The organism is Nocardioides sp. (assembly GCF_031397825.1).
Lineage (GTDB): Bacteria > Actinomycetota > Actinomycetes > Propionibacteriales > Nocardioidaceae > Nocardioides.
On the sequence record NZ_JANNML010000041.1, the window covers coordinates 1 to 41,714 of the forward strand.

Here is a 41,714-nt window from a genome sequence, read left to right on the forward strand (position 1 = left end):
ACGCTCCACCGCCTCGGCATCCAGGCCTTCGAGCCCCAGCTGATCGAGGGCAAGGCCATCCAGATCCACCCGCTCGTCTGCACGGCGTTCAACGCCGACTTCGACGGTGACCAGATGGCGGTGCACCTGCCGCTGTCGGCCGAGGCCCAGGCCGAGGCGCGGATCCTGATGCTCTCGACCAACAACATCCTCAAGCCGTCGGACGGCCGTCCGGTGACCATGCCTACCCAGGACATGATCATCGGCCTGTTCTTCCTGACGACCGACCGTGAGGACGAGCCAGGAGCCGGCCGCGCCTTCTCGTCGCCGGCCGAGGCGATCATGGCCTACGACAAGGGCGAGATCTCGGTCCAGAGCAAGGTCAAGATCCGCTTCAACGACATCGTGCCGCCGCTCGAGCTCGAGCTCGGTCCCGACTGGGAGGAGGGTCAGTCCCTGACCCTCGAGACCACGCTGGGCCGCGCCCTGTTCAACGACACCCTGCCGGCCGACTACCCCTTCGTGAACTACGAGGTGGGCAAGAAGGCCCTGGGTGCGATCGTCAACGACCTGGCCGAGCGCTACACCAAGGTCGAGGTGGCTGCCTCGCTCGACGCGCTCAAGGACACCGGCTTCGCCTGGGCGACCCGCTCGGGTGTGACGGTCTCGATCGACGACGTCACGACGCCGGCCAACAAGATCCAGATCCTCTCGCGCTTCGAGGAGCAGGCCGCCAAGGTCCAGAAGCAGTTCGAGCGCGGCCTGGTGACCGACGACGAGCGTCGCCAGGAGCTCATCGAGATCTGGACGGAGGCCTCCAAGGAGGTCGGGGACGCGATGGAGGCGACCTTCGAGCGCTCCAACCCGATCTACATGATGGTCGACTCCGGAGCATCCGGAAACATGAACCAGATCCGTCAGGTCGGCGCCATGCGAGGCCTGGTGGCCAACCCGAAGGGCGAGATCATCCCTCGCCCGATCAAGGCCAACTTCCGTGAGGGCCTGTCGGTGCTCGAGTACTTCATCTCGACCCACGGTGCCCGCAAGGGTCTGGCCGACACCGCGCTGCGCACCGCTGACTCGGGCTACCTGACCCGTCGTCTGGTGGACGTGTCGCAGGACGTCATCATCCGTGAGGACGACTGCGGCACCGAGCGTGGCCTGCCCAAGGTCATCGGCGTCAAGGGCGAGGACGGTGTCGTGCGCAAGGACGACAACGCCGAGACCGCCGCCTACGCCCGCTCGGCGTCCAGCGAGGTCACCCACCCCGAGACCGGCGACGTGCTGGTCGAGGCGGGCGGCGACCTCGGTGACGTCAAGATCGGTGAGCTCGTGGCTGCCGGTGTCGAGGTCGTCAAGGTCCGGTCCGTGCTGACCTGTGACGCCAAGACCGGCACCTGCGCCAAGTGCTACGGCCGTTCGCTGGCCACCGGCAAGCTCGTCGACATCGGTGAGGCGGTCGGCATCATCGCCGCCCAGTCCATCGGTGAGCCCGGCACGCAGCTGACCATGCGCACCTTCCACACCGGTGGTGTGGCCTCGGCCGACGACATCACGCAGGGTCTGCCCCGCGTGGTCGAGCTCTTCGAGGCCCGCTCGCCCAAGGGCCGGACCCCGATCTCGGAGTCCGCCGGTCGCGTGGAGATCGAGGACACCGACAAGTCCCGCAAGGTGCTGGTCACCCCGGACGACGGCTCCGAGGTCCAGGAGATCCCGGTGTCGAAGCGTTCGCGCCTCAACGTCGAGGACGGCCAGCACATCGAGGTCGGGCACCACCTGACGTCCGGTACGCCGGACCCGCAGGACGTGCTGCGCATCCTCGGCGTGCGCAAGGCGCAGGAGCACCTCGTGGACGAGGTCCAGGCTGTCTACCGCAGCCAGGGCGTGTCGATCCACGACAAGCACATCGAGATCATCGTGCGCCAGATGCTGCGTCGCGTCACGGTCATCGAGTCGGGCGAGACGAACCTGCTCCCCTCCGACCTGGTCGACCGCACGCGCTTCGAGGAGGAGAACCGTCGGGTCGTCTCCGAGGGCGGCAAGCCGGCCTCGGGTCGTCCGGTGCTCATGGGCATCACGAAGGCCTCGCTCGCGACCGAGTCGTGGCTCTCCGCGGCCTCCTTCCAGGAGACCACCCGCGTCCTCACCGACGCGGCGATCCACGGACGCTCCGACTCGTTGCGTGGCCTGAAGGAGAACGTGATCATCGGCAAGCTGATCCCGGCCGGCACCGGTCTGGAGCGGTACCGCAACATCCGGGTGGAGCCCACCGAGGAAGCCCGCGCTGCGGCCTACTCCGTCACGGGCTACGACTCCTACGACTACGAGTTCGGCAACGCCGGCTCCGGTCAGGCTGTTGCGCTTGACGACTTCGACTTCGGTTCCTACCAGAACTGAGTGCTAGTCCGACAAGGCCCGCCCACGCTCGCGTGGGCGGGCCTTGGTGCGTCCAGATCCAGTCGCGGACGTGGGGGAGCCTCCCGGTGGCCTGCAACATCGCGCCGGCTCGGCGTACGGCCTGCAACATCGCGCCGGCTCGGCGTACGGCCTGCAACATCGCGCCGGCTCGGCGTACGGCCTGCAACATCGCGCCGGCTCGGCGTCCCGCTTGAGGTCCTTCACCGCCTGGGTGGGAGAATCGGGGGGTGAGCAGCGCACCTTCCCAGACCGACGTCCTCGTCGTCGGCGCCGGCCCCGCCGGATCAGCCGCAGCCGCCTGGGCGGCTCGTGGTGGGGCCGACGTCGTGCTGACCGATGCGGCGGTCTTCCCCCGGGACAAGACGTGCGGTGACGGGCTCACGCCTCGTGCCACGGGCGAGCTGATGAAGCTCGGGCTGGAGGACTGGCTGCGGGCCCACACGGTCAACCAGGGCCTGCGCGCCCACGGGTTCGGCCAGACCCTGCTGCTGCCCTGGCCGGGTGGCACCCTGCCCTCCTGGGGCAGTGCGGTGCCCCGCATGGAGCTCGACGACCACCTGCGCACGACGGCCATCAAGGCGGGCGCGACGGCGCTCGACGGGGTGCGTGCCGTCGACGTACGACGTGAGGGTGACCGGGTGGCCGCCGTCGTCTTCGAGCGGGGCGGGCGCGACGGTGAGCGCTTCGAGATCGCCTGTCGTCGGCTCGTGGTCGCTGACGGCGTCCGCTCGCCGCTGGGCAAGGTGCTGGGTCGCGAATGGCACCGCGACACCGTCTACGGCGTCGCAGGTCGCGCCTACATGGACTCCACCCGGGCCGACGACCCGTGGATCAGCTCCCACCTCGAGCTGCGCGGCGAGGACGGCGAGATCCTCTCCGGCTACGGCTGGCTCTTCCCGCTCGGCGACGGACAGGTCAACGTCGGCGTCGGCACGCTGGCCACCGCCAAGCGGCCTGCCAACATCGCGATCAAGCCCCTGATGTCCTTCTACGCCGACGAGCGCCGCGAGGAGTTCGGGCTGACCGGCGAGCTGCGGATGCCGACGTCGGCGCTGCTGCCGATGGGTGGGGCCGTCTCCGGGGTCGCCGGCCGCAACTGGGCCCTCATCGGCGACGCCGCCGGATGCGTCAACCCGCTCAACGGCGAAGGCATCGACTACGGCCTCGAGACGGGCCGCTTCGTCGCGCAGATGATGACCGAGACCGACGACCTCTCCGAGGCGTGGCCGGCGATGCTGCGCGAGCACTACGGCGAGTCCTTCTCGGTCGCCCGCCGCCTGGCCGGCTTCGTCACCGTTCCCCGGCTGCTGCCGACGCTCGGACCGGCCGGGATGCGCTCGGACTGGCTGATGACCCTGGCGCTGCGCTGGATGGGCAACCTGGTGACCGACGAGGACCGCGACCGCTCGGCCCGGGTCTGGCGCTGGGCCGGGCGCCGCTCCCTGGCGCTCGACCACCGCCCTCCGTTCACGTGAGCGGCGGGCGCGAGCCGTGGTACGGCGCCACGATCGTGCTCGGCAAGGTCGTCCTGCGCTCGCTGCAGGTCACCACGCGCTGGGAAGGTGAGGAGCACGTCCCGGCCACGGGTCCGGTGGTGCTCGCGGCCACGCACGTGTCCTTCCCGGACTTCGTGTTCATCGGTCGCTCCCTGCTCGACAGCGGCCGCCGGGTGCGCTTCATGTGCCGCCACGAGATCTGGGACGCCCCGGTCGCCGGCCGGGCGATGGAGCGAATGGGGCACATCCCCGTCGACCGGCAGGCCCCGGCGGCGGCGTACCTCCAGGCGCGGCGGCTGCTGGGCCAGGGGGAGGCGGTGTGCGTCTTCCCCGAGGGTGGGATCTCGGCGGCCTACACGACGCGCGCCCTGATGCCCGGGGCGGTCGCGCTGGCGCGGGAGAGCGGCGCGCCGCTCGTGCCGGTCTGGCTGTGGGGCAGCCACCGGCTGTGGCCTCAGAAGCGGTCCCTCGAGGACCCGCTGCCGCGGCCCGACCTGACCCGCGGCCGCCTGGTCGACGTGCGGTTCGGCGCACCCGTGCACGTGGCTCCGGACGCGGACCTCGTGGAGTCGACCCGTGACCTCGGCCGCCGGCTGCACGAGGGGCTCGAGACGCTCCAGCGCCTGCCCGAGCACCGGCCGCGACCGGGGGAGCGGGCACCGTGGTACCCCGCGCACCTGGGCGGTCACGCCGTGGAGCGGCAGGTGTCGTTCCTGCTGGACGGGATGCCCCGATCGGCCGTGCAGCCGACCTGGGGGCCGGGCCTCGAGGACCGGGAGCCGTAGATTGGCGCCCATGCGGGAGCAGGTGCAGCGGGTCGCCGCCTATGCGGTCATCCTGCGGGACGGGGAGATCCTGCTCAGCCGGTTGGCGCCGCGCCTGGCCCGCGAGGAGCTGTGGACGCTGCCCGGTGGCGGGCTGGACCACGGGGAGGACCCGCGCGACGCGGTCGTGCGCGAGGTGCGCGAGGAGACCGGCCTCGCGGTGACCATCGGGCCGACGGCGCAGACCTTCTCCTTCCACCAGCCCGACGCCTGGCGCAAGGGACGTCGCGCGGACGCCCACAGCCTGCGCATCGTCTACGACGGGTGGGTGCCGGTCGACGCGCCCGAGCCGCGCGTCGTCGAGGTCGACGGCTCGACCGTCGACGCGGCCTGGCACCCGGTCGCCGACGTCCTGGCCGGCACGATCCCGGTGGTGGGGCTGGTCAAGGAGGCGCTGGCGGCCCATGGGCCGGCCCGGCTCCAGCGCACGGCGGCCTACGCCCTGCTGGTGCGTGACGACGCAGTGCTGCTGACCCGGGTGTCCCCGCGCGGCTTCCACACCGGGCTGTGGGCGCTGCCCGGAGGCGGGATCGACCAGGGTGAGGCGCCCCGTGACGCGGTGCTGCGCGAGGTGCGTGAGGAGACAGGTCTGACCTGTGTGGTCACCGACGTGCTCGCCGTCGACGACGAGCGGGTCCGTGGTACCGCTCCCTCCGGGCGTGACGAGGACTTCCACGCGATCGGGATCGTCTTCCGTGCCGCCCTGTCCGACGGCGCGGACCCGCTCGACCTCAGCGTCGAGGACGGCGGCACCACCGATGCCGCGGCGTGGGTGCCGCTCGCCGACGTCGGGTCGGGCGCCGTGCCGGTCGTGCCGCTGGTGCGCGCCGCCCTTGCGGCGTGGGAGGGCGGTCAGCGCGCGTAGTGCGCCGCCGCCACCTCGCACAGGTTGAGCCGTGGGTCGGGGTTGTTGACGACGTCATAGCTCGACACGAGCAGCCACCGCTCGGCCTGACCCACCCGCAGGCGCAGGCGCAGCGTCCCGTTGCGTGGCATCGGCACGGGGCCGAGCGTCGCGGGGACGGTCTCGCCGTAGGTGTAGGTGCGCGTGGTGACGTGGTCCTCCACCCATCCCTCGCCGGTCACCCGCTCGACGTAGAGGTCGGCGTCGGCGGCGCCCGGGCTGATGCTCAGCGTCTGCGCGGCTCCGGTGGGGTCCACCTCGTCGCGGCACTCCAGGCTCAGGTCGCCGAAGCCGGGGATCGGTGTGGTCTGACGGTCGTGACCCACGGCGTCCGCGGAGCCGCGCCAGGTGATGCCCGCACGGGTGTCGAGCTGGGTCGTGACGACGGCGTCGATCCGGCACGAGCGGTAGTCGGCCGGGTGGCGGAAGCCGTTCCAGAACCAGGAGAGCTCGAAGGTGGTCACCGGCTTGGGTGCGAACGCGGTGCCCGGCTGGTTGCGTCCCGGACGCTGGCTGATGATCCCGTTGATGGTGCCCGACGAGTAGTTCTCGATCGGGGTGCGCTGGTTGAGGCCCTCGGCCGCGTAGTAGCCCGTGCCACCCGTGCCGTCGTCGAGGGCGTGCGCCCAGCGGTAGATCCGGGGGGTCTTCACCGCCACCACGTTGTGCTCGTTCTTCACCTCGAACTTCTGCAGCCACATCTGCGTCTCGAGACCGCGGTCCTCGGTGTGCAGCCGGATCAACGTCGCGTTGCCCTTGCAGATGAGCGCGAGCTCGCCGATGCCCGGGACCACGGCGTTCCTGGAGTAGACCTTGCGCCGGGTCGAGGGGTCCCACGACACCGTCACGTGCTGCACCAGGCTGCGGGCGGTCGAGGAGCCGCGGACCTGCGAGACGGCCGGGGCCTGGCGCTCGGCTGCCGCCCCGGCAGCGACCGACGCCGGCAGGAGCAACCCGGTGGACCCCAGCAGGACCAGGGCGAGCAGGGCCGGCAGCGACCGGCATCGGGATCCGCGCACGACGCTAGAACGGCGCGACGGCGAGCTCGCACAGGTTGAGCCGCGCGTTGCCGTTGTTGGTCACGTAGTAGGAGGACACGATGAAGCGCCGCTCGATCCCGCCGACGCGGAAGAAGAGGCGCACGATGCCGTTGCGAGGCATCGGGATCGGCCCGACCTTGCCGGTCTCGGGGTCGAATCCCTTCGAGAAGGGGTCGATGTGGTCATCCACGTCACCCTCGCCGGTCACGGTCTCGGCGTAGACGTCCGCGTTGTCGACGTCCGGCACCAGGCTGATCGACTGGATGCCGCCGGCGCCGTCGTCGTTGGTGCCGCAGCGCACGTTGAGCTGGCCGATCGAGGGCAGCCGTGAGCTCTGGAGCACGGTGTCGACCGCGTCGGCCTCCCCGTGCCAGTTGACGCCCAGGCGGGTCGGGAAGGTCGTCTTGAAGACCGCGTCGAACTGGCAGAAACGGTACTCCGGCGGGTGGTGGAAGCCGTTCCAGTACCAGTTCAGGCTGAACGACGTGACGGGCGGCATCGGTGCACCTGCGGCGGCCTGGTGGCGACCCGGGCGCTGGCTGATGATGCCGTCGACGTAGCCCGACGAGTAGTTCTCGATGGGGGAGACCTGGTTGAGGCCCTCGTGGGCGAAGGCGCCGGTGCCGCCGGTGCCGTCGTCGAAGGCGTGCGCGTAGCGGTAGATGCGCACGGTCTTGGTCGCCACCACGTTGCGCCGGTTCTTGACCTCGTGCTTGGCCAACCACATCTGGGTCTCGGCTGAGCGGTCGTTGGCGAAGATCCGGATCATGGTGGTGTTGGGCCTGCAGACCAGCGTGACCTCACCGATGCCCGGGATGGTCGCCGACTTCGTCTGGACCGGGTCCTTCCACCCACCGTCCCACTTCAGCGTGACCTTCTGCACCCGTCGTACGGCGGTGCTGGTCGCGCGCGCCTGCAGACGCGGGGCCGGGCCGCCCGCGACGGTCCCGAGGCGTGACGTCTGCTCGACCCGGGCCGCCCCACGGTCGGCATCGGCCCGCACCGCCGTGGTCCCGACCGTCACCAGGGCGGCCGTCAGGACGGCCACCACCAGGGTGGCGGAGCGGGACGCGATGCTCATCGAGCCGGCTTCTCCTCAGGCTGCTGCTGCGGCGCCTGGGTCGTGACCTCTTCGTCGGGGCTGACCAGGATCACCGGGGTCTCGCCCCGCAACCAGCTGTTCTGGAGGGTGATGATGTTGGCCGGCAGGCCGACCAGCCGGGCGTCGGCCGCGAGCTTCTCGGACTGGTTGACGTAGAACGTGAGGAACTCGTTGACCTCGCGGCGCTGGAGCGACCGGGTGGTGGTCGTGATCAGCAGCTGACGGGCGAGCGGGTACTCACCGCTGACGATCGTGCGCTGGCTGGGGAAGATGCAGTTGCGCTCCCCGTCGGGCAACGTGATCTCGAAGGGCCTCAGCTGGTCCTCGTAGAGCTCGTAGTAGCTGAACCGGAAGAACGCCACGTTGCCGCGGGTGCCGTCGATGACGCGCTTGGCGTCACGGGCCAGGCCGAAGAGCTCGAGCGCGGCGGCCCGTCGCTCGGCGACCCGGTTCTTGGCGGCGCGGGCGGCGTCGCGTGCGACGAAGGCGTCGGAGAGGCGCTGCTGGTCGCGCGCCCTGTCCTCGGGCGACCGCTTGTCGCGGATCCCCTTCTCCACCTCGGCCTTGGCGGCCCTGACCTCGGAGGCCGCGTCGCGCAGCACCTGCCAGGAGACCTCGAGCTGGCTGTTGAGCTCGGTGCGCTTGCGCGCGCGCTCGGGGTAGCGGTCGGCGAGCGCGTGCTCGCGGGTGTCGCCGACGACCCAGATGCGGGCGCCGTTGTCGGAGTCGAAGGCCTGGTAGTCCGACCGGAGGTTGGTCAGGCTGGGCTCCGGGGCGTCCAGCACGTAGCGCCCGAAGAAGCCGAAGGCGTTGTTGTCGGGCGTCGGGCCGCCGGTCTCGAGGCGTACGTCGTCCAGCGCGAGCTGGGACCAGCTGGTCACCGGCGAGCCGGCCCGGAACATGTCCTGGACCTGGGCGGTGGTCAGGCAGTCGCCACCCACGTCCGTCTCGGACTTGATCGCGAGCACGACCGCGTCCGCCGCGACCTGGAACTGCACGACGTCGAGGCCGACGGCACGGCACGCGTCCCACTCCGCGCGGCTGATCGGGCGCGAGGAGTCGACCAGGTCGATCTCACCGGCGCACAACCGCTGGAAGGCACGGTCCTCGCCGGTCTCGGCGTAGGTGACGTCGGTGGTGCTGCCGTTGAACTCGTAGCGTCGGGCCGCCTCGGCGGTCAGTGAGCCGCTGGACCCCTCGATGTCCACGACACCGCCGGGACGGCTCGGCAGCTCGGCGTTGCGCTTGTTGATGAGCTCCTGCTCGTCGGTGTTCTGCCGGTAGCGCGCCGCTTCCTGCTGGGCGACGGTGTCCGACGCCTCGGGGGTCTGGTCCGAGCAGGCGCTCAGGACCAGCACGGCCGTCACGAGGAGGGCGACGAGGGCGTGCGGTCGACGGCTGCTGCGCATCACTGGACTCCCTGGCTGGTGGTGCTGCCGGTCGGGCTGGTGACGAGACCGTTCTCGTCGACGACGTCCTCCGGGGGGTACTCGTAGCGCTTGCCGAGCTGGACGACCTCGAAGTCGTCGAGGTGCAGGCCCTGGAGCTCGTTGCCGTTGAGGTAGGTCGCGGTGACGTCCCGCTGGGCGTAGAGGGTCGGGACGGCGGCGCGGTCGACGACGATGGCTCCGTAGGTGCGCAGGGCCGCGACGATGGCGTCGGCGTAGCGACGCTGCTGGGCGGTCATCTTGATCGGCTTCTTGGTCAACGGGTCCACGGGGCGGGGCGGGATGACGTCAGCCTTGAGACGGATCCGGGCACCCTCGGGGATCGAGCGCTCGTTGCCGTTGCCGTCGGTCGAGGAAGCGGGCTGGACGAACCAGTTGGCGGCGGGGCCGGGCAGGCTGATCGCCAGTGCGTGGTCGATCAGTCCGGCCTCGAGCTCGTCGGGGCTGATCAGCCCGGCGAACAGGGGCAGGCCGGAGCCGCGGGCGCTGACGACCTGCGGGGCGCCGTAGCCGGTCCCGTTGAGGTCCCACTCGCGCATGAAGTGGTAGGAGATGCTGCCGTCGGACTCGCGGCGCGCACGCCACAGGTCGTAGGCCACCGAGCTGGTGGTGTCGAAGATCGTGAACCAGCCGTCGTAGCGCGGGTCGGGGTCCACGTCGGCAGGGATGTTGAGCACCACGGTGTCATCACCGTCGCCGCACTTGACCTGGCGGCACACCACGTCGGTGGGCTCGCCGCCGGCCACCACGGCCGTGGTCCACGCCTCGGTGTTGATGTAGACGCCCTCGGTGATCTCCCGGTCGCAGAGCCGCAGGTCGTTGCCCGCGTCGGCCTCCTCGCAGACGCCGACGCGGATCTTGGCGAGCCGGATCATCTCGTCGGAGGCGGCATCGAGCTCGCGGTCGTCGATGCGGTTGTTCCACGGGGACTTCTCGCTGAAGAACCGTTGCTCGGTGACGATCGTGCCACCGTCGCCGGTCACCGGGTCGATCGTGACCTGGGGGCCTGCGGCGTCGATCTCGGCCGTCGAGCGGCCGGAGGGCTCGTCGTCGCCGCCGCACCCGGCGAGGGCGAGCGTGCCCACCACGGCCAGCGCGACGAGGGCGTGGTGTCGCCGACGGCGACCGCGGACCTGGCTGTTCATGACGGCGAGGGGAGGTCGTGGGCCTCGGATGCTTCGGAGACCTCGGCGACGGATGTCTCGATCGACTCGGCGAACCGGGAGAGGGAGGTGTTGATCTCGCTGAGGAGCCGGCCCTCCGCGGCCGATCCGGCAGCACCACCGGTGCGCATGCGGGCCGCCGTGAGGATCGCGTGCGCCTCGCGCCGGGCGTGCAGGCGGATCAGCTCGGCGTCGAGCTCGGCCTGGGCCGTCACCAGCTCGCAGCGGCGGGCCGTCTCGAGCTCGACGGCCTCGAGGTGACGCACGTGCGCCTCACCGGCGCGCTGCATGCGGTCGATGACGGTCGCGGCGATCTCCTCGACCGAGATGGCCAGGTGCGGCAGCTCCTCGGCGAGCGAGTCGGCCGCCGGCGGCGCCGGCAGGGGTACGTCGACGGGGACGGCGAGCAGCTCCGGCTCCGGCTCCGGCAGGGGCTCGACCTCCGCGATGGGCTCGGGCAGGGGCTCGGCCTCGGCAACGGGTTCGGGCTCCACGACGGGCTCGGGCTCGGGCTCCACGACGGGCTCGGGCTCGGGCTCCACGACGAGCAGGGGCTCCACCTCGACGACGGTCTCGGCGATCGGCTCGGGCGCCACGGGTGCCAGTGGCGCCGTGGCTGCACCGCCCTCCTCGACGAGGTCGGTGACGAAGGGAGCGGTGAAGTCGACGCGGCCGATGCGTTCGTCCTTGGTGCTGGTGGCCAGGATGTCGTTCAGGGACGGCGCCGGGGTGACGGTCTGGCCCGGATGGGTGGTGGTCATCGGTCTGCCCCCTCCACGGGAGTGGTGGTGATGCCCTGTCCAGGGATGGACAGGGCGGCGGGGTCCTCGTCGCCGAGCGAGTCGGCACCGCGTCGGAAGCCGGAGGGCACGCTGACCAGGACGTAGCGGTCGGTGCGGTAGGCCTCGGTGAGGAAGGCGTTGCTGCCGTCGACGGCATCCTCGTAGAGGTTGCTGAGCAGGTCCTCCGAGGAGCCGGTGGAGAGCAGCATGTAGTCCACGTGTGCCGCAGGGTCCTTGGCCGCGCTCAGCCACGGGCCGTCGGACTTGTCCACGCGGTCGAAGAACAGCGCCGGGTCGCCGGTGAGCAGGATGACCGCCGACGTCTGCGCGTTGTCGGTCAGGATGGAGCTGTTGAGGCTGACGTTGTCCTTGATCCAGGTCGCCATGGCCTGCTCGGACACGTAGCCGACGGTGGAGCCGTCCGGTGTGGTGGCGCCCTCCTGCGACTGGCGGGTCGAGACGGCGGCGGCGAAGGTGGACTCCAGGCCCTGGTACTTGTAGGTCTTCATCGCCTGGAAGGTCCACGGGATGCTGATGATCAGCCCCGCCACCAGCAGGGCGCTGACCAGCGTGGCGCCGTCGCCCGCGGAGCGGGCCAGCCAGATCGCGCCGATCATCGAGAACAGCAGGATCGGCAGCGCGTTGCGCATGACCATGGGCGAGTCGGTGAGCTTGAGTGCCACCGAGACGGCCGGGACGATGATCGAGAGGAACAAGATCACGGCCAGCCACAGCGCGAGGCTGTTGCGGCGCGCGATGCCCGCGAACACGAGCGCGGGCAGCACGACGATGGCGATCGGTGCGCCGTAGAGGACCAGTCGTCCGGTGTACTCCAGCAGCTCGACGGCCGAGAAGCTCTCCAGTCCGCCCGAGGAGGCCGAGTCGCTGCTGGCGGTGATCCAGTTGAAGGGCTTGAGGACCAGGATCAGGTTGAAGACCGACCACAGGGCGATGACGTAGACCGTCGGGGCGGCGAACCCCACGGTGGTGCCCTCGATCTCGGTGCCGTCGGCGCCGAGCCGGGCCAGGATGGCCCCGACCATGACGGCGCTCACGACGAACCACAGCAGGCTGCTGTAGCCCGAGAGCGCGGCGACCGCGAAGGCCAGGCCCGCGATCATGACGAAGCGGATGTCGGCGGTGACGTACCACGCGAAGAGCGCACCGAGCGCGGCCACCACGAAGGCCAGCCACATGAAGTGGCGTGCCCCGCTGGCGGCGTACAGGGCGATGAGCGGGTTGAGCCCGAAGGCGACCAGGACGATGACCCGCAGCGGGGCGAGGACCTGCGCCCGGCGCATCATCGTGTTGAAGATGACCATCGTGAAGGCGGCGAAGACGGAGGAGGCCAGGGGCACCGCGATCAGCGAGCTGGCCAGGGCGGGGACGATCGTCAGCGGCGAGATCAGCAGGATCGTCAGCGGCGGGTAGTCGAAGCCGACGGAGGAGAGCTTGGGCGGGTCGTTGTGCCAGATCATCAGGGCTCGGTTGAAGCGGTCGAGGGTCTCGAAGCCCACGACGTGCATGTCCACCACGAGCCAGTAGCCGAACCAGGTGTAGGCGACCAGGAACAGGCCGAACACCAGTGCGCTCTCCCACCAGCGGCGCTCGATGTCGTCGGGGCGCCGTCCGACGGACTGCACGACCCCGGCCAGCCGCTCGCGCGTCGTGACCACGTGCACCGTGGCGACGTCGGGCTCCGGCTGGTCCAGCTGGGCGGTCATGACGACCCCTCGTCCAGGCCGTGCTCGGTCTTCTCCCAGTAGAAGGGGTTGGTGAAGAGCTGGATGAAGCCCTTCCAGGCAGCCCAGCTCATCAGGCCCCAGTAGAGCGGGGAGAGCAGCGCGGTGCGCGTGATGCCGAACTCCCCGCGTTGGAGGCTGCCGGCGACGTTGAGGTAGACGAAGATGAAGTTGCCGATGAAGAGCATCGCACTGGCGACGTAGAAGACGATGCCCGGGAAGAGCTGCTCGATGAAGCCCCACTGGGTGAGGACGTAGAGCGTGGTCAGGCCCCAGAAGATGGGGTTCATCAGCAGGACGAAGGCGGAGCCCATGGTGAGGTTGAAGCTCATGAAGCCGCGCAGACCGGTCTGCGAGAGCAGGGTGAACGGGTTGCGCATGTGGACCAACCAGGTCTGGTAGTAGCCCTTGTTCCAGCGCGAGCGCTGCCGGATCCAGTTGCCGACGTTGGAGTTGGCCTCCTCCAGCGTGGTGGAGTCGATCATCGCCGTGCGGTAGCCCTCGCGGTGCAGCCGGATGCCGAGGTCGGCGTCCTCGGTGACGTTGAAGGGGTCCCAGGCGCCGAGCTCGCGCAGCGTGGAGGTGATGAAGTGGTTGGACGTGCCTCCCAGCGGGATCGGCGACTCCGAGGCGCCCATGGCGGGCAGCACCAGCTCGAAGTGCATCGAGTACTCGTTGGCGAACCATGCGGTCAGCAGGTTCTGGTCCTGGTTGAAGTGGTTGAGCTTGGCCTGGATGCACACGACGTTGGCCGGCACGTGGTCGAAGGCGAGCAGAGCCTTCTTGAGCTGGTCCGGGTCAGGGCGGTCCTCGGCGTCGAAGATCACGCAGTGCGTCCCTGTGGAGAGCTGCAATCCGTAGTTGCAGGCCTTGGGCTTGGTCTTGGGCAGGCTGTCGGGCACGACGACGAGGTGGAAGTGCGGTGGCAGCTCCAGGGAGATGATCTTGTCGATCGTCTCGTCGTCGTCCTCCTCGCAGAGCAGCTTGACGTCGAGACGCGTGCGCGGGTAGTCCAGCGCGTTGATGTCACGCACCAGGCGCGACACGATCCCGGCCTCCTTGTAGAGAGGGACGAGGATCGTGTAGACGGGCAGGTGCCGCTCGTCGAGGGAGGCGATCTCGGCGTCCGTGACGTCGGTCTCCAGGTGCGTGCCGAGGGCGCGCAGGGTGAGGCGGAACTTGTAGACCGACACGATCAGGTAGATGAAGCTGCAGAAGCCGACGATGCCGATCAGTGTGTTGACCGGCCAGATGACCCCGCACAGCACGAGCGCGACGATCGTCATGACGAGCACGGCCTTCTGGGTGCCCGTGACGACGACGTGGGCCGACGACTCGGGACGGCTCTCCATCAGCCCACGCGTCGAGATCTCGGCGTAGTGGGCGCTGTGGACCCGCTGGATCAGCTGGTCGAGCTCGGTGCGGTTGGCCAGCAGCTGGCGGAACGACGACCCCAGGGCGCGTTCGACCTCGGTGGCGTCGTCGTCGAGCAGGGGGCGCGCCACCGCGAGCAGGACGATGTCGTCGGTCTCCGCGACAGGGATCGCCTGGAGTCGCAGCGCGAGAGGCTCGGGCAGGCGGCGGGCCACCTCGAGGTCCGGCTCGAAGTCGCCCAGGCCGACGCGCTGCATCTGGTGCAGCTCCGACAGGGCGGCGACGAGGACGTCCTCGCTGATCGACTCGTGGGACACGAGGATGTCGCCGAGCGGGTCGCCCGTGCGTGCGTACTCCAGCATGGCGCGCTGCAGCTGCTCGGAGCTGACCAGGCCGCTGCGGGTGAGCATCTGGGCCATCTGCATCCGCGCGCGACGGGCGTCGGGTGTCTCGACCTCCGACTCGACGGGAGGGTAGGCCACGTCGATCGCTGCCACGATCTCGTTGACGGTGTGGCGGACCAGCTGCACCGGTCGGTCCAGGCGCTCCGCGACCACCTGCTCGGTGATGGCGTCGTCGGCGTCGGCGGCAGCGACCAGCACGGTGCCGTCCTCCACGCCGTAGGGCAGGACCCGGAAGGTGCGACAGATCCCCTCGGGGATCAGGTGGCGCACGTCGGCGTCGACGCCGTCCCCGATGCGGGTCGCGGTGCGGACCGTCGTGCGGGTGGTGGTGCGGGTCTCAGACTGGGTCGTCTGAGGGGTCGTCACTGGGTGCCCGCCCCGAAGCCGGAGGCGGCCTGACCGGAGCCGGCGGGGCTGCCCGGCCCGGACGAGGTGGTGCGGTTCTCGCGGGGGCGCATCACCGTGTAGGCGACGAAGGCCAGCAGCAGCGCCAGCAACGGTGCGATGAGGAAGGCCAGGAACACGGCGGCGAAGACGACCAGCGTCAGGAGGACGCCGACGGTGGCGGCTCCGACCGATTTCCCGGCTGGTCGTGACGCGGACGTCTGGACTGTCATACGTCCATCGTCTCGGACCGGCTCCTACGCCGGATCCACGTCGGGGTAACAGTTGGGTGTTACCGAGACGGCTCTGACCAGGGCTTTCGTGTAGAACCCGTGAAGAAGGACCGCACCAGCTCGCCGTAGGGCGAAGGGGTGCTCCCACTTCCACGGATGAGTGACACAGGGTCGTTGTCGTGGGCAGCCCAGACCCAGAAGATCGTGCCGATCTGGTGCCTCCGGGCCCAGGCCAGGTAGGGCGCCAGGTCGCCGCCCTCGGGGTCGCTGGGGCGGAGATCGGTGGTCACCACCGGCACCACGTCGGCCAGCGGCGCGACCACGGAGTCCCAGCAGCGGGCGTCGACGCAGGCGCCGACGCCGTCCAGGTGGAACGCCGCGACGAGCTGGTCGTCCTCGGGCGCGAGCTCGCGCCAGTGGGTGAGGTCGGTGCCGTCGGCGAGCCCCGGGAGCAGGATGGGCTGGCGGGCACCGGCGTCGCGGATGGTCCGCACGATGCGGTCCATGCCCTGGGCGGGGAAGGTCAGCCCCCCGTGGGGCGTGGTGTCCCCGTCCTCGACCGGTGCCTCGCACCCGCCGTCGCGCCAGCAGAGCCAGCTGGGGTCGAAGACGCGACGACCGGCCGCGTCCGTGCGGGACCCGGGGGAGTCGAAGGCCTCGAAGAGGACCGAGGGGTGGTCGCGGAAGGCCGTGGCCACGGACGACCAGAAGACCAGCGACTCGGAGTCGGGCATCGCCAGGCTGCCGTACTCGTCGGCGCCCAGGCGCTTGCGGCTGTGCAGGTCGAGGACGACCACGAGGCCGGCGCGGTTGAGGGTGTCGACGAACCCGCCGACGGCGGCGCGGTAGTCCTGCGCCGTGCGCTCGTCCTGGGCATCGCTGACCGGTGCGCCCCGGGTCCCGAGCCAGCAGTCCTGGTTGAGGGGCAGGCGCACGGTCGTGGCGCCCCAGGCCGCGATGGCACCCGCCTCGTCGGCGGCCGGGTCGGCGCCAGGCAGCAGGTCGAGCGTCGAGAGGCCCCAACCCTGGGCGCAGGCGTACTCGAAGCTGCTCCAGGTGACCCCCCGGGGCACGAACTCCCGGCCGGTGCGGCTGTCGACGAGTCGCTGGTGGTCCACGACAGGGCGGGGGGCGGGGAGGCCCCCACCATCCTGGCCGGACCCGGCGTCGGCGAGGGTCAGGGCCGCAGCGCCGCTGCCGAATCCGACCAGCAGCGCCACGGCCAGCGCCCAGCGCGTCACCAACGACATGGAAGGCCCCCCTCTCCGGCGCTCATCGTAGGGCCGCGGACACCGGTGGGTGGGGTCTCTTGGATATCTTGAGGTCGTGACCGAGACCGTCTTCACCTACGCCTCACCCGCCCTCAAGTTCGGATCGGGGGCGTCGGCGGAGATCGGCCACGACCTGGCCGGCTGGGGTGCGCGGAAGGTGCTGCTGGTCACCGACCCGGGCGTCGCCGCCACGGGGCACCCGGCGCGCATCGCCGACCAGATGGCCGCCTTCGACCTGGCGGTCACGACGTACGACGGAGCGCGGGTCGAGCCGACCGACGAGTCCCTCGAGGCGGCCATCGCGTTCGCCCGCGACGCCGGGCCCTTCGACGCCATCGTCGCGGTGGGTGGTGGGTCGGCCATCGACACGGCGAAGGCCGTCAACCTGCTCACGACCAACCCGGGTGTGCTGATGGACTACATCAACGCCCCCGTGGGCAAGGCCCGGGCGCCGATCAACCCCCTCCTGCCGCTGGTGGCGGTGCCCACCACGACCGGCACGGGCAGCGAGAGCACCACCATCTGCGTGCTCGACGTGCTCGCGCTGAAGGTCAAGACGGGCATCAGCCACGCCCTGCTGCGACCGCGTCTGGCGGTGGTCGACCCGTCCCTCACGCTCACCCAGCCGACGATGGTGACCGCGGCCTCGGGCATGGACATCCTCTGCCACGCCCTCGAGAGCTACACCGCCCGTTGGTACGGCGACTTCGACGCCAAGCGCCCCGAGCAGCGGGTGCCCTACTGCGGGGCCAACCCGGTCGCCGACGTCTGGTCGGAGAGGGCCTTGTCGATGCTGGCCGGCTCCTTCCGCGCCGCGGTCCGCGACGGCTCCGACACCACCGCCCGCGAGCAGATGGCGCTCGCCGCCACGTTCGCGGGTCTCGGCTTCGGCAACGCCGGTGTCCACATCCCGCACGCCAACGCCTACCCGATCGCCGGGCGGGTGCGCACCTTCCGTCCCGAGGGCTACCCCGACGACGAGGCGATCGTCCCGCACGGCATGGCCGTCTCGCTCACCGCACCCGAGGCGTTCCGCTTCACCTTCGACGCCTCTCCCGAGCGGCACCTGCACGCCGCGCGGCTCCTCGAGCCGGACCTGCCGACGGGTGCCGGTGACGGGCCGGACGTGCTGCCGGGGGTGCTTGCCCGGCTGATGCGCGACATCGGCATCCCCAACGGTCTCGGCGAGGTCGGCTTCGGCGAGGGAGACGTCGGGGACCTGGTCACCGGAGCGCTCCAGCAGCAGCGCCTGCTCGCCACGGCACCCAAGCCCGTGACCGACGACGACCTCGCGACCGTCTTCCAGGGCTCGATGGAGCACTGGTGAGCGCTCCCGACCTCGTCGCCGAGCTCCGGCGCCGTGGCGTCACCGACGTCGACGACTCCGTGCTGGCCCGTGCCCTCTACTCCTCCGACGCCTCGCTCTACCGGGTCGTGCCGCAGGTCGTCGCGCGGCCGCGGCACCAGGACGAGCTGGCGGCCATCCTCGATGTCTCGCGCACCGCCTCGGTGCCGCTGACCATGCGCGGCGCCGGCACGTCCATCGCCGGCAACGCGGTCGGTGAGGGCATCGTCGTCGACGTCGCCCGCCACCTCCACCGGATCGTCGGCATCGACCCCGAGGCGCGCACGGCGCGCGTCGAGCCCGGGGTCGTGCACGCCAACCTCCAGTCCGCGGCCGCGCCGCACGGGCTGCGCTTCGGGCCCGACCCGTCGACCCACACCCGCTGCACGATCGGCGGGATGATCGGCAACAACGCCTGTGGCTCCCGCGCCCTGGGCTATGGCCGCACCTCCGACAACGTGGTCGACCTGGACGTCCTCTTCGGCACCGGCGAGACCGACGTGTCGTCCCGCCTGGCCGAGCTGACCGACGCGCACCTCGCCCACGTGCGCACGAGCTTCGGGCAGTTCTCCCGTCAGGTCAGTGGCTATGGCATGGAGCAGCTGCTGCCCGAGCACGGCCGCCGGGTCGACCGCCTGATGGCCGGCTCCGAGGGCACGCTCGGCCTGGTCCGCGAGGCCACGGTGTCGCTGGTCGCCGACGAGGCGCGGCACCTGCTGGTGCTGGGCTATCCGTCGATGATCGAGGCGGCCGACGCTGTCCCCGCGCTGCTCGCGGCCGAGGACCGTGGTGGACCCACGGACTCCGGGGCCCGCCTGGTGGCGTGCGAGGGCATCGACGCCCGGATCGTCGACCTGGTCCGCGCCCGTCGCCCCGTGGCCGAGCTCCCGGCCGGCGCCGGCTGGCTCTTCGTCGAGGTCTCCGGCCCCGAGTCGGAGGCACTGCTCGGGCGGCTCGCCGAGGTCTCCGGCGCGCTCGGCACCCGCCGGGTGCGCGAGGCGGCCGAGGCCGCCGACCTGTGGCGCATCCGCGAGGACGGGGCGGGCCTCGCCGCCCGCAGCCTCAGGACCCCGGCCTACTCCGGCTGGGAGGACGCGGCGGTCCCGCCGGCCCGGCTCGGTGCCTGGCTCCGCGACTTCGACGAGCTGCTGCGCGAGCACGGCCTCGACGGCGTGCCCTACGGGCACTTCGGCGACGGCTGCGTCCACGTGCGCATCGACTTCCCCTTCCACGACGGTGACGAGGGGCGCGCGGTCTTCCGTGACTTCCTGGTCGCCAGCGCACTCAAGCTCCGCGAGCACGGCGGGTCGCTGTCCGGGGAGCACGGTGACGGGCGCGCCCGCTCCGAGCTGTTGCCCCTCATGTACGACGCCGGGTCGATCGCGCTCTTCGGCGCGGTCAAGGCGATCTGCGACCCCGACGACCTGCTCAACCCCGGGGTGCTGGTCGCCCCGGCGCCTTTCGACGCCGACCTGCGTCCCGGCCGGCCGCGGCTGCCGGTGGTGCCGCTGCTGCGGATGACCCACGACGGCGGCTCCCTCGGCGACGCCGTGCACCGGTGCACCGGGGTCGGCAAGTGCGTGGCCGCCTCGACGGCCGGCGTGATGTGCCCGTCCTTCCAGGCCACCCGCGACGAGAAGGACTCCACCCGCGGCCGTGCCCGGGTGCTCCAGGAGGCGCTCGACGGCACCCTCGTCGACGGGCTCGCCGACCCGGCGGTCCACGAGGCGCTCGACCTGTGCCTGTCCTGCAAGGGCTGCGCGTCGGACTGCCCGACCGGCGTCGACATGGCCACCTACAAGGCCGAGGTGCTGCACCAGACCTACCGCGGCAGGCGCCGGCCCCGCAGCCACTACACGCTCGGGCGGCTGCCGATGTGGGCCGACGTGGCCGCGCCGCTCGCCGGCGTCGCCAACCGGATGATGAAGCTGGGTCCGATCGCCCGGCTCGCCAAGGCCACGGCCGGCATCGACCAGCGCCGCTCGATCCCGTCCTTCGCCCCCCGGACGCTGCGCCGGACGGTGCGCTCGCAGGATGCAGCCGGCGCGCCCGACGTGTGGATCTGGGCCGACTCGTTCACCGATCACTTCCACCCCGCGTCCGGCACGGCGGTGATCGAGGTGCTGGCGGCGGCCGGGCTGAGCGCGCGGGTCATCCCCGACGACGCGTGCTGCGGGCTCACCTGGGTCACCACCGGCCAGCTGGACCGTGCCCGGACGATCATGGGCCGCACGGTCGCCGCGCTGGCGCCGTACGTCGCCTCCGGCGTGCCGGTCCTGGGCCTGGAGCCGTCGTGCCTGGCCACGCTGCGCAGCGACGCCGTCGAGCTCAGCGACGACCCGCGCGCCGCGGAGGTGGCGGGCGGAGTGCTGACGCTCGCCGAGCTCTGGGAGCGGCTGGCCTGGCCGCTGCCGGACCTCGCCGGCGTCGAGGTCGTGGCCCAGCCGCACTGCCACCACGCCTCGGTTCTCGGCTGGGAGGCCGACGCACGCCTGCTGAAGTCGGCCGGCGCGACGGTGACCAAGGTCGCCGGCTGCTGCGGCCTGGCCGGCAACTTCGGCATGGAGCAGGGGCACTACGAGGTCTCGGTCGCGATCGCGGAGACCAACCTGCTGCCGGCGGTGCGCTCCGCGCCCGACGCCGTGGTGCTGGCCGACGGGCTGTCCTGCCGGGTACAGCTCGACGACCTGGCCGGCGTCTCGGCGATGCACCTGGCGGAGCTGCTGGCTTCTAGGATCACCCGGTGAACCCCCGCACCCGTCGACTGGTCATCCCCGTGGCCCTGGTGGGCCTGCTCCTGCTCGTCGTCGTCGCGTCGGTGGTGAGCCGGTGAGCGAGCCCCTGCTGCGCGTGCTGACCCGGATGCGCTCCCACGTGCTCGAGCCCGAGTCCTTCGTCCGGGCCGTGGCGTCGGGTCGCCAGAAGGGCCAGGACGTGCCTCGCTGGCGCCGTGTCGAGCTGCGCTACGTCGACCTGAAGACCGGGCCGCACCTGCAGGTCGTGGCCTACGACGACACCCAGGCGCACACGTCCAACCACGCCGTCGGTGACGAGGCCCGCGACGCCGTCGACGGCCTGCTCGACGAGCCCTTCGGCAACTGGCACGTCGAGACCACCACCGAGAGCCACCAGGTGCGGGTCACCAAGAAGCTCGAGGCGTTGGTCCACACGACGTCGCGCGCCGAGGCCGTCGAGGCCGACCGCGGCCACGACCGCGACAAGGACCGGCTCCTGCGCGAGGACGACCCGGTCTTCGTGGCGCTGGGGCTCAGTGACGCCGACGGCCGGATGAAGCCCAGCCGCCAGGCGAAGTACCGCCAGGTCGAGGAGTTCCTCCGGCTGCTGGACTCGTCGGTCGCCGACGCCATCGGCAAGGGCCACCTGCGTCGTCCCACGGCGGTGGACCCGCTGCGGATCGCCGACCTGGGGTGCGGCAACGCCTACCTCACCTTCGCCGCGGAGCGCTTCCTCACCGAGGTCCGGGGGATGCCCGTCCGGCTGACGGGGGTCGACGTGCGCGAGCAGTCGCGCGACCACAACAACGCGATCGCCGCCGGGCTGGGGGTGTCCGCGCACTTCGTGGTGGGCTCCATCACCGGCGTCGAGCTCGAGGAAGCACCGGAGGTCGTGCTCGCCCTGCACGCCTGCGACACGGCGACCGACGAGGCCCTCGCCCGGGCGGTGGGGTGGCAGGCGAGCCTGGTGCTGGCGGCCCCGTGCTGCCACCACGACATCGCGGCCCAGATGCGCAGGGTGCCGACGCCCGCGCCCTACGCCATGCTCACGCGCCACGGCATCCTGCGCGAGCGGCTGGCCGACACGATGACCGACGGCCTACGGGCCACGCTCATGCGCACGCAGGGCTATCGGGTCGACGTCATGCAGTTCGTCGAGAGCAAGCACACGCCGCGCAACACGCTGCTGCGCGCCGTGCGGTCGGGCGGGCCGGTCAAGGGTGGCGGCGTCCGCGACGAGTACGACGCCCTCGTCTCCACGTGGGGGATCACCCCCAAGCTGGCCGAGCTGTTGGCCCCACCAGTGGCCCCATCAGTGGCCCCATCAGTGGCGCAGCCTGAGCGATGATGCTCCTGCTCGAGCGGCTGCTGACGGGCGCGATGGTGGTGCCCTTCGCGCTGGGGGCGGCCTCGGTGCCGGCGCAGGAGCGCGAGGTGGAGTTCGCCTTCACCGACGAGCGGATCGTGGAGTCCAGCGGCCTGGTCGTGATGCCCGACGGGCTCTTCGTCACCGTCAACGACTCCGGTGACGAGGGCCGGCTCTTCGCGGTCGCCGCCAACGACGACGGCGGCGACACCGTCGGTGTCTCCAGCTGGGGCGAGGCCACGGACGTCGAGGCGCTGGCGCCCTGGGACCGCGACGAGGTCCTGGTCGGCGACATCGGCGACAACGCCGGGGAGCGAGACTCGGTCTCGGTGCTGCGGGTCCCGGTGCAGCGCAGCGACCGGTCGCTCGAGGCGGAGACCTTCGAGCTGACCTACCGCGGAGGTCCCCGCGACGCCGAGACGCTGCTGGTGCACCCGGTCACCAAGCGGGTCTACGTCGCGTCCAAGGAGATCTTCGGCGGCACCCTCTACGCCGCACCGCAGCAGCTGAGGAGCGACCGGGTCACCCGGCTCGAGCCGGTGGGGCCGGTGCTCTCCATCGCCACCGACGGCGCCTTCTTCCCCGACGGCAAGCACCTGGTGCTGCGCGACTACGGTCGCGCGGTCGTCTACGCGTTCCCCTCGCTGGAGCCGGTCGCCGAGCTCGAGCTGCCCGAGCAGGACCAGGGCGAGGGGCTGGCGGTCGACCGCGACGGAGAGGTCTTCGTCAGCACCGAGGGGCAGTTCACCGCTGTCCTCCACGTGACGCTGCCGGCGCTGGTGCGCAAGGTCGTCTCCCCGCAGGCCGTCACGGCTCCGCCGGCCAGCGAGTCGGAGGCGCCCTTCCCGGGGATCCAGAGCCGCGAGGGCGTGGAGCTGCCCGAGACCACGTCGACGGACCGCCCGTTCTGGCCGTGGTTCCTCACCGGCTGGCTCGGGCTCGGGGCGATCGTGGTGCTGATGTTCTCGCTGCGCCGCCGTTAGACCCATCGGGGTGATCCGCGCGCGGGGCGATCGGCCCTAGGGTCGCCGGGTGCCCCGCCTGCGCCGTACGTCGCCCGACCAGCCCGGCTGGACCCGTCGCCGTGCCGGCCGCGGGTTCGTCTACCTCGACGGAGACGGTGCCCGGCTGCCCGACGAGCACGCGCAGCGGGTGCGCGACCTGGTGATCCCACCCGCGTGGCAGGACGTGTGGATCACCCCGCACGACAACGGGCACCTCCAGGCCGTCGGCACCGACGAGGCCGGCCGGCGGCAGTACCTCTACCACCCGGCCTGGCGCGAGCGCCGTGACGCCGAGAAGTTCGACCGGATGCTGGAGTTCGGCAAGGCCCTGGTCAAGGCCCGTGAGCTGGTGCTCACCGACCTCGGTCGCGAGGGCATGCCGATGCAGCGCGCGTGCGCGGTCGCCGTGCGGCTGCTGGACCTGGGCTACTTCCGCATCGGCAACGACGTCTACGCCGACACCCACGGCAGCTTCGGGCTGACGACGCTCGAGCGGCGCCACGTGAAGCGGCACCAGGACGTGCTGGTCTTCAGCTTCGTCGGCAAGTCCGGTGTCGACCACCGCATCGAGATCGACGACGCCACCGTGATCGAGGCGGTCGACATCATGCGCCGCCGGCGCGGCAAGGACCTGCGGCTGCTGGCCTACCAGGACCAGCGGTCATGGCGGTCGGTGCTGCCCGACCTGGTCAACGACTACGTCCGCGAGAGCACCGGCCTCGAGGCGACGGCCAAGGACTTCCGGACCTGGCACGCGACCGTGCTCGCGGCGGCCGCGCTCGCCGAGACCGAGGAGCCGGGGGAGACCCAGGCATCACGCAAGCGCGCGGTCTCCGGGGCCATGAAGGAGGTCTCGGAGTTCCTCGGCAACACCCCGACGCTGGCGCGGTCGTCCTACGTCGACCCGCGCGTGGTCGAGGCCTACGAGGAGGGCCGCACGATCCGCGCGACCACCCGACGTACCTATGAGACGACCGACGCCCGTCAGGCCGCGCTCGAGCGCGCGACCCTCCGGTTGATCAGGACGCAGTGACGACGTAGTCGATGCAGGCCGTGAGGGCCTCGACGTCGGACGGGTCGACCGCGGGGTACATCGCGATGCGCAGCTGGTTGCGCCCCAGCTTGCGGTAGGGCTCGGTGTCCACGATCCCGTTGGCGCGCAGGGTTGCAGCGACCGCGGCGGCGTCGATCGACTCGTCGAAGTCGATGGTGCCGATGACCAGCGAGCGGTGGCTGGGATCCACGACGTACGGCGTCGCCCAGCTGGTCCGCTCCGCCCAGCCGTAGAGCGCGTCGGACGAGGCCGTGGTGCGCTCGACCATGCCGGCCAGACCGCCCTGGGCGTTCATCCAGTCCAGCTGCTCGGCCATCAGGAAGAGCGTCGCGACCGACGGGGTGTTGTAGGTCTGGTTCTTGCTGGAGTTGTCGATCGCGGTCGGCAGGTCGAAGAACGCCGGGACGTGCCGACCCGAGCCGGCGATCTCGGCGGCACGCTCGAGCGCGGCCGGCGACATCAGCGCGAGCCAGAGGCCCCCGTCGGACGCGAAGCACTTCTGGGGGGCGAAGTAGTAGCAGTCCACCTGGCTGGCGTCGAGCGGCAGGCCGCCAGCCCCCGAGGTCGCGTCGACAAGCACGAGGGCGTCATCGGCGGACGTGCCGGCCGGTCGGAGGACAGGTGCCATGACGGCCGTCGAGGTCTCGTTGTGGGCCCAGGCGTAGACGTCGACGCCGTCCTCGGCGACCGGGTCGGGTCGCGAGCCCGGGTCGCTGGAGATGACGGTCGGGTCCTGGAGCCACGGGGCGGCCGTGGCGCAGGAGGCGAACTTGGAGGAGAACTCACCGAACGTCAGGTGTTGGCTCTTGTCTCGGATCAGGCCGTAGGTCGCGATGTCCCAGAAGGCGGTGGCGCCGCCGTTGCCGAGCACGACCTCGTAGCCGTCGGGCAGCGAGAACAGGGCAGCGAGCCCCTCGCGCACCCGGCCGACGGTGTCGCGGACCGGTGCCTGGCGGTGGGAGGTGCCCATGAGGGACGCGCCGGTCGCCGCGAGGGCGTCGAGGTGACCGGTCTGGATCTTCGACGGTCCCGCGCCGAAACGACCGTCGGCGGGCAGGAGGTCGGCGGGGATCTGGAGTGCGTCGGACACGAGGCAACCTTCCGAGTGGAGTCGGTGGTGGGCGCTGACGACGCTGTCAGAGGTCCCTCTAGTGTGTCAGCACGATTGCGAGCGGGATCAACCGGAGGCCTCCTGTGAACACGCACCCTGTCACCGAGAGCAGCACGCTGCGGCTCGAGCAGGTCGGCTACGGCCATCCCGACGCCACGCGGCTGATCGAGCAGGTCCAGGAGGAGTACGTCGTGCGCTACGGCGGGCGCGACGAGTCACCGGTCGACCCCCTCATGTTCGACCCGCCGCACGGCACCTTCCTGGTCGGCTACGTCGGTGACGAGCCCGTGGCGACCGGTGCCTGGCGGCGCTCCTCGGTCGAGGCCTTCGGCACCACCGAGACGTGCGAGATCAAGCGGATGTACGTCGTGCCCCTCGCCCGCGGCGCGGGGCACGCGCGCGCCGTGCTCGCGCGGCTCGAGGAGACCGCCCGCGCGGCCGGCGCCCGGGCGATGGTGCTCGAGACCGGGAGCGCGCAGCCGGAGGCGATCGCGCTCTACGAGTCGTCCGGCTACGTCACCGTGCCCGGATTCGGGCACTACCGCGACTCCCCGATGAACCGCTGCCTGGCGAAGGCGCTCGGCTGACGCGCAGCTTCGTCGTCGGCCACGACATCTCCCCGCGGGGCGCGCCGCCCACCTCGCGCGGCCCCGTCGTACGCCCGGAGCGGTCTAGACCCCTGCGTCGGGTCCACGTGAAGGTGCCCGACGAAGGGGTGTCGGCGGAGCACACTCGCCTCACCCATCTTCCCCGGGAAAGGCTCCACACCATGCTCACCGACCCTCACCAGCTCCTCATCGACACCCTCGGACGGCTCGAGGGCTGCCTGCGAGCGCGTGACCTGGACGGCGCGGTCGCCTGCTTCGTCCCCGACGGTGCGATCTTCGGGGAGGACCTGCTCGAGCAGGCGAACGGCACCGCCGAGCTCACCCTCCTGCTGGCGGAGGTGCTCGAGCACCCCTTCGTCGTCGGCTGGGACGTCCAGGACACCTGGGTCCGCGTCGTCGGACAGACGGCGTGGTTCGTCGCCTCGGCCTCCCTGGTGAGGCACGACGGTGACCGCGAGGTCGGTCGCGAGCCCTTCACCATGTCGGGCGTGATGCGTGGGGGTGCCGGCTTCTTCCGATTCGAGCTCTTCAACGGCACGCAGCCGCTGCTGCGTCCCGGTCTGCGGCTGGTCGACGCCGTCGCCGTCGCCTGACGTCCCAGCGATGCCGGGGATGCCGGGGATGGCCGAACGGATGAACCTCACGGGGTTCGCCTGACAGGTTGCCGTGGCCGACGTAGGTTCTGCGGATGTCTCGGAACCACCTGCCCCTGGCGGCCTTGCTCACCACGGTCGCCGCCCTCGTCGCAACCCTGGTGCCGGCCGCCGCCCACGCCCGACCGATCGAGGGCTACGCGTCCTATGCACCGCAGACGACCTGCTCGCCGAAGGCCAAGCCCGGCACGGTCTACCTGGGGCGCTGGATGGTGCGCCACTACGGCGGTGGCTTCGGCTCGATCTCGCGCCGCTGCAGCGACAGCACGTCGGAGCACCAGGAGGGCCGCGCCTTCGACTGGCGCCTCGACGCTGCCAAGGCGCGCGACCGGGCCCGCGCGGCGCGCTTCCTCGAGCGGGTCCGGCGCACGGACCACGTCGGCAACACCGACGCCTGGGCGCGACGGATGGGCGTCATGTACGTGATCTGGAACGACCGGATGTACAGCGCCTGGGACGGCTTCCGACCCGAGCCCTACCTCTCCTCGTCGTGCCGCACGAAGAAGAAGTGCAGCAGGACCCTGCGCCACCGCGACCACCTGCACGTCTCGCTGTCGCGGCGCGGCGGCTGGGGCAACACCAGCTGGTACGACGGACGGTTGCGGCGCTAGGTCCCGCTAGGTGCCCGTCAGGTCCTGCCACGCACCGCGCGTGAGCTCGTAGCCCACGTCGCCCTGCTCCCACCCGTCGACGGGCTCGTCCCACTGCCGCACCCAGGTGTCGGTGTGCCGCAGCCCGATCTTCTCGAGCACGGCCCGCGAGGCGGTGTTGACGGCCATCGTCGAGGCGACGACGGTCTCGACGCCGGGTGTCGCGAATGCATGGTCGCGCAGCAGTCGGGCGCCCTCGGTCGCGAGGCCGTGGCCCCACGCGCCCCGACGCAGCCGGTAGCCCAGCCCCGAGCGCGAGGCGTCGTCGGCGAACGAGCTGGCCGACCACCACCCGACGAACGTGCCGTCGACGCGGCCGATCCAGTAGCCCAGCCCCCGTGCCTCGTCGGTCTGGGCCGACGTGCGGACGTCCCACTCGGCCAGCGTCTCCTCGGGCGTCGCGGCGCGCCCGCGGATGAACCGCATGACGTCGGGGTCGCTGTTGAGGGAGACGACGAGCGCCCGGTGCGCGTCCGCGAACGGGACGAGCACCAGACGCTCGGAGTGCAGCTCGTGCAGGCTCAGCCGGCCCACTCGGCCTTCCAGCCGTCGACCTCGTCGGCCTTGCGGGCGGCGGGGCCGGTGTAGATCGCCGAGGGGCGGATCAGGCGACCGGTGCGCTTCTGCTCGAGGATGTGCGCCGACCAGCCACCGGTGCGCGCACACGTGAACATCGAGGTGAACATGTGCGGCGGCACCTCGGCGAAGTCGAGGACGATGGCGGCCCAGAACTCCACGTTGGTCTCGAGCACGCGGTCGGGACGACGCTCGCGCAGCTCGGCCAGCGCTGCCTGCTCGAGCGCCTCGGCCACGGCGTAGCGCGGGGCGTTGAGCTCCTTCGCCGTGCGGCGGAGCACGCGGGCACGCGGGTCCTCGGCGCGGTAGACGCGGTGGCCGAAGCCCATGAGGCGCTCGCCCCGGTCGAGCAGGCCCTTGACGTAGGCCGAGGCGTCGCCGGACTCCTCGACGTCGCTGATCATGCCGAGCACGCGGGAGGGGGCGCCGCCGTGCAGCGGGCCGCTCATCGCGCCGATCGCGCCCGAGAAGGCGGCGGCCACGTCGGCGCCGGTGGAGGTGATGACGCGGGCCGTGAAGGTCGAGGCGTTCATGCCGTGCTCGGCGGCCGACGACCAGTAGGCGTCGATCGCGTGCACGTGCTTGGGGTCGGCCTCGCCCTTCCAGCGGATCAGGAACTTCTCCGCGAGCGTGGAGCCCTCGTCGACGAGCTTCTGCGGGACGACCGGCTGCTGCAGGCCGCGCGCCGACTGGGCGGCGTAGGAGAGCACCATCACGGCGACGCGGCTGAGGTCCTGGCGGGCCTGCTCGTCGGTGATGTCGTAGGTCTGGCCGAAGCCGAAGGCCGGCGCGAGCATCGCGACCGCGGCCTGGACGTCGACGCGGACGTCACCGGTGTGGACCGGCAGGTTGTAGGGCTCGGCGGGCGGGAGGCCCGGGTCGTAGGAGCCGTCGATCAGCAGGCCCCAGACGTTCTCGAAGGGGACGCGGCCGACGAGGTCCTCGATGTCGACGCCGCGATAGCGGAGGGCGGAGCCCTCCTTGTCGGGCTCGGCGATCTCGCTCTCGAAGGCGACGACGCCTTCCAGTCCGTGGTGAACCTCGGTCATGGTTGCGACTCCTTCGTCCGGCGCCCGAGGGTGTGGGCGCGCCGCAGGCATTCTGCCCCACGGCCTAGATTGCGTGACATGGGTGCCGACAATCAGGACGAGCACGACCTCGCAGCGTTGCGCCACGACTACGCCGCGGGCGGTCTGGACGAGGCCGACCTGGCCGCGGACCCGGTCACGATGTTCCAGCGCTGGTTCGCCGACGCGGTCTCCGGCGGGCTCCACGAGCCCAACGCGATGGTGGTCTCGACGGTGTCGGCCGAGGGGCGGCCCTCGTCCAGGACCGTGCTGCTGAAGGGGATCGGGCCCGACGGCTTCCGCTTCTTCACCAACCTCGGCTCGCGCAAGGGCGTCGAGCTCGCCGGCAACGCCCACTGCGCGCTGCTCCTCCCGTGGCACGACCTCGAGCGCCAGGTGCGCGTGGAGGGCACGGCCACCCTGATCCCCCGCGACGACGTGGCCGCCTACTTCGCCTCGCGACCGCGGGGCTCCCAGCTCGGCGCCTGGGCCTCGAGCCAGTCGACGCCGGTCGCCGATCGCGGCGCCCTCGAGTCGTCGTACGACGAAGCGGAGCGGCGGTTCCCGGGGGAGGTGCCGGTTCCCGACGGCTGGGGTGGCTACGTCGTGCGGCCCGACGTCGTGGAGTTCTGGCAGGGCCGGACCGGGCGGCTGCACGACCGGCTGGTCTACCGCCGCACCGGGGACGGCTGGGCGACCCAGCGGCTGGCTCCCTGAACCTCGCGGTGACCCGCTTGTGAGTGAGCGCTCACTCACGTAACCTCGACGTCATGCCACCCCGTGCCCGCCCGCTCGCGCCCGACGAGCGCCGCTCCGAGCTGACCGACGTCACGCTGCGCCTGCTGCGCGTGCACGGGCGGGCGGTGACGACGCGCCAGATCGCCGAGGCCGCCGGCGTGGCCGAGGGCACCATCTTCCGGGTCTTCGACTCCAAGGACGAGCTGGTCGACGCCGCGCTCGCCCGGGCCTTCGAGCCCGGCGACGTGGTCGTCCGCATCGAGGGCATCGACCGCGACCAGTCGCTGCGCGGGCGCCTGGTCGACCTCGTCGCCCTGCTCCAGCAGCGCTTCCGCGCGACGTTCGACCTGATGCAGAAGGTCGAGCTGGTCGGTCCGCCGCACCACCTGCACGACTCGGAGGAGGCCGACGCGTGGCGCGCGCGGCTCGAGGCGCTCCTCGCCGGCGTCGTCGGTGACGACAGCGACCAGCTCGTCGTGCCGGTCGACCACTTCGTCCACGTGCTGCGACTGCTGACCTTCGCGGGCAGTCACCAGAAGATCGCCGACGGGCGCCTGCTGACTCCCGACCAGGTGGTCGACACGCTCCTGCACGGCCTCGCCCGACCCGACGCGAGGACCGACTGATGCTGCTCCAGATCTTCCGCGACTACCTGCGGCCCTACCGCTCCTCGCTCGCGATCATCGTGGTGCTCCAGCTCGTGGCCACGGTCGCGATGCTCTACCTGCCCAGCCTCAACGCCGACATCATCGACAACGGCGTGGCCACCGGCGACACCGACTACATCGTGCGCATCGGGGCGGTCATGCTCGCCGTCTCGCTGCTGCAGATCCTCTGCTCGGTCGTGGCGGTGTGGTTCTCCGCGCGCACCGCGATGGCGTTCGGCCGCGACCTGCGTGCGGCGGTCTTCCACCAGGTCGGCTCCTACTCCGGCCGCGAGGTCGCGCAGTTCGGCGCCCCGTCGCTGATCACCCGCAACACCAACGACGTCCAGCAGGTGCAGATGCTCGCGCTGATGACCTGCACCATGGCGGTCTCGGTGCCGATCATGATGGTCGGCGGGATCCTGATGGCGATGCGCGAGGACTTCGGCCTCTCCTGGCTGCTCGCGATCGTCGTGCCCGCCCTCTTCCTGTCGGTCGGCGTCGTCGTGTCCCAGATGGTGCCGAGCTTCCGCCTCGTCCAGGAGCGCATCGACGCGGTCAACCGGGTGCTGCGCGAGCAGATCACCGGCATCCGCGTCGTCCGCGCCTTCGTCCGCGAGCCCCACGAGACGGCGCGCTTCGCCCGGGCCAACGACGACCTGACCGAGGTCTCCGTGACGGCCGGTCGCTGGATGGCCACCATGTTCCCGCTGGTCATGCTGGTCGTGAACGTCTCCTCCGTGGCCGTGATCTGGTACGGCGGGCAGCGCGTCGACGACGGTCAGATGGAGGTCGGTGCGCTGACCGCGTTCCTGAGCTACCTGATGCAGATCCTGATGTCGGTGATGATGGGGACGTTCATGCTGATGATGATCCCGCGCTCCGCGGTCTGTGCCGATCGCATCAGCGAGGTGCTCGCGACCGACTCGTCCGTCGTGCCGTCCCCGACGCCGGTGCGCCACGTCACCGGTCGCGGCCGCCTCGAGCTCGACGGCGTCGGCTTCACCTATCCCGGGGCGGAGCAGCCGGTGCTCTGCGACGTGTCCTTCGACGTCCACGCCGGCCAGACGGTCGCGGTCATCGGCTCGACGGGGGCCGGCAAGTCCACGTTGGTCAACCTCGTGCCGCGGCTCTTCGACGCCACCGACGGCGAGGTCCGCGTCGACGGCGTCCCCGTGCGCGACCTCGACCCCGACCTGCTCTGGTCGCGCATCGGCCTCGTGCCGCAAAGGGCCTTCCTCTTCTCCGGCACCGTCGCGACCAACCTGCGTCACGGCAAGCCCGACGCCACCGACGAGGAGCTGTGGTCGGCGCTGGAGATCGCGCAGGCGCGCGACTTCGTCGAGGCGATGCCCGAGGGGCTCGACGCCCCGATCGTCCAGGGCGGCACCAACGTCAGCGGTGGCCAGCGCCAGCGCCTGGCCATCGCCCGCGCGCTCGTACGACGCCCGGAGATCTATCTCTTCGACGACGCGTTCTCGGCGCTCGACCTCTCCACCGACGCGCGCCTTCGCGCGGCGCTGGCCCCGGTGACCCGCGACGCGACCGTCGTCCTGGTCGCGCAGCGGGTCTCGAGCATCCGCGACGCCGACCTGATCCTGGTGCTCGAGGACGGCCGCGTGGTCGGCCGGGGCACCCACGAGGAGCTCCTGGACGGCAACGAGACCTACCAGCAGATCGTGGCGTCCCAGCTCAGTGCGGAGGAGGCGGCATGAGCGACCCCAAGGCCACGATGAAGGAGACCGAGCGCATCGAGGCGCCCGCGGGCGGTCCCGGTCGCGGCCCGATGGCCGGTGGCCAGGTCGGCCAGAAGGCCATGACGTTCGGCCCGTCGGCCAGGCGCATGGTCGCGCGGATGGCGCCCGAGAAGCACAAGGCGATCTCGGTCGTCGTGCTCGCGGTGGTCAGCGTGACGCTGATGGCCCTGGGTCCCCGGCTGCTCGGCGAGGCGACCGACCTGATCTTCGACGGCTACCTCGCGCAGCAGCCGATCGACTTCGACGGCGTGCGCGACGTGCTCCTCGGGGTGCTGGCGATCTACACCGGCGCCTCGGTCCTGGGGTGGCTCCAGGGCTACCTGCTCAACGACGTCGTGCAGGGCACCGTGCGCCGGATGCGCTCCGACGTGGAGGACAAGGTCAACGCGCTGCCGTTGGAGTACTTCGACCGGCAGCCCCGCGGCGAGCTCCTCAGCCGCGTCACCAACGACATCGACAACGTGAGCCAGACGCTCCAGCAGACGATGAGCCAGCTGCTCACCTCGCTCCTGACCGTCCTGGCGGTGTTGTCGATGATGTTCTGGATCTCACCGACCCTCGCGCTGATCGCGCTGGTGTCGGTGCCGATCTCGATGTACCTCACCACCCGCATCATGAAGCGGTCGCAGAGCCAGTTCATCGCCCAGTGGCGCCGCACGGGCAAGCTCAACGCGCACATCGAGGAGACCTTCTCCGGCCACGCGCTGGTGACCGTCTTCGGGCGTCGGCCCGAGGTCGAGCGCACCTTCGGCGTGGAGAACGACGCGCTCTACGAGGCGTCGTTCCGCGCCCAGTTCGTCAGCGGGCTGATCATGCCGCTGATGATGTTCGTGGGGAACCTCAACTACGTCGTCATCGCGGTCATCGGTGGTGTTCGCGTCGCAGGTGGCTCGTTGTCCCTCGGCGAGGTCCAGGCCTTCGTGCAGTACACGCGCCAGTTCACCCAGCCGCTCACGACCGTCGCGTCGATGATGAACCTGCTCCAGTCGGGCGTCGCCTCGGCCGAGCGGGTCTTCGAGCTGCTCGACGCCGACCAGCAGGTGCCCGACGGCGGGGTGGCCGCCGAGGTGCGCGTCGGTCACGGCGAGGTGGTGTTCGAGGACGTCGCGTTCTCCTACGACGCCGACAACCCCTTGATCCAGGGGCTCTCGCTCGTCGCGCGACCCGGGCAGACGGTGGCGATCGTCGGCCCGACGGGCGCCGGCAAGACCACCTTGGTCAACCTCGTCATGCGCTTCTACGAGCTCGACGGCGGCCGGATCACCCTCGATGGCACCGACATCACCGCGATGCCTCGCGCCGCGCTGCGCGGCCGGATCGGGATGGTGCTCCAGGACGCCTGGCTCTTCGGTGGAACCATCCGCGACAACATCGCCTACGGCCGTCCGGACGCGACCGAGGAGGACATCCTCGAGGCCGCTCGCGCGACCTTCGTGGACCGCTTCGTCCACTCCCTGCCCGACGGCTACGACACGGTCATCGACGAGGACGGCGGCAACCTGTCGGCCGGTGAGCGCCAGCTCGTCACGATCGCGCGCGCGTTCCTCTCCGACCCGGCGCTGCTGATCCTCGACGAGGCGACATCGTCGGTCGACACCCGCACCGAGCTGCTGCTCCAGCAGGCGATGAGCGCGCTGCGCAGCGACCGCACGTCGTTCGTCATCGCGCACCGGCTCTCCACGATCCGTGACGCCGACCTGATCCTGGTCATGGAGGACGGGGCGATCGTCGAGCAGGGCACCCACGACGAGCTGTTGGCCTCGGGTGGTGCCTACAGCCGGCTCTACCAGTCGCAGTTCGCGGCGGCGCTGGCCTGAGGGACGCGCGGCCATCGACCTGCCTGGGCTTCAGCGCAGCCCTGACCCTCGTCGGGTCTGCCGTCAGGTGGGCCGAATCGCCACACCATGCCGAGGACCGGGTGCTTCTCCGATCGCCCGCGGCCTCTGGCCTCCAGCTGCTAGCGATCGGTGGGGCGATAGCGCGGCAGGGAGAGGGTTGCGACGAGGCCGGTGGGGTCGTTGTCTCGCAGGGTGACGCTCCCTCCGTGCGCAGCTGCGATGGTCTGGGCGATGGCGAGGCCCAGCCCCCTGCTGTTGGTCTCCTGCCCGGGGTGGCTGCCCCGCTCGAACGGCTGCAGCAGCCGGTCGCGGTCTCGTGCGGGGATCCCGCCCCCCTGGTCGGTGACACTCACCTCTACTGACTGGGGCCCGACCCAGAGCTCAAGCCTCACCCGGGAGCCTGGTGGCGCGAACTGCCCGGCGTTGGCGAGCAGCTCCACGACGGCCTGGGTGATCTCACCGGAGTCCAGGGTGGTCGTGACGCGATCTGGGAGGTCGACGTCGAGGCCGATCGCGCGGGCCGCGAGGACCGGGGCGAACTCACGGGCGACGTCACGCAGGAGCCCGGCCACGTTGCAGTCGGTCGGGTTCAACTTCGCGTGGGCCCCGAGATCGGCCAACCCGGAGACCCGCAGAACCAGCTCGCTGAGCTCGGTCGCGGCATTCTGCGCCACCTCGACCGACCACTGGGCACCTGCCGATAACTCCTCGGATGAGTCGTCGAGGATCTCCAGGTGACCGATGAGCTTGGTCAGGGGGGTGCGGAACTCGTGGTTCACGGTGTCGATCAGCTGGTGCCGCAGCTCTTCCTGCTCGACCCGGCCGGCGGTCTCCAGGGTGATGTCCTGCACCAGGAGCACGGCGCCGCGGTTGGTTCCGTCATCGTCTCGCAGCGGGGCCGCGTTGCAGCGCAGGTAGATGCGGCGTCCATCGGCGGTGTCGGCGGCCACCACCGCGTCCGAGACGACCTCACCGTGTCGGGCGCGAGTCAGAGGGCGGTCCTCCGGCGGCAAGGGCGTCTTGCCGTCGGCGGTCAGGAGTGGGATGGCGTCGAAGAACTGAGCCTCGGTCAACGGTGTGAACGACCAGCCGAAGATCCGTTCCAGGGCTGGGCTGAACATGATGAGGTCTCCGGAGGCGTCGCAGGCGGCCACCGCCAGTCGCGCCTGCGTGACGAGTGCGTGCAGCACGGACGGTCCCGGCTCGTTCTTGCCCACAACCTGACCTCGTCTTCAGACGCCCCTCACCGGAAGATACCCCAGGGCGACTCGGGCGGCTCGGTCTTGCAGCCTCGCGGCCGCCGTCGCCGCCACACCGGAGCTCAACCTCCGCAGAGCATCCTGCTTCGACCACGACGAGGAACCCGACGTCAGCGGGATGACGTCGTCGTCCACAGGTGCCTCTCGCCCTCGTCCTACTGTCGCGGCCTGGATATATAATCGTACGTATGCTCGAACTCGGGATCCCTCAACTTCGTCAGGTCGCCACCGCCCTGGCCGCGCTGCCGCGCGACGTGAGTGACGCCGAGCGGATCGGCCTCATCACCACCCTCGAGCGGCTGAAGAACGCCGCCAGCGCCGCGCAGGCAATGGCCGCAGTCGACGTCGACCACTCCCAGCGCGCGGCCCAGGTCGAGGCCCAGGTGCCGGCGCGACGGGTCGGCGAGGGCGTCGCGGCCCAGCTCGGCCTGGCCCGGCGTGAGTCACCGTTCCGCGGCGCCCGCTGGCTGAGCGTGGCGAGGGTGCTGCGCACCCAGATGCCCCACACCCAGATGCCCCACACCCTGCGGCTCATGGCGAGCGGTGCGTTGAGCGAGCACCGTGCCTCGATCCTGGTCAAGGAGACCGACTGCCTCGACGAGACCGACCGTCGACACGTCGACCACGCGCTGTGCGGCGCCGGAGGCAACGCCGCCTCACTCAGCACCCGTGCCCTCGAGCAGGCCGCCCGCAGGCACGCCCTGCAGCTCGACACCAGCGCCGTGGTGGAGCGGGCCGCCAAGGCCGAGGCCGACCGGCACGTGACCATCCGTCCGGCCCCCGACACCATGACCTGGGTCGGCGCCCTGCTCCCCGTCAAACAGGGCGTGGGCGTCTACGCCGCGCTCAAGCGCGTCGCCGACCTCGCACGCGCCGCAGGTGACCCACGGTCGCGGGGCCAGGTCATGGCGGACACCCTGTTCGAGCGCGTCACCGGCGCCAGCGCGGCTGAGCCAGTCAGCATCACCCTCGACCTCGTCATGACCGACCGTGCGTTCTTCGCCACCACCGATGAGGCAGCCCACCTGCCCGGCTACGGCCCCGTCGCTGCGTCCTGGGCCAGAGCCCTGACCCACCAGGCACTGTCCCACGACACCCTGGACGGTGCGCAGCTCTGGGTCCGCCGGCTCTACATCACCCCCGGCACCGGGTGCCTGGTCACGATGGACTCACGGGCCCGACGCGCGCCGAAGCGCCTCGCGCGGTTCATCGCCCGCCGCGACCACGACCTCTGCCGCACCCCGTGGTGCGGCGCACCCATCGCCCAGACCGACCACGTGACCGACTGGGCCGACGGTGCTCCGACGACCGTCACCAACACCCAGGGCCTCTGCATCCGCTGCAACCTCGCCAAGCAGGCCCACGGCTGGCGAGCACGGCCCCTGCCCGGCGCGGGTCGCACCCACCGCCACACCGTTGCCACCACCGCCCCGACCGGTCACACCTACCACTCCCGAGCCCCAGCCCCACCCGGCCACGTCGACGTCTCCACGTCACCGGTCGAGCAGCTTCTCTACGACCTCATCGCCTGACCGGGCACACACTCGTAGAGTCACTCGACGTGAGCCGCCTCCTGCACCTCAACGGACCGCCCGGCATCGGGAAGTCCACGCTGGCCAGGCTCTACGTCGCTGACCACCCCGGCGTCCTCAACTGCGACATCGACGTCCTCCGCACCCTCATCGGCGGCTGGGAGAGCGACTTCGGTCGGGCCGGTGCACTCATCCGGCCGGCCGCTCTGGCCATGATCGAGGCCTACCTCGCACACGGCCACGACGTGGTGCTGCCCCAGATGCTGACGAACCCCACCGAGCTGGCGCGCTTCGAGGCGAGCGCGACCGCGGCCGGTGCGCAGCTCGTCGAACGCTTCCTCATGGACACACCGGCGGCCTCGGTTGCGCGGTTCCACCGCCGTGGGGCGGATGCAGGGACGGGGACGGACGATCCGTGGCACGACCAGGTCCGCGGCATCGTGGCGGCGAACGGCGGGGACGAGGCCCTGGCCCGGTCCCACGAGGCGCTCGAACGCCTCCTGGTGCAACGCCCCACCGCCGTCGTGATCGCCAGCGCCGAGGGCAAGGTCGACGAGACCTACCGCTCGCTCCTCGAGTCGCTGGGCTGAATCGCAGCACTCGGTCTCGCCGCGCTGAAGGTCAGGAGATCCCCGACGCGAACGCGACGACTGCGGCCGCGACGTCGTCGTGGTGCCGAGCCGTCGCACCCCGGTCGGCGACTTCCAGGCCGTGGTCGGCTCCCGCGATCTCGAGGACCGACCCGGTGCCACGGAATCCCGGCTCCCACAGGGCATCCGCGGTGCCGCCGACGACCAGGTTGGCGGCGGGGTAGTCACGCAGACGTGCGGCCAGCGCCTCGACGTCGTCCGGCAGAGGGTGCAGGCCGGCCGCCTTGAGGATGGGGGTGAGCCAGACCGCCGGATACTCCTGGTCGGCAGCCCAGTGAGCAGCGAGCGTGCCGAGGGACTTTGCCACGACGACCACCGGGCCGGGTCCACGCACCCTCTCGTGCAGGGCTTGCGCGGCCTTCTCGACGAACACGCGCGGCTCATCGGGGAGGACCGTCAGGTCCCACGCGGTCTGTTGCACCGTCCACCCCGTGGCCCGCAGCGCCCGGGTCGTGCACGCGAGCAGGGGCATGTCGCAGGTGTAGGCGCGCCCGGGCAGCATCAGCACCGTGCCGTCGTGCCTCACCACCGCGACTCCCGGGTTGCCGTGACTCCGTTCGTGCGGCTGAGGCTACTCGTGGACCGGCCCGGTGAATAACCTCTTGAACCGGCGCCCTCGCCGACCTACCGTTGACCCACACGGGAAAGGAGGTGGTCCGAAGAATGATTTCTTTGAGGACGCGTGAGGTGGCTGCCCGCTAGCAGCCATGCACCATGTCGGGCAGGAATGCCCGGCCTGCTGCTGGCGAATTCCTAGCAGCTACCCGACCCGCAGGTGATCCGGCTACACGTCCGCCGGAGCGGTCTCTCCCGAGGCCACGCCTGCGGGTCGTCCCATCACCGGACCAGGTGGCTCCCCGCCTCCAGGCCCCCCGCTCCCAGCCTGTACGTCGGACCCGGACGCCGGCACGTCGGCCTTCGGGCCCCACGACACCAGCGAGCCGACCATCGAGAGGGCGACCCAGGTGGCCACCACGACCGCCAGGTAGCGGGTGACGGCGACGTCGAAGGGCACCGCGCCGGTCATGGCGGTCTGCCACAGGGCCGGCGAGGCCAGCACGCCGGCCGCGGCGAGGACGGGCAGGGAGAGCAGGTTCATGCGGTCACCTCCATCATGCGCTCACCGGTCACGATGCCGACCGACCGGATCTGCGCGTTGCCGTTGAGCTCGGAGTAGGACAGGACGGGGAGGCGGTCGACCGCCAGGGTGACCATCCGGTGCACGGCGGCGCGCACCTGTGGGGCGCACACGAGGACCGGCCGGATGTTGCGGTTCTCCGCGTCGACCAGCAGCTGGGAGAGCGAGCCGAGCACCGCCTGGGCGGTGGCCGGGTCGAGCACCACGGTCAGCCCGCTCTCGGTGGGCCGCAGCGACTCGAGGATCCGCTGCTCGAGCTGCGGCTCGAAGGAGATGACATGCAGGGCGCCGTCCACGACGTGGGGGGCGACGATCGCCGGTCCGAGCGCCGCACGGGCGGCCTCCACGAGGCTGTCGAGGTCCTTGCCGTGCGGGGCGCGCAGCGAGAGCGCTTCATAGATCCGGACCAGGTCGCGCACCGAGACGCCCTCGTCGAGCAGCGCCTGGAGCACCTGCTGCACCTCGCCGAGGCTCAGCAGGGCCGGAGTCAGCTCGTCCACGACGACGGGGTGGGTGCGTTTGACGACGTCGGTCAGCAGCCGGACGTCCTCCCGACCGAGCAGCCGCGACGCGTGCACGGTCACGATCTCCGCGAGGTGGGTCGTGATCACCGCCGACCGGTCGACGACGGTGGCGCCACTGAGCTCGGCCTGGCCGCGCAGGTCGGCAGCGATCCAGGTGGCGTCGAGGCCGAAGACGGGCTCGCGGGTCGGCGTACCGGGAAGGGAACCGAGGTGGTCACCGATGGCGAGGACCGTGCCCGGCGGTGCCTCGCCGCGGGCGACCTCGATGCCGAAGACCTTGACGACATAGGTGTTGAGCGGCAGCTCGAGGTTGTCGCGGGTGCGCACGGGCGGGATCACGATGCCGATCTCGGTGGCGATCTTGCGCCGCAGCGCCTTGACCCTCTCCAGCAGGTCACCGCCGGCGCCGGTGTCGACGAGGTCGATGATGTCGGCCGAGAGCTCCAGGCCGAGGGGGTCCACCCGGATCTCGGCGGCAAGGTGCTCGGGCGAGTCGTGGGACGGGCCGGCGGCCGCCTCCAGGGCGAGCGCGGTCTCCGGGGCCTCGTCGGAGCCCTGCTCGACCCGCGTCGAGATCAGCAGCAGCACGCCGCCGGTGATGATGAACGGGATCTTGGGCAGGCCCGGGATCAGGCACAGCGCGAGCGCGGCGATCCCCGCGATGCGCAGCGGGAGCTGGCGCGCCGTGAGCTGCTGGATGATGTCGGAGCCCATGTCCTGGTCGCCGACGCCGCGCGTGACGACGAGGCCGGTCGCGACCGAGAGCAGCAGGGCCGGGATCTGCGAGACCAGGCCGTCGCCCACGGTCAGCAGGCTGTAGGTCGACACGGCGTCGCCCGGGCTCATGCCCTTCTGCGTCATCCCGATCGCGAAGCCACCGACCAGGTTGACCAGCGTGATGATGATGGCGGCGATCGCGTCGCCCTTGACGAACTTCGAGGCACCGTCCATCGATCCGTAGAAGTCGGCCTCGGCGTGCACCTCGGCTCGTCGCTTGCGGGCCTGGTCCTCGTCGATCAGCCCGGAGTTGAGGTCGGCGTCGATGGCCATCTGCTTGCCGGGCATCGCGTCGAGGGTGAAGCGGGCCCCGACCTCGGCCACGCGGCCGGCGCCGTTGGTGATCACGACGAACTGGATGATGAGCAGGATGACGAAGACGATCAGCCCGACGATCAACGAGCCGCCGACGACGAAGTGGCCGAAGGTGTCGATCACCTTGCCGGCGTAGCCGTCGAGCAGCACCAGCCGGGTCGCGCTGACGTTGAGCGCCAGACGGAAGAGCGTCATCACCAGGAGCACGGCCGGGAACGCCGCGAAGTCCAGGGGCCGCGTGACGTACATCGCGGTGAGCAGGACCAGCAGCGCGCCGGTGATGTTGGCGGCGATCAGCAGGTCGAGGACGACGGCAGGGAGCGGGACGACCAGCATCACGACGATCATCACGATGCCCACGGGGACGCCGAGCTGCGTCAGGCGCTTCATCGCCAGGGGTTCCTTCCGGGTCGCCACGAGGGGGACGCCGTCCCTGGCGTGAGCGACACCGTCCTGGCGTCAGCGCTCAGATCGGCACGACCCGTGGCCACCTGAGGAGAACGGTCAGGCGACCCGGCGACGACGACCGGCCGGCAGCACCGACGGCAGCTCGGCCTCACGCCGCGGCGAGCGGTGCTGACCACCGCGGACCCCCTGGTTGCGTCGGCTGATGACGAACGCGAGCACGTGTGCGACCGCGGCGAAGAGCTCCGCCGGGATCTCCTGCCCTACCTGGGTCGAGCGGTAGAGGGACCGGGCCAGGGGGACGTCCTGCACGAGGGGGACGCGGTTCTCGGACGCCACCTCGCGGATCCGGGCGGCGATCACGCCTGCCCCGCGGGCGACCACGACCGGCGCCCCGCGCTCGGCCTCGTAGCGCAGAGCGACGGCGACGTGGGTGGGGTTGGTCAGCACGACGTCGGCGAGCGGGATGTCGCTCATCATCCGGTTGCGCGCAGCGGCGTGCTGCCGCGCCCGGATCGCGCTCTTGACCAGCGGGTCGCCCTCGGCCTGCTTGTACTCCTGCTTGACGTCCTCCTTGGACATCTTGGTCTGCTTGTTGGTCCGTCGCCGGTTCATCGCGTAGTCGAGGACCGCCAGGACGATGCCGGCGACCGCCACGGTGCGCACCAGCTGCAGGGTCTGCTCGGTGACGACGTGGAGCACCACCCCCATCGGCACGAACGTGCCGATCAGCGGCGTGGTCGCCTTGACCGCCACCCACACCAGCAGTCCGACGAGGGTGCACTTGAGGAGCATCTTGGCGCCCTCCCACAGCGCGTGCGGCCCGAAGGTCCGCTTGGCCCCCTGGATCAGGTTGAGCTTCTTGGCCGACGGCTTGACCGACTTGGTGGCCAGGTAGAACCCGCCCTGCGCGACCGTGCCGGCGACGCTGATGACCATCACGATCACACCGAGGACGACGAGCACGACGAGCACGTGCTGGCCCGCGTCGCGCAACAGACCCCCGGCCCGCGCCACCGTCGGCTCTTCGGCCAGACGCAGGGCGCGCTCCATCAGCAGCGCCAGCGCGTCGAGCTCCCGGCCCAGCAGCAGCGGCGCGGCGAGCGTCAGCGCGGCCAGCGCCAGCCAGGGACCGAGCTCCTGGGTACGGGCGACCTGCCCCTCCTTGCGCGCCTCCTTCTGGCGCTTCGGGGTGGGCTTCTCGGTCTTCTCGCCGCTCCCGCCGCTGCCGCTCACGACGTACCGCCGGTCATCGCGGCCGTGGCCTCCATCGCCAGCTCCACCAGGCGCTCGAGGACGCCGGGCAGCACCGGGAACGACAGTCCCACGAGCAGCAGGGTGAGCCCGATCTTGGCCGGGAACACCACGTTGATGGCGTTGAGCTGCGGGGCGACCTTGGTCATC

36 protein-coding genes are annotated in these 41,714 nt (G+C 71.2%); 18 read left to right on the plus strand and 18 right to left on the minus strand.

The features are described 5' to 3' along the window. From rpoC to RMN98_RS03035, 4 genes are all read left to right on the plus strand, one after another. Nucleotides 1-2,376, plus strand: a 2,376-nt coding sequence (gene rpoC, locus RMN98_RS03020; protein ID WP_309647324.1) for a DNA-directed RNA polymerase subunit beta', incomplete at its 5' end; no start/stop codon positions are given. Between the two features lie 248 nt (nt 2,377-2,624). Beyond that, on the plus strand, nt 2,625-3,872 hold the full coding sequence (locus tag RMN98_RS03025; protein WP_309647325.1) for a geranylgeranyl reductase family protein: 1,248 nt from the start codon (nt 2,625-2,627) through the stop codon (nt 3,870-3,872). Continuing rightward, nucleotides 3,869-4,678, plus strand: a complete 810-nt coding sequence (locus RMN98_RS03030) for a lysophospholipid acyltransferase family protein (protein WP_309647326.1) — start codon at nt 3,869-3,871, stop codon at nt 4,676-4,678. Before RMN98_RS03025 ends, RMN98_RS03030 begins: the two co-directional genes overlap by 4 nt. Nucleotides 4,679-4,688: 10 nt before the next feature. Continuing rightward, on the plus strand, nt 4,689-5,582 hold the full coding sequence (locus RMN98_RS03035) for an NUDIX domain-containing protein (protein ID WP_309647327.1): 894 nt from the start codon (nt 4,689-4,691) through the stop codon (nt 5,580-5,582). Here RMN98_RS03035 and RMN98_RS03040 read toward each other — a convergent pair. Genes RMN98_RS03040 through RMN98_RS03080 form a run of 9 tightly spaced genes read right to left on the minus strand, consistent with a single transcriptional unit; the run spans nt 5,570 to nt 16,543 of the window. After that, entirely contained in the window at nt 5,570-6,640 is a 1,071-nt protein-coding gene (locus RMN98_RS03040) for a hypothetical protein (protein WP_309647328.1), read from the minus strand. The two genes, RMN98_RS03035 and RMN98_RS03040, sit on opposite strands and share 13 nt — an antisense overlap. A 4-nt stretch (nt 6,641-6,644) precedes the next feature. After that, entirely contained in the window at nt 6,645-7,742 is a 1,098-nt protein-coding gene (locus RMN98_RS03045) for a hypothetical protein (protein WP_309647329.1), read from the minus strand. Next, the gene (locus RMN98_RS03050) at nt 7,739-9,172 is read right to left on the minus strand and encodes a substrate-binding domain-containing protein (RefSeq protein ID WP_309647330.1); all 1,434 of its coding nucleotides are present in this window, start codon (nt 9,170-9,172) and stop codon (nt 7,739-7,741) included. Before RMN98_RS03050 ends, RMN98_RS03045 begins: the two co-directional genes overlap by 4 nt. Beyond that, nucleotides 9,172-10,356 carry a hypothetical protein gene (locus RMN98_RS03055; protein ID WP_309647331.1) on the minus strand — a complete coding sequence of 395 codons (1,185 nt, stop codon included), beginning with the start codon at nt 10,354-10,356 and terminating at the stop codon, nt 9,172-9,174. The genes RMN98_RS03050 and RMN98_RS03055 overlap by 1 nt, the downstream gene beginning before the upstream one ends. Continuing rightward, nucleotides 10,353-11,135, minus strand: coding sequence for a hypothetical protein (locus tag RMN98_RS03060; protein ID WP_309647332.1), 783 nt, complete (start codon nt 11,133-11,135; stop codon nt 10,353-10,355). The genes RMN98_RS03055 and RMN98_RS03060 overlap by 4 nt, the downstream gene beginning before the upstream one ends. Then, nucleotides 11,132-12,880: a hypothetical protein gene (locus RMN98_RS03065; protein WP_309647333.1), complete on the minus strand. Its 1,749-nt coding sequence runs from the start codon at nt 12,878-12,880 to the stop codon at nt 11,132-11,134. Before RMN98_RS03065 ends, RMN98_RS03060 begins: the two co-directional genes overlap by 4 nt. After that, nucleotides 12,877-15,042 carry a glycosyltransferase gene (locus RMN98_RS03070; RefSeq protein ID WP_309647334.1) on the minus strand — a complete coding sequence of 722 codons (2,166 nt, stop codon included), beginning with the start codon at nt 15,040-15,042 and terminating at the stop codon, nt 12,877-12,879. Before RMN98_RS03070 ends, RMN98_RS03065 begins: the two co-directional genes overlap by 4 nt. Next, complete coding sequence (locus RMN98_RS03075; RefSeq protein WP_309647335.1) at nt 15,039-15,293, minus strand: hypothetical protein; 255 nt, start codon at nt 15,291-15,293, stop codon at nt 15,039-15,041. The genes RMN98_RS03070 and RMN98_RS03075 overlap by 4 nt, the downstream gene beginning before the upstream one ends. Nucleotides 15,294-15,352: 59 nt before the next feature. Then, nucleotides 15,353-16,543, minus strand: a complete 1,191-nt coding sequence (locus RMN98_RS03080; protein ID WP_309647336.1) for a cellulase family glycosylhydrolase — start codon at nt 16,541-16,543, stop codon at nt 15,353-15,355. Between the two features lie 76 nt (nt 16,544-16,619). Between RMN98_RS03080 and RMN98_RS03085 the strand changes: the two genes are divergently transcribed. The 5 genes from RMN98_RS03085 to RMN98_RS03105 all read left to right on the plus strand — a co-directional run bounded on the left by RMN98_RS03085 (nt 16,620) and on the right by RMN98_RS03105 (nt 24,047). Next, entirely contained in the window at nt 16,620-17,891 is a 1,272-nt protein-coding gene (locus RMN98_RS03085; RefSeq protein ID WP_309647337.1) for a hydroxyacid-oxoacid transhydrogenase, read from the plus strand. Then, complete coding sequence (locus RMN98_RS03090; RefSeq protein WP_397208704.1) at nt 17,885-20,656, plus strand: FAD-binding and (Fe-S)-binding domain-containing protein; 2,772 nt, start codon at nt 17,885-17,887, stop codon at nt 20,654-20,656. Before RMN98_RS03085 ends, RMN98_RS03090 begins: the two co-directional genes overlap by 7 nt. Nucleotides 20,657-20,738: 82 nt before the next feature. Next, nucleotides 20,739-21,992: an SAM-dependent methyltransferase gene (locus tag RMN98_RS03095; RefSeq protein ID WP_309647339.1), complete on the plus strand. Its 1,254-nt coding sequence runs from the start codon at nt 20,739-20,741 to the stop codon at nt 21,990-21,992. After that, nucleotides 21,989-22,993: a hypothetical protein gene (locus RMN98_RS03100; protein ID WP_309647340.1), complete on the plus strand. Its 1,005-nt coding sequence runs from the start codon at nt 21,989-21,991 to the stop codon at nt 22,991-22,993. The genes RMN98_RS03095 and RMN98_RS03100 overlap by 4 nt, the downstream gene beginning before the upstream one ends. A gap of 49 nt (nt 22,994-23,042) precedes the next feature. After that, nucleotides 23,043-24,047, plus strand: a complete 1,005-nt coding sequence (locus tag RMN98_RS03105; protein WP_309647341.1) for a DNA topoisomerase IB — start codon at nt 23,043-23,045, stop codon at nt 24,045-24,047. On the opposite strand, the gene serC is transcribed toward RMN98_RS03105, so the two are convergent. Further along, nucleotides 24,034-25,158: a phosphoserine transaminase gene (gene serC / locus RMN98_RS03110; protein ID WP_309647342.1), complete on the minus strand. Its 1,125-nt coding sequence runs from the start codon at nt 25,156-25,158 to the stop codon at nt 24,034-24,036. The genes RMN98_RS03105 and serC overlap by 14 nt on opposite strands. Before the next feature lie 104 nt (nt 25,159-25,262). On the opposite strand from serC, the gene RMN98_RS03115 reads away from it, so the two are divergent. The 3 genes from RMN98_RS03115 (at nt 25,263) to RMN98_RS03125 (ending at nt 27,051) form a co-directional block, all read left to right on the plus strand. Continuing rightward, on the plus strand, nt 25,263-25,766 hold the full coding sequence (locus tag RMN98_RS03115; protein ID WP_309647343.1) for a GNAT family N-acetyltransferase: 504 nt from the start codon (nt 25,263-25,265) through the stop codon (nt 25,764-25,766). Between the two features lie 182 nt (nt 25,767-25,948). After that, a complete protein-coding gene (locus RMN98_RS03120) occupies nt 25,949-26,380 on the plus strand; it encodes a hypothetical protein (RefSeq protein WP_309647344.1) in 432 nt (143 codons plus the stop codon). 95 nt (nt 26,381-26,475) lie between these two features. After that, nucleotides 26,476-27,051 (plus strand): hypothetical protein, encoded by a 576-nt coding sequence (locus RMN98_RS03125; protein WP_309647345.1) that lies wholly within the window; start codon nt 26,476-26,478, stop codon nt 27,049-27,051. 6 nt (nt 27,052-27,057) lie between these two features. Here RMN98_RS03125 and RMN98_RS03130 read toward each other — a convergent pair whose 3' ends face one another. After that, the gene (locus tag RMN98_RS03130; protein WP_309647346.1) at nt 27,058-27,624 is read right to left on the minus strand and encodes a GNAT family N-acetyltransferase; all 567 of its coding nucleotides are present in this window, start codon (nt 27,622-27,624) and stop codon (nt 27,058-27,060) included. Then, a complete protein-coding gene (locus RMN98_RS03135; RefSeq protein WP_309647347.1) occupies nt 27,612-28,715 on the minus strand; it encodes a citrate synthase 2 in 1,104 nt (367 codons plus the stop codon). The genes RMN98_RS03130 and RMN98_RS03135 overlap by 13 nt, the downstream gene beginning before the upstream one ends. A gap of 78 nt (nt 28,716-28,793) precedes the next feature. Here RMN98_RS03135 and pdxH point away from each other — a divergent pair, with 78 nt between their 5' ends. Genes pdxH through RMN98_RS03155 form a run of 4 tightly spaced genes read left to right on the plus strand, consistent with a single transcriptional unit; the run spans nt 28,794 to nt 33,689 of the window. Then, a complete protein-coding gene (gene pdxH, locus RMN98_RS03140) occupies nt 28,794-29,450 on the plus strand; it encodes a pyridoxamine 5'-phosphate oxidase (RefSeq protein WP_309647348.1) in 657 nt (218 codons plus the stop codon). Between the two features lie 53 nt (nt 29,451-29,503). Next, a complete protein-coding gene (locus RMN98_RS03145; protein WP_309647349.1) occupies nt 29,504-30,097 on the plus strand; it encodes a helix-turn-helix domain-containing protein in 594 nt (197 codons plus the stop codon). Further along, a complete protein-coding gene (locus RMN98_RS03150) occupies nt 30,097-31,830 on the plus strand; it encodes an ABC transporter ATP-binding protein (RefSeq protein WP_309647350.1) in 1,734 nt (577 codons plus the stop codon). Before RMN98_RS03145 ends, RMN98_RS03150 begins: the two co-directional genes overlap by 1 nt. Next, entirely contained in the window at nt 31,827-33,689 is a 1,863-nt protein-coding gene (locus RMN98_RS03155; RefSeq protein ID WP_309647351.1) for an ABC transporter ATP-binding protein, read from the plus strand. The genes RMN98_RS03150 and RMN98_RS03155 overlap by 4 nt, the downstream gene beginning before the upstream one ends. A 140-nt stretch (nt 33,690-33,829) precedes the next feature. Here the strand turns inward: RMN98_RS03155 and RMN98_RS03160 are convergent, their stop codons facing one another. Further along, nucleotides 33,830-34,900 (minus strand): PAS domain-containing sensor histidine kinase, encoded by a 1,071-nt coding sequence (locus tag RMN98_RS03160; RefSeq protein WP_309647352.1) that lies wholly within the window; start codon nt 34,898-34,900, stop codon nt 33,830-33,832. Nucleotides 34,901-35,157: 257 nt separating this feature from the next. On the opposite strand from RMN98_RS03160, the gene RMN98_RS03165 reads away from it, so the two are divergent. Both RMN98_RS03165 and RMN98_RS03170 read left to right on the plus strand, forming a co-directional pair. Continuing rightward, on the plus strand, nt 35,158-36,501 hold the full coding sequence (locus tag RMN98_RS03165; RefSeq protein ID WP_309647353.1) for an HNH endonuclease: 1,344 nt from the start codon (nt 35,158-35,160) through the stop codon (nt 36,499-36,501). Between the two features lie 29 nt (nt 36,502-36,530). Further along, nucleotides 36,531-37,091, plus strand: a complete 561-nt coding sequence (locus RMN98_RS03170; RefSeq protein ID WP_309647354.1) for an AAA family ATPase — start codon at nt 36,531-36,533, stop codon at nt 37,089-37,091. 31 nt (nt 37,092-37,122) lie between these two features. Here the strand turns inward: RMN98_RS03170 and RMN98_RS03175 are convergent, their stop codons facing one another. From RMN98_RS03175 to RMN98_RS03195, 5 genes are all read right to left on the minus strand, one after another. Continuing rightward, nucleotides 37,123-37,677 (minus strand): hypothetical protein, encoded by a 555-nt coding sequence (locus RMN98_RS03175; RefSeq protein ID WP_309647355.1) that lies wholly within the window; start codon nt 37,675-37,677, stop codon nt 37,123-37,125. Between the two features lie 258 nt (nt 37,678-37,935). Continuing rightward, nucleotides 37,936-38,250 (minus strand): hypothetical protein, encoded by a 315-nt coding sequence (locus RMN98_RS03180; protein ID WP_309647356.1) that lies wholly within the window; start codon nt 38,248-38,250, stop codon nt 37,936-37,938. Continuing rightward, entirely contained in the window at nt 38,247-40,295 is a 2,049-nt protein-coding gene (flhA, locus tag RMN98_RS03185; protein ID WP_309647357.1) for a flagellar biosynthesis protein FlhA, read from the minus strand. The genes RMN98_RS03180 and flhA overlap by 4 nt, the downstream gene beginning before the upstream one ends. 114 nt (nt 40,296-40,409) lie before the next feature. After that, nucleotides 40,410-41,546 (minus strand): EscU/YscU/HrcU family type III secretion system export apparatus switch protein, encoded by a 1,137-nt coding sequence (locus RMN98_RS03190; RefSeq protein WP_309647358.1) that lies wholly within the window; start codon nt 41,544-41,546, stop codon nt 40,410-40,412. Next, the gene (locus RMN98_RS03195) at nt 41,543-41,713 is read right to left on the minus strand and encodes a flagellar biosynthetic protein FliR (RefSeq protein WP_309647359.1); all 171 of its coding nucleotides are present in this window, start codon (nt 41,711-41,713) and stop codon (nt 41,543-41,545) included. The genes RMN98_RS03190 and RMN98_RS03195 overlap by 4 nt, the downstream gene beginning before the upstream one ends. Nucleotide 41,714 lies beyond the last annotated feature (1 nt).

Bases quoted from the DNA above. Each gene is read 5' to 3' on its own strand.
- RMN98_RS03035 (WP_309647327.1), top strand. From the start codon at position 4,689: ATGCGGGAGCAGGTGCAGCGGGTCGCCGCCTATGCGGTCATCCTGCGG.
- RMN98_RS03045 (WP_309647329.1), bottom strand. From the start codon at position 7,742: ATGAGCATCGCGTCCCGCTCCGCCACCCTGGTGGTGGCCGTCCTGACG.
- RMN98_RS03050 (WP_309647330.1), bottom strand. From the start codon at position 9,172: ATGCGCAGCAGCCGTCGACCGCACGCCCTCGTCGCCCTCCTCGTGACG.
- RMN98_RS03055 (WP_309647331.1), bottom strand. From the start codon at position 10,356: ATGAACAGCCAGGTCCGCGGTCGCCGTCGGCGACACCACGCCCTCGTC.
- RMN98_RS03060 (WP_309647332.1), bottom strand. From the start codon at position 11,135: ATGACCACCACCCATCCGGGCCAGACCGTCACCCCGGCGCCGTCCCTG.
- RMN98_RS03065 (WP_309647333.1), bottom strand. From the start codon at position 12,880: ATGACCGCCCAGCTGGACCAGCCGGAGCCCGACGTCGCCACGGTGCAC.
- RMN98_RS03075 (WP_309647335.1), bottom strand. From the start codon at position 15,293: ATGACAGTCCAGACGTCCGCGTCACGACCAGCCGGGAAATCGGTCGGA.
- RMN98_RS03080 (WP_309647336.1), bottom strand. From the start codon at position 16,543: ATGTCGTTGGTGACGCGCTGGGCGCTGGCCGTGGCGCTGCTGGTCGGA.
- RMN98_RS03100 (WP_309647340.1), top strand. From the start codon at position 21,989: ATGATGCTCCTGCTCGAGCGGCTGCTGACGGGCGCGATGGTGGTGCCC.
- RMN98_RS03120 (WP_309647344.1), top strand. From the start codon at position 25,949: ATGCTCACCGACCCTCACCAGCTCCTCATCGACACCCTCGGACGGCTC.
- RMN98_RS03125 (WP_309647345.1), top strand. From the start codon at position 26,476: ATGTCTCGGAACCACCTGCCCCTGGCGGCCTTGCTCACCACGGTCGCC.
- RMN98_RS03135 (WP_309647347.1), bottom strand. From the start codon at position 28,715: ATGACCGAGGTTCACCACGGACTGGAAGGCGTCGTCGCCTTCGAGAGC.
- pdxH (WP_309647348.1), top strand. From the start codon at position 28,794: ATGGGTGCCGACAATCAGGACGAGCACGACCTCGCAGCGTTGCGCCAC.
- RMN98_RS03145 (WP_309647349.1), top strand. From the start codon at position 29,504: ATGCCACCCCGTGCCCGCCCGCTCGCGCCCGACGAGCGCCGCTCCGAG.
- RMN98_RS03150 (WP_309647350.1), top strand. From the start codon at position 30,097: ATGCTGCTCCAGATCTTCCGCGACTACCTGCGGCCCTACCGCTCCTCG.
- RMN98_RS03155 (WP_309647351.1), top strand. From the start codon at position 31,827: ATGAGCGACCCCAAGGCCACGATGAAGGAGACCGAGCGCATCGAGGCG.
- RMN98_RS03165 (WP_309647353.1), top strand. From the start codon at position 35,158: ATGCTCGAACTCGGGATCCCTCAACTTCGTCAGGTCGCCACCGCCCTG.
- RMN98_RS03180 (WP_309647356.1), bottom strand. From the start codon at position 38,250: ATGAACCTGCTCTCCCTGCCCGTCCTCGCCGCGGCCGGCGTGCTGGCC.
- flhA (WP_309647357.1), bottom strand. From the start codon at position 40,295: ATGAAGCGCCTGACGCAGCTCGGCGTCCCCGTGGGCATCGTGATGATC.
- RMN98_RS03195 (WP_309647359.1), bottom strand. From the start codon at position 41,713: ATGACCAAGGTCGCCCCGCAGCTCAACGCCATCAACGTGGTGTTCCCG.